This window comes from Limnobacter sp. CACIAM 66H1 (genome assembly GCF_001601825.1).
Lineage (GTDB): Bacteria > Pseudomonadota > Gammaproteobacteria > Burkholderiales > Burkholderiaceae_B > Limnobacter.
In genome coordinates, this window is sequence record NZ_LUJK01000024.1 from 1 (window position 1) to 46,239 (window position 46,239).

The window sequence follows — 46,239 nt, forward strand, 5'->3', positions numbered from 1 at the left end:
ACAAGGCGCACCGTATCGTAGGCTGAGTGGGTAATTTTTTTCTCGACCATGTGCACAGCCGATGAAATTGGTGCAATCGGGCGAATCTTTTTCAACACTGAAAACGGGATGTCTGCAATTCGACGATGCACGCCCTCAACCTGACGCGTACCTTGGTCGAGCGTGGCGGATACCAAGTCAACGATGCCGCGCAAATGCGGTTCAAGTGACTTTTTACGGGACATACAAACCTCTTTGGGCCTTGATTGTTGTTGATCGAATTCTAGAAGAGATTCAAATTCAGCGGTAGGCAAACCATTCCACTGTAAAATACCGAAATTCAGAGACAGATTCAAACATTGTGGCAATCATCATTTACGACCTGGAGTGTGAATACTCCCACCGCTTCGAAGGCTGGTTTCGATCCAACGAGGATTTTGACGACCAACGTGAACAAAAACTGCTGACCTGCCCCGAGTGCGGCACCTCGGCAATTCGCAAAGTACCGTCCAAAATCAACATCGGCGGCAAGGCCCCGCTGGAGCACAAGAAGGGCGACGCGAGAAGCTCTGATTCACCAGCGGCACCCGCAGTACAAAAGCCAAATTCAGTGGATGTGGCCACAGCCTTCGTCATGGCCCGTCAGGCCATTCAGGCCTTGATTAATCACTCAGAAGATGTGGGTGACCGCTTTGCGGAAGAGGCCCGGAAAATTCATTATGAAGAGGCCCCTGTTCGTGCGATTCGAGGGCAGGCCAGTCCCGAGGAATTTGAAGAGTTGCGCGATGAGGGCATTGAAGTAATCGCCTTGCCTGTACTACCTAGCGAAGAAGAATTGAACTGAACTCAGCGGCCATTGATGCCGCTTATTTGACGCGCCTTTTCTCAAGCTTGCGAGCCAGCGTGCGACGGTGCATGCCCAGACGGCGTGCTGTTTCCGAAATATTGAAATCAGTTTCCACAAGTACCTCGTGGATTCGCTCCCATTCCAGGTTTTTGATCGACGTAGTCCTGTTCGTCAATTCAACAGGTTCACTGCCTGCCACATGGCCGAAAGCTGCTTCGATGTCGTCTGTGTTCGAGGGTTTGGCCAAATACTGGCAGGCCCCCAGTTTAATGGCCTCAACAGCCGTGTTGATGCTTGCAAATCCCGTTAACACCACGATCAGCATGGACGGGTTGTGTGCATGCAGGGCCTGAACGCAATTCAGTCCAGAGGAGTTCCCACTGAGCTTCAAGTCCACCACTGCATGGGTTGGAGTTTGCTTCAAGAGGAGGCTCTGCATTTCTTCCTGGCTGCTGGCGTGAAGCACCTTGTAATCACGTCGCTCAAATGATCGTTTTAAAACACGTGCAAACGCCTCGTCGTCTTCAACCAGCAACAAAAGCCTTTCCGTACTGCTACTTTGGCTCATGGCGATTTGTTCTCCTGCAAAATCATGGCGTTTAGCGGCAGGGCTATCACCACTTCCGCCCCACCCTCTTGTCGATTGGTCACGGTCAAAGTGCCGCCCAGTGTTCGCGCCACATTCATGACCAGAAACAAACCAAGACCGCCACCCGGGCGACCCTTGCTCGAATTGTAGGGCGTACCCACCTGTTCAAGAATATCAGTCCTGAAACCCGGACCTTGATCGGCGACAGTTAAAAACAATTGTTCACGATTTTTGGACACTTCAAATCGCAACCAGTTCGGTGACACTTCCAGTGCGTTGTCCAGCACATTGAACACCATTTGCTTCACAGTCGAATCAAACGCAACGGTGAATTCCTCCTCAATGCTGTTGGTGTATTCAAAGTGTTGGGCCGGGCGGCTGCTCTCCCATTCCTCGACCAAATTTTCAAAGAATTCATTCAGGCTGGTTTTAGAGGAAGACTCCCCACGCGTTTCGCCTGCCGACAATAAAATGCCACTGACAATGCTTTTACAGCGCATCAACTGCCCTTCAATTTCCTCGATTTCTTCCAGCATGGCTGGGTCGTTTGAAAATTGAGGCATCCGTTTCCAGTCGCCCAACACCACAGACATGGTGGCCAAAGGTGTACCCAGTTCATGCGCGGCGCCACTGGCCAACAGACCCATTCGCACAATGTGCTCTTCCTCTGCAGCGCGTTGGCGCAGACTGGCCAGCGCCGCATCTCCCGCGCGCAGATTACGTCCGATTCGGGTAATGAAGATCACCAGAAGCGCTGCATTCAGTACAAAACAAATCACCAGGCCTGTCGCATACAGGTCAGCAAGCTTGTAGGTGCTGTTCAACGGCCACACCAGTGGCTTGTTAACAATCGACAAGAAAGCCAGACACACCGTGGTAATGGCCACGACCAGCCAGGTCGACTCAGCGCGCAACAGCACCGCGCTTAAAATGACCTGCAACAGAAACAGAAACACAAAAGGATTGTTAATACCGCCTGTGAAGTAGAGCTGAGCAGTCAGGCTTGCAATATCCACCAACATGGCTAGAAACAATTCGCGATTGCTGACCACGCGTTCTTCGTGCCAGCGAAGGTGACTGCCAATGTTAAAAGCGATCAGGCACACCATCACCGCCAGCATATTGAACATTGGCAACTGTATGCCGAATCCCCAGGTAGCGACGAGAATTGTGGCAATCTGACCACCCACCGCCAGCCAGCGCAGGTGAATCAAATGCAACATGTTTTTGTGGCCGGTTTCATTCAACACGTTTGTTTCATCAAACGCACTGGCACCTTGCCGAATGGAAACAATGTCGGAATTTATGGCCATTGAAATGCGAATCCTGCTGGGAAACCTGAAAAAGCGGGAACTGACTTTGGCGATTTATTTGCGATTCAGCCAAACAGTGATACCCGCCACCATCAAGGCCAAAGCATACCAAGTGAACGCGTACACCAAGTGGCTGTTGTGAAACTTGATGACGGTTAATCCATCCACTGGATAAGTTTTGGGGGTAAATCCCGTAATTTCTTCTCCAAGGTTGCGTGGCGTGCCCGCATCAATAAAGTATGGGGCAACAGACTTCAAATTGTGATGCTTTGAAAGCGCTTCAATGTCACGTGAGTACCAGCGATTGCCCGCCGGGTCGTTCTCTCGCAAAAATGCGCCACCCGTTTCGCTGAGTCTTAGCAAGCCACGCACCTCAAACTGGCCATCGGTGTTTTCAACAGTCATCGGGTCGGCTTCATTCACCGGAATGTACCCCCGGTTAATCCATACAATCTCGCCGTTGGCCTGGCGCAGGGGCGTGAGCAACCAATGCCCGGCCCCCAATACCGTGGTGGCTTGCACACGCGTGGTGTACTGAGGCAGCAAGGCACCTTGCAGTTTCACGTTCAGATATTCATGGGTATCACGACTGACAGCTGGCCATTCGGCTGCCATCGGTGCATCAACAGGTGGAGCATGCACCCGGTTTTCAACCCGCTCAATGAGGTCGATCTTGTAGTCAAGCCTGAAAACCTGCCAAGTACCGAGCGAAAGGAATACGGTGAAAAAAAAGGCCGCCAGGGCAAAGCCCAGCAGCCTTTTCATTGAACTGGATGCATGCACTGAATGGGGCTTTGACACATCATTCATCCTGCACCACACTCCTTCACTTCAACTGTTGAATCGACTCAATGGCCTCATGATTCATGCCCGGCATCATGTTGGTGTTCAAGTGGTACATCACCCAAATTGAACCCACCAGCGTGATCACCACAATAATCAGGGTGAACATCAAGGCCAGCATGGTCCAGCCACCTTCGGATTTGCTGTTCATGTGCAGGAAGTAAACCATGTGCACCACCATTTGAACAGCACCCAGCGCCAGAATCACCAAAGCCGTGGTGGTCGAACTTTCAAACACGCCGCCCATCACCAAGGCGAACGGAATCACCGTCAAAATGACAGCAAGCACGAAGCCGATGGTGTAATCGCGCATGCTGACATGCACTTCATCTTCATCATCGTGATGATCGTGATGGTCGTTGACGTCGTGTGGATGTGCGCTCATGGCAATACTCCCATCAAATAAACGAAGGTAAATACACCGATCCAGATCACGTCCAGGAAGTGCCAGAACATGGAAAGGCACATGACGCGGCGGCGGTTTTCAACAATAAGACCGTGCTTGTTCAATTGGAACAACAACACAACCAGCCAGATGATGCCGAAGAACACGTGCAAACCATGGGTACCCACCAGTGCAAAGAAGGCGGTCAGGAAACCACTGGTTTGCGGTGTGGCACCAATGCTGATGAAATGCCAAAATTCGTAGATTTCAACAGCCAGAAACGCCAGACCAAGCACGCCGGTGATGGCAAGCCACTGAATGGTTTTCTTCAGGTTGCGGTTTTGCATGCCTACCATAGCCACGCCATAGGTGATTGAACTGAGCAACAGGAATGCTGTGTTCAGGGCCACCAGATTCAGGTCGAAAATTTCCGCGCCCGTCGGGCCACCGGCATAGTTGCGACCAATCACTGCATAGGTCGCAAACAGACAGGCGAAGATCAAACAGTCGCTCATCAGGTAAATCCAGAAACCCAGCGAGGAACCGTTTTTCGGATGGTGGTCTTTCACGTAATAACGTGAACTTGGATCAGCCGATGCAGTCCCGGCTGCATTCATCGCTGAATTCATCACTAAATCAGACATGGGCTTGCTCCAGTTTCGTACGCGCGTCTTCGGTGCGGGCCACTTCATCGGCCTTGATGTAGAAGTCGCGTTTGTAATTGAATGTGTGTGCAATCACGGCCACCAACAAGGCCACTGAAGCACCTGCAGCCAACCACCAAATGTGCCACACCAAGGCAAAACCGATCACAGCGCTGATTGCCGAAATAATGAAGCCTGCAGCGGTGTTCTTGGGCATGTGAATATCGACAAAGCCACTGGTTGGTCGCTTGTAACCGTTTTTCTTCATGTCAGCCCACGCGTCCGTGTCGTACACCACGGGAGTGAATGCAAAGTTGTACTCTGCGGGTGGGCTTGAGGTAGCCCATTCCAGCGTACGACCACCCCAGGGGTCACCGGTGGTATCGCGCAACTTGGCGCGATCACGGTATGTGGCATAGAACTGCATGATCATGGCGGCAATACCCACTGCAATCATGGCTGCACCCAGGGCTGCAATCTGGAACCAGATCTGCAGGGATGGATCGTCAAACTGGCTCATGCGACGTGTAACACCCATGAGGCCCAACACGTACAGCGGCATGAAGGCGAAGTAGAAACCGATCACCCAGAACCAGAAAGACACCTTGCCCCAAAATTCATTGAGCTTCACACCCAGCGCTTTGGGTGCCCAAAAGTTGATGGCTGCGAACAGGCCAAACAACACGCCACCGATAATCACGTTGTGGAAGTGAGCGATCAGGAACAGGCTGTTGTGCAACACAAAATCAGCGGGGGGTACCGCCAGCAACACACCTGTCATGCCACCGATTACGAAGGTAATCATGAATGCGATGGTCCACATCATCGGCAACTCGAAACTGATTTTGCCTTTGTACATGGTGAACAGCCAGTTGAATATTTTCGCACCCGTGGGGATGGAAATAATCATCGTGGTAATGCCGAAGAATGCATTGACGCTCGCACCGCTACCCATGGTAAAGAAGTGGTGCAACCAGACCAGGTAGGAAAGAATGGTAATTACGACCGTGGCGTACACCATGGAGCTGTATCCAAACAGGCGCTTGCGGCTGAACGTGGACACCACTTCAGAGAACACGCCAAACAGCGGCAGAATCAGGATGTAAACCTCGGGGTGCCCCCAAATCCAGATCAAATTCACGTACATCATGGAGTTGCCACCCAGATCGTTCGTGAAGAAGTTGGTACCCAAATAGCGGTCCATGGTCAACATGCCCAATACAGCAGTCAATACCGGGAAGGCAGCAACAATCAACACGTTGGCACACAGCGATGTCCACGTGAAAATCGGCATTTTCATCAGGCTCATGCCAGGGGCACGCATTTTCACGATGGTCACGATCAGGTTAACACCCGACAGCAGGGTACCAACCCCCGCGATTTGTAAGGCCCAGATGTAATAGTCGACCCCCACATACGGACTCTGAAAAATTCCAGACAAAGGTGGGTAGGCCAACCAGCCGGTCATGGCAAACTCGCCCACGAACAGGGATGCCATGATCAGCGCCGCACCCATGGCGGTCATCCAGAAGCTGAAGTTGTTCAGGAATGGGAACGCCACATCGCGTGCACCAATCTGCAACGGGATCAGGTAGTTCATCAGACCCGTGATCAAAGGCATGGCCACAAAGAAGATCATGATCACGCCGTGGGCCGTGAAAATTTGATCGTAGTGATGCGGCGGCAGGAAGCCTTCATTGCCGTTAAACGCAATGGCTTGTTGGGCACGCATCATGATGGCGTCTGCAAAGCCACGCATCATCATCACCAAGCCCAGGATCATGTACATGATGCCGATTTTTTTGTGGTCGATACTGGTGAACCAGTCATTCCACAGCGTACCCCACAAACGATTCTTGTGAATCAGGGCCACCAGACTGATACCGATCAGAATGGTCACAGCCAACGTACCCATGATGATGGGGTCGTAATATGGAATCGCGTTAAGCGTTAGCCGCCCGAATATCGGGCTTGTTTCAATTGGATACTGAGTCATAGCCGTTCTTCTCGGATGAAGTAATGAGTGGAAGCGCGTCCGCGTTGGGTGCAATGGTGCACATGGCTTCGTTGATCAGGATTGCCAGTTCGTCGGCTGACAAATTGGTGCGATTGCGCATTGCATCCGCCATCATTTGGGTATCCATGCACACCGTGCCTTCGACTACGCAACGGTTCACAATGGCGTGAAACAGGTTTTGCTCCACGTTGCCAAAGTACTCCACTGGGTGCTTGGTGGTGGGCTTTTCAAGATCGATATACTCTGCACGGTCCAATGTTTGGCCAGCAGACTTGACCTCAGCGACCCATTGATCAAAGTCACGCTCACTGACGCCGCGATATTTGAAGCGCATGTGTGAAAAACCCGCGCCGCTGTAGTTGGCCGAGAAACCTTCCCACTCGCCCGGCTCGTTAATCACGGCATTCAACGTAGTTTCCATGCCGGGCATGGAATAAATTTGACCGGCCAGCGCAGGAATGTAGAACGAATTCATGACGGTGCTGGAAGTAATCTTGAAGCGCACGGGCACATTCACGGGGGTTACCAGCTCATTCACGGTGGCAATTCCTTGCTCTGGGTAAATGAACAACCACTTCCAGTCCAGCGATGTAACCTGCACAACCAGTGGCTTGTGGTCGGCTGGCAGCGGTGTGCTCGCGTCAATCCGATCCAATGGGCGATAGGGGTCGAGTTTGTGGGTACTTACCCAAGTGACCAAACCCAGGATGATAATGATCAGCAAGGGCGCGCCCCAAATCACCAGCTCCAGCTTGGTAGAGTGGTCCCATTCAGGATCGTACTCGGCTTGTGAGTTGGCTTTGCGATACTTCCAGGCAAAAAAACAGGTGAGAAAAATGACCGGCACAATGATGATCAACATCAACACTGTGGACAGTACGATCAAATCGGCCTGTTGCGATGCAATGTCTCCCTTGGGATTCATCACAATGGTGTTACAACCTGCAAGCAGGAAAAGCGGCACCAGCAACAAAAGACTACGTTTCAGTGGCTTGAACATAATACCCAGCACAGTTAGGAAATGATTTCATGCTAATTTACTGACATGGGGTGGCGCTGGGCATTGGACATATTGTCCCAGTTGGCAAATTTCACTTTCAACCCATTGAAAATAAAAACAATATTGTCGCAAGCAAAGATTCGAGGAGAACTTCAAATGTCCGGCACAAGTACAATTCACGCAGAACAGGGCGTCACACCGGGCCACCATGGCAGCAACAGCAACGTTACGCCTGGAGAAATTGCCATTGGAGTGGTGATCGGTCGGGCTTCTGAATATTTTGATTTTTTTGTGTACGCAATTGCTTCGGTGTTGGTGTTTCCGGCGGTGTTTTTCCCGTTTGAAGATCCGCTCACCGGCACCCTCTACTCTTTCCTGATTTTTTCATTTGCTTTCATCGCCCGCCCCTTGGGCACTGTGGCTTTGATGATGGTGCAACAAAAATTCGGCCGGGAAACCAAATTGACCGTTGCCCTGTTCATGCTGGGTATCTCCACGGCGGGTATTGCTTTCTTGCCCAGCTATGCTTCGCTGGGCGCTGCTGCCATTGTGCTGCTGGCCGTGCTTCGAATTGGTCAAGGTCTCGCGTTTGGCGGCTCCTGGGACGGGTTGCCTTCGCTTCTGGCCTTGAACGCCCCTGAAAACAAGCGTGGCTGGTACGCCATGTTGGGCCAACTGGGAGCCCCCATCGGCTTCATCATCGCGGCTGGTTTGTTTGCCTATCTGTTGTTTGCGTTATCGACAGCTGACTTCCTGGACTGGGGCTGGCGTTATCCGTTCTACGTGGCATTTGCCATCAACGTGGTAGCCCTGTTTGCACGCCTGCGCCTGGTGGCCACCAGTGAGTACGCACGCTTGCTCGAAGAGCGCGAACTACAACCCGTGAAGGTCACTGAAATTGTGGGTTCGCAAGGCCACAACATTTTGGTAGGTGCTTTGGCTGCATTGGCCAGTTACGCGCTGTTCCATGTGGTTACCGTGTTCCCGCTGTCCTGGATTGCCCTGCACTCCGAGCGCTCCATTTCTGAATTCCTGGTCATTCAAATTGCAGGCGCGGTGTTGGCTGCCGGTGCTGTGGTACTCAGCGGCGTGATCGCCGACAAACTGGGCCGCAGAAACACACTGGGCTTCCTGGCCATTTTGATTGCTTTGTTCAGCTTCTTCGTGCCACACATGATGGACGGCGGCGACCACGGGCAAACCGCATTTATCCTGATCGGTTTCGTTCTGCTGGGTTTGTCTTATGGCCAGGCTGCTGGTGCTGTAACAGCAAACTTCAAAGCCAAGTACCGCTACATGGGTGCTGCGCTTACTTCTGATTTGGCCTGGCTGGTGGGCGCGGGTTTTGCGCCACTGGTGGCCTTGGGACTGGCCGCACATTTTGGTTTGGAATACGTCAGCCTTTACCTGCTTTCAGGCGCTGTGGGCTCACTGGCTGCGCTTAGCCTGAACCGTGCACTTGAACTGAAAGACTAAAGCTGAAAGTAATATGATTTTCAACACGCAATACCCGCTTGTGCAGGCGCCCATGGCGGGTGTGCAAACCAGTGCGCTGTGCATTGCGGTCAGCAATGCCGGCGGGCTGGGCTCCCTGCCCTGCGCCATGCTCACTGCCAGCCAACTTCGCACCGAATTACTGGCCATTCGAGAAGGCACACACAAGCCCTACAACGTCAATTTTTTTGCCCACACGCCACCGGAAATAGACGCAGCGCGCAACTTGAAATGGAAACACGCGCTAGCACCCTATTACAGTGAATTGGGTTTGAATATCGACGAATTCCCAAGTGGCCAAGGCAGAACACCGTTCAATGATGAATCTGCGGAATTGCTTGAAGAATTCAAACCGCCCTACGTCAGCTTCCATTTTGGTTTGCCCAAACCTGAATTGCTGAAGCGCGTGAAGGCCATGGGTGCACAAGTTATTTCGTCCGCGACGACGGTGGACGAGGCACTTTGGCTTCAAGCCCGAGGTTGCGACTTCATCATCGCCCAAGGTTTGGAAGCTGGCGGACACCGCGGGCACTTTCTGAACCATGATTTGAACCTGCAAATGGGCACTTTTGCCTTGCTACCCCAAATCGTCAAATCAGTGGATGTGCCCGTGATAGCGGCTGGAGGAATCGCGGATTCAAAGGGCGTAACCGCAGCCATGGCTCTGGGCGCAAGTGCTGTTCAAGTGGGTACTGCTTACCTGCTGGCACCGGAATGCAGCACCAGCGCCATTCACAGAAAAGCACTGCAAAGTGAGGCTGCACGCCACACCGCACTGACCAACCTGTTCAGTGGCAGGCCAGCACGCGGCATTGTGAACCGGGTGATGCGTGAACTGGGTGCACTGTCCGAATTTCCACCGGAATTCCCACTGGCCACACCTGGTATCGCACCGCTTCGGGCCAAGGCAGAAAGCATGGGGTCTGGTGATTTTTCGCCTTTGTGGGCTGGTCAAAACGCCAGTGCATGCAAGAACGCGAGCGCTGCGACAATTACACACGAGCTCGCGCAGGGGTTTTTAGGGCTGGGTGCCACAGGCTAAGTCCTGCATCCAAAAGGGTATTTTGGAAGTATAAAGGCCATATACATCCAATAAAAACCCACGAGACATGTCCCACCTATTTCAAGCCCCGAGGCGCAGACGCGCCCTGATTATATTGTGCGCTGCAATTGTGCTGGCAGCTTTGGGCTTTTACGTTTACAAACTCTCGGAAAAATCGGCCACGACAGTCAACCCGATTGACTCGGGATTCGCAAGAAGCATGCTGCTGCACCACGCGCAGGCCATTCAAATGTCGATGATGATGCGCGGTACCGCTTCACCTGAAATTCAGGCTTTGGCGCAATCCATCATCATGAAACAAACCCGTGAAATGGGTGTGATGGAAGGTTGGCTGACCGCGTGGAATGAACCATTGATGGTGGAAGGCCCCCCCATGGCCTGGGTTGAAAATGCCACCAATGTGCGTCACTTGGACGATCAGCTTTATCAAGCCCAATGCAAGGCCGATGGTGGTGCCATGGCAGGCGTGGCTACACCCGAGCAACTTGACCAACTCAAAAACGCCAGTGGCATTGAAAAAGAGATTCTGTTTCTAGAACTGATGCTGGCCCACCACCGCGCCGCGATCCCCATGGCCTGGTTTGCAAACCGAAATGCTCAAACAAGTCTGGTCAAAGCGCTGGCCAGCGCCATGATCCGCGACCAAGGCATGGAAATTGGCTGGATCCAATTGAAATTACAACAACTCAAAAAATCCTGAACTGGAGACATTCCCCATCATGTTGAAAAAACCGACACAAGTGGTAATGGCTGCCTTGTTGTTACCTACACTGGTAGCAGGTTGTCTGGGTGGTTCAGACAGCAGCAGTTCAACAAGCAGCGGGCGAACAAACCCAAACCAAGTGGTAGATGGTTTGAATGTAACTGCCACCCCGCAAGGTCAATGTGGCCCGGGCGCAAAGCCTGAAACAGGCATGCAAGGCCGTGTGTCACAGACAGATCACGATGCAGGTTTGGCTGCCGCGGGGTTTTCCTGCAATACGCAACTGGTGGGCTCCTTTGCACCAGAGCGTGTGATTGGTACCGTGGGCGGCTTCAAGGTTGAACGCTACCGTGACAAAGCTGGACGCGACTGTGCATTTGCCGACAGCACCTTGCTGTTCCCCACCAATATTCTGGACATGGAACTGGGCGTGAATGTGTTCGACATGAGCGACCCCACCAGGCCTGTGCGTACTGCCCGCCTTGTTACGCCTGCCATGCTGTCGCCGCATGAATCGCTGGTGGTCAGCCAGGAAGGTGGTGTGCTGGCTGCTGTGCTGGGCAACCCTGCGTTTGGCCCAGGCATCGTGGATATTTACGATGTGTCAGAAGACTGTCGCAACCCCGTGTTGAAATCGTCCACGCCTCTGGGTTTGTTTGGCCACGAAAGCGGCATTTCTCCAGATGGAAAAACCTTCTTCTCGGGCTCACCCTCCACCTCCACACTGGTGGCACTCGACATTTCCAATCCCAGCCTGCCGCGCCCATTGTGGGCCGGGCAATATTCATCACATGGCCTGTCGATCAGCCCTGATGGCAACCGCGCCTACGTGGCCAGTATTGCTGACCCCGCTGGTATGCTGATCCTTGATATTTCAGAAATTCAGGCCCGCAAGCCCAATCCGCAAGTACGTGAGGTTTCCCGACTCACCTGGGATACAGTAACCATTCCACAAAACGCCATCCCGTTTACTCGGAACGGCAAGCAATATGTGATGGAGGTGGATGAGTATTCAGGCGGCAATGGCGGCCCTATTCCTGTCGGCATTCATGGTCCCAATGTAGGTGCTGCACGCATTATCGACATTTCGGATGAAACAAAACCCAAAGTGATTTCGAACTTGCGGCTCGATGTGCACAACATCGCCAACCGCGAAGAAATTGCAAGTGACCCCGGTGCGCAGAACCCCACTGGCGGGTACGCCGGGCATTACTGCAACATTCCTACGCGAATCAACCCAACCATTGTGGCGTGCAGCATGATTTTGTCGGGCTTACGGATTTTTGATATTCGCGACCCAGCCAACCCTGTTGAAGTGGCTTACTTCAATGCGCCAGTGAAACCGCGTGTGTTAACGTTGCCCGCACCTGCCAGCAACTGGGCCATGTCCAGCCCGGCTTTTGTACCCGAGCACAAGGAAATTTGGTACACCGATGGCTATCAGGGCTTTTATGTGGTCAAAGTAACCAACAACGCATGGAAATAATTCAAACGGAAATGGCGCCAATGAACTTTCAATACCTTAATCTGGAGGTGGCCGAACGTGTGGCCACCGTCACCATCAACCGCCCAGACAAGGGCAATGCACTGGCCCCCGACGTACTGGAGGAAGTGACCCACATGTTCAATGCGCTGGGTATGCGCCAGGATGTGAATGTGATCGTGTTCACCGGGGGTGAGCGCTATTTTTCAGCCGGCTTCGACTTGAACGAAATTCGCAAGCTGGAGAAGGTGAGCAACGAGGCTTACACCGCTTTGTTTCATCGCGCCTACCGCGCCATCCTGTTTTGTGAGCAGCCCGTAATATGCGCCGTGGGTGGTGCGGCAATTGCGGGCGGTTTTGATTTGACCATGATGTGCGACATTCGGTATGCCTCCACTCGGGCCAAGTTTGGACAACGCGAAATTGTGCTGTCACTCACGCCCATCATGGACCCGCTGTGGCGCATCATCGGCATGGGCCGCGCCAAGGAAGTGGCACTAACAGGTCGTATTTACGACGCCGCAGAAGCCGAGCGCATGGGCTATGTCAGCAAGGTGTTTCCAGAAGGCGAATTGCTCAGTTCCGTTGCGCAAATTGCGCGTGACATGGCGCAGTACGACCGCGCCTGTCTGGCTGAAACAAAACGGCTTTCCAATGTAGTGCTGAATCAGGATTTGGACATGTCCATGCGCACGCAGGAATGGTTGTTCAGAAGTTACATCGGTTCAGAAGACAATCACCAACGCATTGACGCGCTGCAGGCGCAATTGGCTGCAGCACGAAAAGCAAAAAGTTAAACCCGTTCAACTGTAGCGCGCGAACTCTACAGGGTCGTGCGCGCAAAACAGCTCAACTTCATCGCCGCTACTTTTCACCAACTCACGCAAACGTGCCTGGGTCGCCACACGTTCGGCAGGCAGTGTTTGCACAAGCTTTTCAAAGAAAGCCACGCCAGCCGGCATGGGGTCCTCGTGCTTCAAGGCCACCTCACTTCGGTGAAAGTATGCGTCGCCACAATGCAAAAGCCACTTGTTGCCGTTCTTCACCGCCACACCCACATGCCCTCGAGTGTGTCCAATCAACGGCACCATCAGCAATTCCACACCGGCAATGGGTCGAATGGCCTGAAAGCCAAACCAGGTTTCGTTGGGTTTCTCGTGAATGTTCCATTTGGGCTTGTGTTCAAACTGCGCTTTTCTGAATCGCAATGAATCGCGCAGGCTTGGGTTTATAGCGTGGCGATGCTCGGGCTCGAACACATGCACTTGCGCGTCGGGAAAATCACTCAAGCCTCCAGCATGATCCAGATCAAGGTGAGTAGGCACGATGTGCTTGACATCGCCGGGCTTCAAACCCAAAGCCCTGATCTGCTCAATCGCTGTTTCTTCAAGGCGCAGCTGAGGAGCCAGCATAGCCACAAAGCCAGCACCCAAGCGCCTGTTGGGCTCCAATACATCGCCTGTACCCAAACCAGTATCTACGAGGATCAGGCCTTCTTCGCTTTCAACCATCAGGCAATGACACACCATTTTAGCCCGCTCGAAAAATCCACCGCTGCCATTGATCAATCGCTTGCAAACCGGGCACATGGTGCCGCAATTCAGGTGGTGAATTTTCATGAGCAAGGTTCCGTGTAGTTAGAGTAAGTTCAGTTTAAGTTGCAACACATGAATAATGCACGCAAGTTCTGATTTGCCCACTCAGTTGCTGATCTGTTGAACCAACAATTCAGCAAAATAGTCACAAGGCGGGCGTTTTGATTTCAGGCTTCTGGACAGCACCACCTCCACAGGCTGCAAAGGTGGCAAACCTTCAACTGTACCCAATCGGACCAAGTGCTCGGGCACGCCGCATTGCGCAAGTGGCGCAATCGCGAGGCCCGCATCGACCATGCTGACCAGTCCTTGCACGGCTGGGCTTTCATACGACATGCGATAGGGAATTTTTGCCTGCTGCAAAGCCTTCAGTGCATGGGCACGCGCGGTACTGCCCTCACCAAACAAGGCAAGGGGCAAGGGGCGCTCTTTCCAGATACTTTTGTTGCTGGCCGATCCAGCCCAAACCAAAGGCTCCATGCGCAACAGCACGCCCGGACAACCCTTGGTGCGTGTAATTACAGCCAGATCCACTTCATTGTCTTTGACCATTTGTGCAATGTGATGGCTTGGGCGACCTATCACTTGTATTTCCACACGGGGATAAGTCGCTGAAAATTTGCGTAACACCGGTGGCAGCAACGATGAGGCATAGTCGTCGGGCACACCAATGCTGACTCGCCCGGTGACTGCAGGCCGGGTTAGTTCTGCAAAGGCTTCATCGCGCAAAGCGAGCATTTGTCGGGCATAGCCAAGCAAGGTGTGTCCCTCTGCGGTCAATTCCAGGTTGCGCGTGTCGCGCAAAAACAAGGCCTTGCCCAGCAGGCCTTCAAGCCCCTTGATTTGCATGCTGACCGCCGAGGGCGAACGGTGCACCCATGCTGCGCCTGCCGCAAAACTGCCGGAATCCGCCACCGCCACCAGCATGCTCAATGCATCCAAATCCAGTTTCTTCATTTCATCAGCTTTTCTGATTAATCAATTTAATTTAATTCGTTTTACGAAATTTATCCAGTGTTGAATAATCCACTTCGCGATTCACCCAACAAGGACAATTGAAGTGAAAGACCTGAGTTCTCTGTATGCCTTTCTGGTGGTGGGAGGGTTGTTGTCCATCACGCCTGGCCCCAACATGATCTATGTGATCTCCCGCTCCATTACGCAAGGGCGACGCGCCGGGTTGACTTCGCTGGGCGGCGTGGTAGTTGGTTATCTTTTTTACATGTTTGGCGCAGCCTTCGGTATTACCGCCTTTTTTAAAACACAGCCCCATGCCGCACAAATTCTAAGTGCATGTGGTGCGGTATACATGGGCTGGCTGGGCTGGAATGCGATTCGCCCTGGGGGACGCTCCCCGCTTGAAATTCGTGAACAGCTACCTCAAGAGCATTCGGGCAAATTGTTTGCCATGGGGGCAACAACCAGCCTGCTTAACCCGAAACTGGCGCTGATTTTCCTTACCTTGCTGCCCCAGTTTATTGACGAAACACAAGGCCGGGTATTGGAACAGTCGCTTTTTTACGGCGGCTTGCTCATCGCGATGTTTGCAGGCGTGAATGCTTGCATGGCGATATTCTCTGGCAGCATGGCCAATTTCCTGGCCCGAAAACCCGCATGGCTCTTGGCACAGCGCCTGCTGATGGGAATTACTTTGCTTGCATTGAGTGCAGAGATGGCAATCCAAGCCATGGGTTGATATGCTTGGTCTGTTGTAGAGGTATTACCCAAGGAATTTGATCATGTCAAAAGCGGCCATGCCACTGTTTCCGCTCACCACAGTGTTGTTCCCACAAGGTGTTTTAAATCTTCAAATTTTTGAGGTTCGGTATCTCGACTTGATGAAAAAATGCCTGCGCGACAACACACCATTTGGTGTGGTCAGCCTGCTGGACGGCAACGAGGTGCGCCGCCCCGACGAGAAAATTCAACTGGCCAAGATAGGTACACTGGTCAACATTGAAAAACACGAGTTTGTGACTCCCACGCTGATAGAAATTTCAACAGTGGGCAGCCAGCGATTCAAGTTATTGAATGCCATGCAAGAGAAGAACGGTTTGTGGATGGGCGAAATTCAAACCTTGCCAGCCGACCCGGTGGTTGAAATTCCAGACTACCTCCAAGGCAGTGCAAATGCCCTGGCACGGTTGATCAACTCGATCGATGAAAATGAAATTGCTGAGGAACAGCTGCCATTTCGCAAACCGTACAAGTTGATGGATTGTGGCTGGGTGGCCAACCGCTGGTGCGAACTGTTGCCCTTGGACAAACCCACCAAGCTGCAATTGCTGGCTTTGGACAACCCTTTGCTACGCCTTGAGTTGATTGATGACACCCTTGCGGCACAGGGTTTATTGAAGAGTTGACCGAATCTACAAAGCAGCCTAACATTCGGCCATGATCACACATAACCGACTCACCGCAGCCTCACTGCATACTTTGCTGAACAGCAAGGCGTGCGGCCGCGTGCATGTCTGTCCGCCGGCCGCAGATTCCTCAGCCCGGCGATCACCCACCTCCCTCTGATTACGCGCACAAAATTCGCATCGCCGGGCACACCTCAAGCGCAACAGCCTGAGAGTTGAACCATGAACAAATTACACATGTCCGAAAGATGGATGAATGAGCTGGACCTGGCTCGCATCAACAAATTGAATGCACCGTTTCCGCCCGAGTTACGGGAGGCCATTGATGATGCAGAAGTGATCAAACCGCAGGAAATGCCTGCTGATGTCATTACCATGAACAGCCTGTTTACGATTGTCGAAAAAGAAAGTGGCTCGAGTAACAAACTGATGTTGTGTTACCCAAGCGATGCTGAACCCGCGAAGGGATTTATTTCGGTGTTGTCACCTGCAGGTGCCAGTCTGCTAGGGCGCAAGGCAGGCACATTGGCCCAATGGGCAACCCCCAACGGGGAACAACATTTTGCCATGGTAAAGGAAATATTGTTTCAGCCCGAGGCCAGTGGTGACTACACCACTTAAGGAAATCAGCCATTGGCAGTAATCACCACCTTGCCCACCACTTTCCGGTCGAGCAAATCCTGCAGGGCCTGAGCGCCCTGCGCGAGTGAATATACCTTGGACACCAAGGGTTTCAGTTTGCCCTCTTCGATCAAGGCAAACATTTCGCCCAGGTCTCTGATGAAGTCAAACAACTGACGATTCACAAACTCACCCCAAAATACACCCACAATTGATGCGCCTTTCAATAGGGGCAGGTTCAACGGAATACTGGGAATGTCACCGTCTGCAAAACCGATCACCAGATAGCGTCCGTTCCAGCCTATGCTTCGGAACGCAGGCTCGGCAAACTTGCCACCCACAGGATCAAAAATGACATTCGGACCTTTCCCGGCGGTGAGTTCTTTCACACGGTCGCGCAAATCTTCGGTGCTGTAATTGATCAGCTCATCAGCACCGTTTTCTTTGCAAATGGCCAGTTTTTCAGCACTGGATGCCGCCGCAATCACTTTGGCACCCAAGGCTTTAGCAATTTGAATCGCAGCCAGGCCTACACCACCCGCAGCACCCAACACCAACAGGGTTTCGCCCTCTTTCAATTGGGCGCGGCCCTTCAGTGCATGGTAGGAAGTACCATAGGCCAGAGTGAAGGATGCAGCCGTTTCGAAACTGATTACGGGCGGCATGGGAATGATCTGCTTGGCCTGCACCAGCACCTTCTCGGCGAAGGCACCATGGGTGCACATGGCAATCACACGATCACCCACTTTCACATTCTTGACGCCCTCACCGAGCGCAGCCACCACACCTGCCAATTCAGCGCCTGGCGCAAACGGCAACGCAGGTTTGAACTGGTATTTGCCCTGAATGATCAGCGCATCCGGAAAATTGACACCGGCTGCTTTCATGTCCACCACCACTTGGCCAGGCCCCGGCTGCGGGTCGGCTGTTTCCTGGAACACCAAGGTGTTGGGCAAACCCAGGCTGTTGCACATCAATGCTTTCATTGTTTTTTCTCCTCTTTACTTTTTTATTTGGGCAGCGTCGGGTTTTGCTGATTCAGAATTTCTTTCATCCGGGTTTCAATCACCGGGAACATGTAGCTGTGCGGAATCACATAGAAGCGCTTTTCAGAAATCGCATTGAACGTTTCTACTGCCATGTCATCGGCAGTCAATTGCCCGCTGGCAATGGCTTTCCCAATGCGTTTGTTCAACTGCGCCGTCAAACCTTCAATCGGCTTGGTTTGTGCCACATCACTGGGCCGGTTGCGTTCAGAATTTCCAATACCAGTGGGCACCCAAGCCGGACATAACAAAGAAACGCCGATGGGCGATTGGGTCATTTGCAATTCAAGGCTCAAGGTCTCGCTCAGCGTAACCACGCCATGCTTGCTGACGTTGTAGGCCGCCATACCGGGGTTGGACACCAGGCCCGCGACTGACGCGGTGTTGACAATGTGCGCAGGGCCACCTTGCGCCTGCATGCGCGGCAGGAACTCCGATATGCCGTGCACCACACTCCACAAATTCACTTGCAGAATCCATTCCCAATCGGCCACTGTGTGTTCCCAAGTGGTGCGCGCTAAAGCGACACCTGCGTTGTTGAACAACAGGTGCACACCATTGAACCGGTCATACGCCGCATCAGCCAGTGCCTTGATTTCTGCTGCGTGACGCACATCGGTACGCAAAGCCAGTACACGATCAGCGGGAAGACTCAGCTGTTCTGCTGCGGCTTGAAGTGCAGCCTCATCGATATCGGCCAACACTAGGCTCATGCCTTGTGCAGCGGCGTGTTTGGCCAATGCAAAACCAATACCGCTGGCCGCCCCGGTGATCACGGCGGTTTTGCCGTTGAAGTTGTTCATTGTTTGTTGTCTCCAAATTGCTTGTCGTTTTAATCATAGACCTGCCAAGCGATCCACACCGTTACTGCAGCAGATAATTCACCGGAGTTAAATTGGGAGGCAAATCTTCTTTGTTCAGGCTTTCCAGCAAGTCCACTTCAATGACACGAACCAGTGCATTCAAAGGCAAGTCGTTGTCGAGCAGTCCAAACGGTTCCTCCAATTCATCGCCCAGGTAATCAAGACCAAAAAAGGTGTATGCAATGGTAGCCACAATCAAGGGGGTCAAAAAATTTAGGCTGGGTGCCAGTGAAAAAGGAAGCAGTAAACAGAACAACCATGCGGTACGCCTTAACAACAGGGAATATGCAAAGGGTGTTGGCGTAGTTTTTATGCGTTCGCATGCCCCCTGCACAGCGGCCAGCGCACTCACCTTCTGGCTCAGAATTTGATACACGATGTCAGAAATCAAACCTTGACGGTACAAGTCCGCCAAGCGTGCATCAAATGACTGCAGAACCGCATTGGGCACATTGCGGGACTTCTTTATCGACGTTTTGTCAGATTCATTCAGCCATTTCGAAACCGCCTGTGCTTCATCTTGATCACGAAGACGGGCGGCCAAAGCATGAGAAAACCCAATCAACAAACTGACCAAAACTTCGCGCTGGGCCACATTTGGAAACAGTGCTGCAAGCTCCCGGGCCAAATTACGGGAATACACGATCAAATCGCCCCAGTGCTTGCGTGCCTCCCACCAACGATCGTAGCAGGCATTGTTTCTGAAACCTAAAAATACTGATAACGCCAAACCCAAAATGGAAAAGGTACCCAGGCCGGCGTTCAGGAATTCTATGGGTTCTCCATGGGACCACCACACCACAAGGCATGACAACAATGCAATGGCCAACACTTTCCAGGCAATGTGACGAACCACGGAACCACGGAGGATGAATAGGAGCTGATACGCACGGGGGCGGGGTCGAACAATCATGGTGCACTTGGCTGCAGCAGTAATAGACCTATCGATTATTGCCCAAGTCTGGCCGTTAGATGGCACCGATACGACGATCTCTTTTCAAGAACAGAAAATCATGTTGGAATTTGAGAATGAAACACACCACCTCCAGTCTTCGGGTATTTATTCTCCTCATCGGCTTGCTGCTTGGTCCGCCAAGCTGGGCTGCCTGTAACTACGCCCCCATACCCAATCCCCACCCTGATGGCATCGGCAAATCTTATTGTGATCGCCATATTTCGAAGGTCATGGGCTGGCAAGGCGCATCCTGGCTTGAGCGGCCACAGCGTCTTCAAGAAGAGCGCACTGATTTACTGATCCAAAAATTGAATTTAAAACCCGGCATGGTGGTGGGTGACATCGGCGCTGGCACCGGGCATATTTCGACCATGATGACTGAAAGAATTGCGCCCGATGGAGTTGTTTGGGCGGTCGATATTCAACCGCAAATGATCAAGATGCTACAAAAGAAGGCAGAGAGTTTGCCCAAAGGCCGACTGCAAATTCGGCAGTCCAGCGAGAAGAACCTGAACCTGCCCGACCGAATATTGGATGTAGCAATCATGGTGGATGTGTACCACGAGCTTGAATACCCACGCGAGACGCTTCAATCATTGATGAAAGCGGTAAAAAGGGGCGGAAAAATTGTATTTGTGGAATACCGTGCCTTTGACCCCGATGTACCGATCAAAGCGCTTCATACCATGAGCGTTGCACAGGTTCAGAAAGAAGCCGAAGACCTGGGGCTGAAATATGAAAAAGCAGAAAGCCTGAGTTGGCAGAACATGATTACTTTCATCAATCCGTAGATGAATCATTCAACCAGCGCAACACACCTTGCCCGGCAGCCATTCCTGTTGCAAAACAGGCAGTGAGCAAATAACCACCTGTAGGTGCCTCCCAGTCCAGCATTTCACCTGCGGCAAAAGTGCCGGGCTTGTTGCTCAACATGTAATTGCTGTCCATGCCTTCAAAGCGCACGCCACCCGCCGTGCTGATGGCTTCATCAATAGGCCGCGCGGCGTGAACAGTGATGGGTAGTTCCTTGATGGTTGCGACAACCTGATCGATATTTCTGAAATCATCTTTACCCAATACCTCATGCAACAATGCCAACTTCACGCCTGCAATTCCCAACTTGCTTTTGAAATAACTGGACATGGATTGACTGCTTCGTGCCCACCCTGCCACTTCGGATCGAACGCGATCCGCGCTACGCCCGGGCAACAAGTCAAGCAAGAAAGTGGCGCTACCCTGTGCATTCAAACACTGACGAATTTCACGTGAGAATGCATACACAAGGCTGCCTTCCACACCATGCCGGCCAATAACCATTTCACCCTGTCGCTCAACTACATGGCCCTGTACGCTGGTGAATTTCAAGGCGACCGATTTCAGTGGTGCACCGGCAAACTTCTCGCGCAGGTAATCGCTCCAATTCACTTCAAAGCCGCAATTCGCGCTTTCAAGATCGGCAACTTCCACCCCTGCGCCGCGCAGCCAAGGCACCAAGGCTCCGTCAGATCCCAACTTCGGCCAACTGGCCCCACCCAGCGCGAGCACTGTAGCCGTGGGCAAATGTTCAATGAGGCCGCCCGGTGTCTTAAACTGCAACTGCCCTTGCACCCCCCAACCTTGCCACCTGTGACGCACGTGCATGCGCACGCCCTTGCCTCTCAGGCGGTGCAGCCAGGCACGCAACATGGGAGCGGCTTTCATTTCTTTCGGAAATACCCGGCCTGAAGTGCCAACAAAGGTTTCAATACCCAGGCCATGTACCCACGCGCACAACTGCTCGGGGGTGAAAAGATCAAGCGTAGTTTGTAGATGAGGTTGTTTGTCGGCATAGCGGCTGCAGAATTTTGAATAGTCCTCACTGTGAGTAATGTTCAAACCACCAATGCCGGCCAGCAAAAACTTGCGGCCAAACGATGGCATTGCATCAAACAGATCCACTTGCACGCCCGCATCGCTAAGCACCTCTGCGGCCATCAGGCCTGCAGGACCGCCACCCACCACTGCCACAGTCTTGCTCGAATTATTCAATTTCATCACAGTAAGCGGCAACAAGAATGAGTGGATACACGAAGGCCCAATTATAGGGCACGGATCAAATCTGTACCCGTGTACCCAACTCCACTACAGCATTTGAAGGCAACCGGAAGTAATCCACCACACCACCGGCATTACGACTCATAGTTGCAAACAGTTGCTCGCGCCATTTCGCCATGCCTGAGCCCGCGGTTGGCACCACAGTTTCCCGGCTTAAAAAATAGGTGGTTTCGAACAGGGAAATCTTAAGCCCAACCTCATCGGTCAACTCCAGCGCCTTGGGAATGTCGGGCGTATTCATGAAACCGTAACGCACAGTCACCTGCCAGAAACCACGGCTTAGCGATTTCACTTCAACCCGGTTCAAATTGCTAACCCACGGCACACTCTCAAACACCACCGTCAAAATAACATTCGATGCATGCAACACTTGGTTGTGTTTCAAGTTGTGCAGAAGAGCCATGGGTACTTTGTCAGGGTCGGCCACTGGATACACTGCGGTGCGATAGGCGCGGTTAATCTGATCCACATTCAGCGTGGGCAAAAAATCGTTCAAATCAATGCCGTCTTTCTGAATGCTTTTCATCAGCAGTTTTCGGCCTCGCCACCAGGTGGACATAACAACAAACAGCGCCAAGCCTAATACGATTGGAAACCAGCCTCCATCGAACAACTTGAATGCGCAACTGATCACGAGCAGCATGTCGATCAGAATAAAGAAAATGGTTGCGCCCACCGACAACCACGCTGGCAAACCCCACCTGTGGCGAATCACAAAATAAGTCAGCGTGGTGGTAATCAGCATGGTCAGCGTCACTGCAATGCCATAGGCGCCGGCCAGGTTAGATGAGTTCTGAAACATCAGCACCGCCATTAACACACCTGTCAGCAACAGCCAGTTCACAGCAGGCATGTAAATTTGGCCCGACTCTTTCGCCGAAGTGTATTGAATTTTCATGCGCGGCAAAAAGCCCAGTTGAATGGCCTGCTTGCTCATGGAATAAGCACCAGAGATAACAGCCTGTGATGCAATAATTGCAGCCATGGTGGCCAGGCAAAGCACGGGGATTACCCAGGCATCGGGGAAAGAACGGTAGAACGGATTTTCAATGGCGGCCGGGTCGGCAATCAGCAACGCGCCCTGCCCCAAGTAATTCAAGGCCAAACACGGAAACACCAAAAACGTCCAGGCCAGGCGAATCGGTTTTTTACCAAAGTGGCCCATGTCAGCATACAGCGCCTCTGCACCAGTCAAAGCCAGCACAATTGCGCCAAACGCGGCAAACAAACCCCAACCGCGATCCAGAATGAATTGAATACCATGTACAGGGTTCAGGGCATGCAGAATTTCCGGTGCATTCGCAATATTAATCACACCCACTGCGCCCAAGGTGGCAAACCACAGCACAATAATCGGTCCGAAGAAGCGCCCCACCACGGAGGTTCCGTAACGCTGCACAGCAAAAAGGCCAATCAGGATCAACACACTGAGCGGAATAATGTAAGGCGTTAAAGTGGGTGTAATCAGAGTGAGGCCTTCCATGGCACCCAACACTGAAATGGCAGGTGTAATCACGCTGTCGCCATAAAACAAAGTCGCACCAAATACGCCGATCAAGAGCAACACGGTTTTCAGTTTCGGGTTTTTTCGAACTGCTTCCGAGGCCAATGCGGTCAGCGCCAAGCCACCGCCCTCGCCATTGTTGTCGGCTTTCAAAATCAGGATCACATACTTCAAAGTGACCACCAACATCAATGCCCAGAAAATCACGGAAATAGCACCCGTCAGGTTCTCGGGATTCAGGGGTACCCCGCTGTTTTCGCCGAACACTTCTTTGACTGTGTAGAGGGGGCTTGTACCGATATCACCATACACCACGCCAATCGCACCCAAGGTGAGTGCGGCCAGGCCGGCTTTGGTCTTGTCTGTTGATTCAGATTTATTCATGGTTGTAACGCACTTGCACTGTGTAAACAGACTGCATCATGCGCTGCAACATGTAAGGAAGTTATAAGTAAACCTGAGTGGCAATCTAGATGCCCGCCAACATGCGGTAACCCACACCGGTTTCCGTCAAAATAAAATGGGGATCTGCCGGATTTTTCTCGATTTTTGCGCGCAGCTGGCCCACATACAGGCGGGTGTATTGTGTGTGCTCCAAATACTCAGGACCCCATACATCTGCGAGCAATTGACGATGACTCACCGCCTGACCAGCACTTCGCACCAGACGCGCCAGCAGTTCATACTCGGTGGGAGTCAATTTAACCTCAACACCATTCAATGTGATTTCACGCTTGAGCAAATCAATGTTCAAGCCATCACGCTGATACAACAAAGTGGCTGGCTGCGCCAAATTACCTCGGTGGCGCAAGGCCACCCGGATCCGCGCCAGGAGCTCCCCCACGCTGAATGGCTTCACCAAGTAATCATCAGCACCAGCGTCAAGCAACTCAATTTTGCTGCCCTCATTCGGGCGCGCCGAAATCACAATCACGGGCGCATTACCCTCCCTTCGGGCCAACTCCAGAAAACTTTTTCCATCACCATCGGGCAAACCCAAATCGAGCAAATACAAATCAAACGCCTGGCCCGAAGGCTGATTTGCCAACAAGGCCTTGGCTTCTGACAAGCTCGCCGCTGTGACCACGGAATGTCCCTCTGTGCTCAAACTGTTGCGCAGGGCTTTACCCAATTCCCGATCGTCTTCAATCAACAAAATACGGATGCTCATGTACCATATTCCTGCGAAGTATTCATTGGCAAAGCGAAAGAAGCAATGACACCCTGACCTGTCTTTGCGTCTGATGAAAACTCCAGACGCCCGCAATGAACTTGCGCTACCGCCTTACACAACTGCAAACCAATACCCAAGCCCCTGGATTCATCACCCTGCGATTTGAGTTGGCTCTGCATACCTTGCCCACGATCAGCGACACGAAACACCACCTCACCTTGCTGTTGCAAAACATTTAGTTCAACTGAACCAGGTGCACCCGAATGTTTGATTGCATTGTCAATCAAATTGTCCAGCACTTGCTCCACCAACACCATGTTGCAATTCAGCAGCGGCAAGCCCGAAGCAACTTTCACAGTGGGTAAATACATGGCTTTTCGTTTTCTCAGGCGTTGCAGCACAGCTGCCACCATGTCCTCAACCGATTCAAGTTGCATGGGTACCTGCACCTGTTCACCACTTAACCGTGCCAAGGTCAGTGTGTTGTCGGTCAGGCGTGCAACCTGCTGGGTTTCCTCTTGAATCAATTCGGCGTAATGCCGAATCTCGTCTTGGCTCAAGCGATCGGTCTGGTCAAGAATCGCCGACGCGGAGGTCATGATGCTGGTCAGCGGCGTTCGCTGATCATGTGCAATTGAAGTTAAGAAAAGACTGCGGGTTTTCTGTGTTTGTGCCGATTCTCGCGCACTTTGGGCACGCAACGCATTGTCTCGTCGATCGCAGGCCAGGCCCATTTGATCAAGCAGGGCCTGAGCATCCCGAACCCACACGGCCTCGTTAACATCAATATCAGTGCCCATGCACACGCATACCCCATACGCTTTCGATTTTCCACGCATGGGCAAATACAGATCTTCCAGATTGTCATATCGCCCGGTACTACGGCCAAGCGCCTTGTTCTCTTGCAGGCAGGCATCAAACGCTTTCATTTGCGTAGGGTTCAGCAGTTCAAGCTCATGGGAAGTAAACCCAATCAATACTCGGGTAGCGCCCTCGGCCAGACCGAGCAACAATTGGTGTAAATCTGAAAGTAGATGTTGCGGGTTATCAACCTCGCGCAGTTTTTCGCTCCACTGCATCAACTGCAAAGTGCGTTGCGCCTGCTGCCGTTCAAGCGCTGCAATCTGCTTTTGCCGACGTAACAAATAGGTAATCAGCCACGACACGCCCATCATGGTGATCAGCAAAATACCATGCTCGTGAAGGTCAACATGCAACGTGTGCACAGGTGGCACCATTTGGTAGTTGAACATGAGCACTGCAAGCGCACTGAGTGCAAGTGAAAGTGACAAGGGCAACAACAAGGAGTATATCGATGAGACCAGAATAAGTAACACTGGCGCGTTGGCAAGCGAGACCCAGTCATGTGGATAAGCCAGCACCAACATCAGGGCGGCCCACAAAGTAAAACCCATCACCCCTGTCAACAACACGGTCGGTTTCATGAATTCAATTCATCCAATGGAAGCAATGCCTTTGCTTAACGGCAGGTCACAATCATCACCCGATTCTAATCGTTGCTGCAATTGAATTAGCGAATTCTTCTCAGAAAGGGTTTGTTCCGCATTTGAAAAAGTAAGGCAGTGAATCAATCGGCGCAGGCACCGTAAACTTGCCACAAACTGGGCGTCAAAGTTTACGTGTAGAACTAGACCTAAACTTACCCTCAATTAGATCTCATCAAAAATGAAGCGCTGTGCCACACTAAAAGTCCAACAACATCTGGGGGCACACCATGGCTGCAGCGCATTTTGATTTTTCCAATACCTGGACAGTGATCACCGGCGGCGCCAGCGGTATTGGCCTCACCTGTGCACTCGAAGTAGCAAAATCAGGCGGAAACGTCATCGTATCTGCCAGCCGCAAACCAGAAAAAACCCAGACGGCGCTGCATCAAATCCAGTTAATCAATCCAAATGTGAAAGCCAAAGCCTTCCCGTGCGAAGTGGGGCAAGAGGCCTCTGTCGCCGCTTTTTTCCATTCAATTGGACAAGAAGGGATTGCTGTTAACCATGTGATTCACAGTGCAGGCATATCCCCAAATACTGAATTTTTTGACCAAACCCAGACCGAATGGGACCAGGTACAAAACACCAATGCCACTGGCAGCTTTTTGGTTACCAAGTACGCTGCACTCCAGATGAAAAATAATCCCGTACATGGAGATTTTCGCGGGCGCATCCTACTGGTCACCTCTACCAATGGCATCAACAGCTGGGACCCAGTCTCGGCCCACTATGACGCTTCCAAGGCCGCCAACAATCTGTTTGTGCGCGTGGCCGCGGAAAAATTATCGGAAGACCAAATTTGTATCAACGGCCTGGCCCCAGGCTGGATCAACACCGACCTGAACGCCACCCTGCCCCCCGATGTGCGCGAAAAAGAATCTGCAAAAATCTGGATGAAACGCTGGGCTGAACCCGATGAAATGGCGCGATGCGCCTTGCACTTGCTCACGATGCCTTATTTGATGGGCCAGGTGGTAATGGCAGATGGTGGCTATCGCTAAGCCATGTCATATGGCATCGGTATACTGCCCTGCATGAACGATCTTTTGCTACGCCTCAAACTGGCTGTTGAACACCCACATGAAGACAAAGTGTCCGTGCGTTTTCTCGCAGACATGCATGGCGAGTCTGCCCACGGCGCACTGTTGCTTTTCCTCGCCGTGCTCACATTGCTACCCATCCCGTTCTCGGGTTTTTTGTTTTCATTTGGCATATGGGCCGTAGCCCGAATGATGTGGACCAACAACAGTGGCCATGGCCTGCCCGACCGGGTTTGCCGCGTAGAGCTGTCCAAAGAATCAGCCACGCGATTGATCAAAATCTTGAACTGGATATACACCAAAGCCGACCGCATTTGCACGCCTCGACTGGAATCACTGAGTAGTCCCACGCATCGAGGCTGGCTGGTACCCTTCATTGCCACAATGGGTTTCATCATTTTTCTGCCGATACCCGGGGGCAACGGCACACCCGCTGTTGCCCTCATATTGATCGGTCTTGGGCTGATGGCGCGAGACGGCCTGGCGATTATTGCGGGAATGGTTACCGGGCTTGCAGGCATTGGCGTGGTAGGGTTTTTAATGTGGGTGATTGTAAGGCTGGTTTGAAATGAGACATCTTGAAAAACACAAAGGTCACCGCACCGGTTGGCTACGCGCAGCAGTACTCGGTGCCAATGATGGCATTGTGTCCACCGCTAGTCTGGTGTTGGGTGTGGCGGCGACTGGTGCAGGTTCACAAGCGATTTTAGTCGCAGGTATGGCTGGCCTGGTGGCTGGCGCCATGTCGATGGCCGCAGGGGAATATGTATCAGTGAGTTCGCAAGCTGATACAGAAAAAGCAGACCTCGCACGTGAGCGCGCGGAACTGGCCAATCAACCCGACCATGAGCATGCGGAATTGACATCGATTTATGTTGAGCGGGGGCTTGATGAAAATCTTGCCAAACAGGTTGCAAGCCAATTGATGGAACACGACGCATTGGGAGCCCACGCGCGCGATGAGCTTGGTTTGTCAGACGCACTGGCAGCAAAGCCTGTGCAAGCCGCCTTGGCTTCCGCAGCTACTTTTGCTGCTGGCGCCCTCCTGCCATTGCTGGTTGCCTTCTTGCTGCCCTCAACAAGCTTGATGTGGGGTGTCGCTGGCGGCTCTCTTGTATTTCTTGCGGGGTTGGGCGCACTAGCCGCTCAAGCGGGTGGCTCCTCCATGGGAATCGCTGCGGTACGCGTCACCTTTTGGGGCGCATTGGCCATGGGCCTGACAGCAGGAGTAGGTGCATTATTCGGGGTGACGGCTTAGCGACAATCGATCAGAAAAACTACCCAAAAAGACAAAAGGCCCAAGTTAAAACCTTGGGCCTTTTAGATTTTTGGTCGGAATGAGAGGATTCGAACCTCCGACCCCTTGCACCCCATGCAAGTGCGCTACCAGGCTGCGCTACATTCCGAGAAGGCTGGATTATACATGAAACGCCTAGGCTTTCAGGGCTTCGCGCAAATTTAGCAATTGTTCTTTCAAAACTTCACGATCAATCAAAATGGGCAGTGGCGCGTCACCGGCAGGACCATTTTTTTCCTGATCCAAACGGTTACGTGCACCATTGATGGTGAAGCCATGCTCGTAGAGCAACTCACGAATTCTGCGAATGAACAGCACCTCATGGTGCTGGTAGTAACGGCGATTACCTCGGCGGGTAATCGACTTCAATTGCGTGAATTCTTGCTCCCAATAGCGAAGCACATGGGTTTTTACGCCACACAGCTCACTGACCTCACCAATGGTGAAATAGCGCTTGGCCGGAATGGGCGGCAAGCTGGCTGTGGGTGGCGCTCCGTCGGCGTTTACGGTTTTTTGCATTGAGTAATTGGCTTGTACTTAAATAATTTAGTGAAAATTATTCAACCAAAGCTTTAAGTTTCTGGCTGGGATGAAAGGTTACCACTCTACGCGCTGCAATGGGAATCTCTTCGCCAGTTTTTGGGTTTCTGCCAGGCCGTTGGGGCTTGTCGCGTAACTGGAAATTGCCAAAACCCGACAATTTCACGGAATCGCCGCCTTCCAGTGTGGTGCGAATTTCATCAAAAAATGCATCCACGAAGTCTTTGGCTTCGCGCTTGTTCAGGCCCAGGCTGTCAAACAACATTTCAGCCAGTTCAGCCTTGGTCAGGGAGCCCGAGGCCAGACCGTCTTCAATCAGGTCCATGCGGTCAGAGCGGGCAGTCATTTCGTTGCTTCGGTCGTCGTTCAACACAAATTGATCCACAGTGAGTTCTACCTATTTATCAATATTTATCGCAAACGGGCCGCACAACGCTGGCCTGCCTGCTCAATCATTTTTTTCAACAAAGGCTCGATGTCTGCATCAGTCAAGCTGCGGTCGCTCGCTTGAAGGGTCAGCCTGAAAGCCAAACTTTTCTCATTTAGATTCAGACCCTTACCTTCTTCTTTCGGTACGAATTCATCGAAAAGGATAACCGATTTCAGCCAAGCAAGGTTGTCATCTTTCACTTCCGTGAATGCTTTTTTAAGTTGCGCAGCAGCAATATTTTGCTCTACTACAAATGCCAGGTCTCGAACTACAACCGGCTGCCTCGAAACTTCCTTGAAAGCAGGCAATTTACGGGTGTTCAAACCATCCAGCAACAACTCAAACACGATCGGAGCCTGTGGCAGATCGTATTCTTGGGCCAACCTGGGGTGCAGTTCACCGATAAAACCAATCGGTTGCCTGTTTACCAAAACGCGGGCACAGCGACCTGGATGCAAAGCTGGATGGGGGTTTGTAGCATCAAATGCTTCAAAATCCACCTTGCGACCATGCAACAGTTGCTCCACATCGCCTTTCACATCGAAAAAGTCGAGTGCACGGTTATTACTTGCGGCCCATTGCAATTGGTCTGCCAAGCCATACGCCAAACCGCCGAGTTTCCAGGTTTGCTTGAAGCCCGCGACGGTTTGTGCGCCGTCTTGCACTTTGTCGTCTTTCTCGAAAACGCGGGCCACTTCAAACACACGCAGGCGGTCTACACGATGACCCAAATTGTGTTTCAACACACCAGTCAGGCTGCCAATCAAGGTAGAGCGCATCACACTGAGGTGGCTTGCAATTGGATTGAGCAAGCGAACCGGGTTGGTATTCGCATTGAAATCTGTTTCCCACTGTTCGGGCGTGAAACTGTAGCTAACTACTTCTTGGTAACCCAGCGCAGCCACTTGACGGCGAATGGCATGGCGGCCAACTTTACCTTCAACAGCAGGCAGCATTTTCAGCTTGCCCATGGGTGCTCGCAAAGGCAGGCTGTCGTAGCCCACCACACGAATCACTTCCTCGATCAGGTCCTCTTCGATGTTGATGTCGAAGCGATAGCTGGGTGGGTTGACCACATAAGAAATCGCCTCTTTTCGCCCGTCGATCGCCTGCCCTTCAACGCTAAACTGGAAGCCCAGTTTGGTAAACACGTCTTTCACCTGCTCCACCGTAAATGGCATGCCGATCACCATTTCCGCGCGCGCATGGCGCAGCGTCACGGGCTTGCGTGCGGGCAGGTTCAACACCTGGTCCACCACTGGGCCGGCCTGACCACCACAAATTTCCAGAATCAGGGCAGTGATGCGTTCGATGTGTTCAGGAATGGTCTGGAAGTCCACGCCACGCTCGAAGCGGTGTGAGGCATCAGACGAAAAATTGAATTCACGGGCACGGCCCACAATGGCGTCGGGATGCCAGAATGCCGCCTCCAAGAAAATATTGGTGGTACCTTCGTTCACTGCAGTGTGATCTCCGCCCATGATGCCAGCCAGCGCCTCCGGGCCATTGGCATCGCAAATCACACCCATGTGCGGCTTCAAGGCAACTTCCATCTCGTTGAGCAGCTTCAGTTTCTCACCTTCGCGCGCCCAACGCACGGTGAGTCCACCCTGCACTTTGTCCAGGTCGAATACATGGCTGGGACGGCCCAGTTCAAGCATCACGTAGTTGGAAATGTCCACCAGTGCGTTCAAGCTACGCTGGCCCGCGCCTTCCAGACGATCAACCATCCACTGAGGAGTTTTTGCATGGTTGTTCACACCGCGAATAACACGCCCTGCAAAGCGACCGCAAAGGTCAGTGTTTTCCACGGTAACGTCCAACACATCGCTAATGGTGGCGGTCACTGGTACCAACGAAGGTGGGTTCAAAGCTGCACCAGTGAGCGCGGCCACCTCGCGGGCCACGCCCCAAACGCTTAGGCAGTCGGCGCGATTGGGCGTCATTTTCAGGGTGAACTTCATCTCGTTCAGGCCGAGCAGTTCACGCACATTGCCGCCCACCGGGAATTCTTCGCTCAGAATGTGCAAACCATCAACATCGCTGGGCACACCCAGTTCTTTGCCAGAGCACAACATGCCACCGCTTTCAACGCCGCGCATTTTGGTGGGTTTGATTTTGAAACCACCAGGCAATTCGGCGCCAGGCAAAGCGCATGGCACCTTCAGCCCCTCGGCCACATTCGGGGCACCACATACAATTTGACGAACGTCGCCCTCGGCCACTTGCACCTGGCATACGCTCAAGCGGTCGGCATCCGGATGTTTGTCTTTTTTTAACCACCAAGCCCACAACCACACCCGAAAATTCTGGTGCCAGGGGTTCCAGTTCTTCAACCTCGAGCCCCGCCATAGTGAGCTTGTCGCCCAACTCTTGCGTACTCAAGGGCGTGTTGACGAGTGACTTCAACCAGGATTCTGTGAATTGCATCTTTTAATATCCAAAACTGGTTTGGTTAAACGGAATTAACTTAATTGAATTGCTGCAGAAAACGAATGTCGTTTTCGTAGAACAGGCGCAGGTCGTTGATGCCGTAACGCAGCATGGTCAAGCGATCCGGACCGACACCAAACGCAAACCCTGTGTAGGTTTCAGGGTCAATGCCCACATGGCGTAACACGTTGGGGTGCACTTGACCGCAACCGGCAATTTCCAGCCACTTGCCCTTGTTGGGGCCGCTGGTAAACGCCATGTCGATTTCCGCAGAGGGTTCAGTGAAAGGAAAGAACGACGGACGGAAACGAATCGTGATGTCATCGGTTTCAAAAAAGGTTTTCAGGAAATCCATAAATACCGCTTTCAAATCGGCAAAGCTGACACCCACGTCAATCCACAACCCTTCAACCTGGTGAAACATGGGCGAGTGGGTAGCATCGCTATCAACACGGTACACACGGCCCGGCGCAATAATGCGAATGGGCGGAGTATTGGTTTGCATGTAGCGCACCTGCATTGGTGAAGTATGCGTACGCAGCAGGTTGCCGCCAGTGCCCTCAACATAGAAGGTGTCATGCATGGAACGCGCAGGGTGATTTTCCGGCGTATTCAATGCAGTAAAGTTGTGGAAGTCGGTTTCAATTTCAGGACCGTCGGCCAAATCAAAGCCAATGGTGGTAAAAATTTCTTCAATGCGCTCAAGTGTTCGCATGGCGGGGTGCAAACCGCCTGTGCCGCGCATGCGGCCGGGTTTGGTTACATCAATCGCTTGCGCCCGCAGTTTCGCCTGCATGGCGGCATCGGCCAGCGCTTGCCGTTTGGCATTCAACACAGCCTCAACCTGCTGTTTCAATTGGTTGATTTCCGCGCCACGGGTTTTCTTTTCCTCGGGCGACAGAGCGGCCATGCCTTTGAGCAACTCGGTGACTTTGCCCTGTTTGCCCAAAAATTGGGCCTTGATGTTTTCAAGGCTGGCTGGGTCTGTTGCCGATGACATGGCCTGTTCGGCCTCGGTAAGAATGGCTAAAAGCGAAGCATCCATGGGTATTGGGTCGATTCTTTTTGAGATTGGAACGGCTCGGAGTAGAGCCCTGAATTGTACCGCCAGAAAACAAAAACGGAGCCCGAGAGCTCCGTTTTGTTTAGTCTTTTCGCCAACTTAAGTGAAAAACCTCAGGGGGCTACACTTGTGACAAATATTTGACTTGGCTGGTGAATTAAGCCTGCGCTGCGCGCACTTGACCCACGATGGCAGCAAACGCTGCTTTGTCGGTCACTGCCAGGTCAGCCAATACCTTGCGGTCCAGGCCAATGGCAGCTTTCTTCAAGCCATTGATAAACACGCTGTAGGTCATGCCGTGTTCACGCACTGCGGCGTTGATTCGGGTGATCCACAGGGCGCGGAATACGCGCTTCTTGTTGCGACGGTCACGGTATGCGTACTGACCAGCACGCATCACCGCTTGCTTGGCAACGCGGAATACATTGTTACGACGACCGCGGAAGCCTTTGGCTTGTGCGATTACTTTTTTGTGACGGGCGCGAGCCGTTACACCACGTTTTACTCTAGGCATTTGTCACTCCTCCCAGTTATGCGTAAGGCATCATGTCGCGAACGCGACCGATGTCAGATTTGTGAATCGTTTCCATGCCGCGCAATTGACGCTTGCTTTTGGTCGTTTTCTTGGTGAGGATGTGGCGCTTAAAGGCGTGACCACGCTTGATCGATCCGCTTGAACGGACCAAGAAACGCTTGGAGGCGCTCTTTTTGGTCTTCATTTTGGGCATCTTGGTGCTCCTATTACTGTTCAATATTTATTGAACCTGCTTGCAGGTGGCTTCGACGAAGCACTTTTCTAACCTGGTGGGCAATTTGTTGCTTTGTGGTTTTACGCACAATGCAGCAAGCCCGCGATTATAACGCGGGTTTGCTGTTCTGGGCAATACTTTTGGAAAACTTCAGGCTTTCGGTAATTACTTCTTGCGCGGCGCAATCATCATGACCATTTGGCGACCTTCCATTTTGGGCATTTGCTCAACTACGCCAATCTCATCGAGATCGGTGCGAACACGCTCCAACAGTCGGGCCCCAATATCCTGGTGAGCCATTTCACGTCCGCGAAAACGCAAGGTCACCTTGCACTTGTCACCGTCTTCCAAAAAACGGGTCAAGTTACGAAGTTTCACGTTGTAATCGCCGTCGTCTGTTCCAGGACGGAACTTGATTTCCTTGATTTGAACTTGTTTTTGTTTGGACTTGGCCTCGGCAGCTTTCTTCTGCTCTTGATAGCGGAACTTGCCGTAATCCATCAGCTTGGCCACTGGGGGCACCGCCTGTGGCGCAATTTCCACCAAATCCACACCGCCTTCTTCAGCCAAACGCAGGGCTTCTGATGTTTTAACGATGCCTAACTGCTCACCCTCAATTCCAATGAGGCGCACTTCGGGGATACGGATTTCCTCGTTAATGCGATTTTTCTTTTCTGCTACGATGTCTAGCCTCTTTCTTCTGGTTAAATAAATCAGGCCCTACTGTTGATTTCGCTCAGCAGGCGCTGAACAAAGTCATCAACAGGCAAGGAACCCAGGTTTTCATTGCCGCGCAAGCGCACAGCAACTTGATTTGCATCACGTTCCGCGTCACCAATCACGGCGATATACGGGGTTTTCTGCATTGTGTGCTCCCGGATTTTACGATTGATCTTTTCATTACGCAAATCCGCTTCCACTCTAATGCCTTGTTTCTTCAACATTTGCACCACATTGTGGGCATAGTCATTGTGTGCCTCGGTGATCGTGGCCACGACAACCTGAACTGGTGACAGCCACAAAGGCATGGCACCTGCGTGGTTTTCAATCAAGATTCCGATGAAGCGCTCCATCGAACCCACGATGGCGCGGTGGAGCATCACTGGCACGCGGCGGCTGTTGTCCTCAGCCACGTATTCAGCACCCAAACGACCAGGCAACTGAAAATCAACCTGAATGGTACCGCACTGCCATGAGCGGCCAATTGAGTCTTTCATGTGGTATTCAATCTTGGGTCCATAGAAGGCGCCTTCGCCTGGCAACTCAGTCCACTGAACACCACACGCCTTCAAGGCTGCTCGCAAAGAATCCTCTGCCTTGTCCCAGGTCTCGTCAGTACCCAAACGAGCCTCGGGGCGCAAAGCCAACTTCACATTGATTTCGTCGAAACCAAAGTCGGCGTAAACCTGCATGGCCACCTGGTTAAACCGGGTAACCTCTTCCTGAACCTGATCTTCGGTACAGAAAATATGGCCATCATCTTGCGTGAAACCACGCACACGCATAATGCCGTGCAAGGCACCCGAGCTTTCATTTCGGTGGCACGCACCGAATTCACCGTAGCGCATGGGCAGGTCACGATAGGAACGCAAATCGCTTTTGAACACTTCAATGTGCCCAGGACAGTTCATCGGCTTTAACGCATAGTCGCGCTTTTCCGACTCGGTGGTAAACATGTTTTCTTTGTAGTTGTCCCAGTGACCCGACTTTTCCCAAAGCTTGCGGTCCAGAATTTGAGGGCAACGAATTTCCTGGTAACCACCATCCACGTACACCTTGCGCATGTACTGCTCAACCTGTTGCCACAAAGCCCAGCCTTTGGGGTGCCAAAACACCAAACCTGGTGCTTCGTCTTGCATGTGGAACAAATCAAGCTGTTTGCCCAGTTTGCGGTGGTCGCGCTTTTCGGCCTCTTCCAGGCGGTGCAGGTAGGCAGCCAGGTCTTCTTTCTTGGTCCAGGCTGTACCGTAGATACGCTGCAACATTTCATTGTTGGAATTGCCGCGCCAGTACGCACCGGCCACTTTCATCAGCTTGAAGTGTTTCAGTTTGCCGGTGTTGGGCACGTGGGGACCACGGCACAAGTCGATGAACTTGCCTTCACGGTACAGCGAAATGTTTTCATTGCTGGGAATGCTGGCAATAATCTCGGCCTTGTAGTGCTCGCCCTGGTCTTTGAAAAATTGCACTGCGTCGTCACGAACCCATTCTTCGCGGGTCACCACTTCATCGAGCTTGGCCAGCTCGGTCATTTTCTTCTCGATTGCTTCCAGGTCTTCAGGAGTGAAGGGGCGCTCGTAGGAAAAGTCGTAGTAAAACCCGTCTTCGATCACAGGGCCAATGGTGACCTGCGCAGAGGGGAACAATTCCTTCACGGCATAGGCAAGCAAGTGGGCTGTGGAATGGCGGATCATGTCCAGCCCTTCGTCGTCTTTTTCAGTGACGATAGACAGGGTGGCGTCGTTTTCAATGGTGTAAGAGGTGTCAACCAGCGTGCCGTTCACTGTACCGGCCAAGGCAGCTTTCGCCAAACCAGGGCCAATGCTGGCCGCCACTTGGGCGACTGTCACAGGGTGATCGAAAACACGTTCGGATCCGTCAGGCAGGCGGATTACTGGCATAGGTACTTCCCTTACGATTGAATGAGCTTGGATGAAATTCTTCGCAACCTTCTATTTTAGCCTTTTGAATGATGCCTGGTCATACAAAAGTGGCTGATTGCGGACAAAAGCTTGTCCAATCAAACAATTTTGGGTTTGTGAATGCCTTCTTTGATGTCTTTTTTCACTTTCTTGGCTGCTTTCTTCTCTTTGGGAGTACTCAGCGCTTTCTTCTTGTCCATCTTGTTGCTTTTCTGCTCATGGCCCATGTTGAACACTCCTGATTGTTTCAAGCGTACAAACGCAAACTTGATTCAGCCATTGTGCTACGGAAAGAGCAATCGCGACGGTTTAAATTGATTGGGGAAAGTTTTGGTAGGACCGACTGGAATCGAACCAGCGACCTCTGCCATGTCAAGGCAGCGCTCTAACCAGCTGAGCTACGGTCCTAAAGAAGAGTGCGAAATATACACCAGTGAGCCCGCGGGGGCAAGTCCAAACACGCTTGACAAGATTTCTGACAAGAACTATTGTCATATTCAATTTTTCAAATCTCCATCATCGACAAGGAAAACAGATGGCCATTAAAGTCAGCCCCCAATCGTTTGAATCCATGCGCAAAGTCATGAACGGCTTCTGGATTGTGGTCCCAGCCTATCTGTTGATTAGCTTGGTGATGCCTTTCCTGTTGGTTTTGGCCGCCTTGTTACTGGTTGCACACACCTTGGAACTGCCAATTGCATTCCTTCGACTGCGCGGTAAAAACCTGCCCACCATGGAAGTGGTGTCAAAAACCCTGCTTTACGGCTTTACCTGGTGGCTGCCGAAAAGCCTCGAAGCCAAATAAAACGAGTCACAAAATCCAAGAGATGGCGGCTTTTTTGTCAAAAAAGAGTCATATAACCGTCACAAGGTAGTCAAATCGAGCGCGTTTAATGGGTGCCATGACAAGAACATGGACATTAAAAATGCGCTCGAACCAGTTGAATTTCAAGCAGCAACTTGCCGAACAACTGTTTGCGAAAGCGACCACCGAACCACACGCTGAGCCAACTGGTCAGCAATACCATTCTGAAGCTGACCCTGCCGCCGACGATCAGGGGTCAAACAAATACCGCACCATCTGGATTTCAGACATTCACCTGGGTACACCCGGGTGCCAGGCAGACGCCCTGCTCCACTTCCTGAAACACAATGAAAGCGACACGCTTTACCTGGTGGGCGACATTATTGATGGCTGGCAGCTGCGAAAAAGCTGGTTCTGGCCACAAAGCCACAACGATGTCATTCAAAAGGTGTTGCGCAAGGCGCGCAAGGGCACGCAAGTGGTGTTTATTCCTGGTAACCACGATGAAGCCGCACGCCAGTTTGCAGGCATGACCTTCGGCGACATTCCGATTATGGAAAACGCCGTTCACGTGACTGCAGACGGCAAACGCCTGTGGGTGGTGCACGGTGATGAGTTTGATCAGGTGGTGCGCTACGCCAAGTGGCTGGCCTATCTGGGCGATACGTTGTACAACTTTGCGCTGACTTTGAACCGGGTGTTGAACAATATTCGAATCAAGCTGGGCTACCCGTATTGGTCACTGTCGCAGTTTCTGAAACAGCAAGTTAAAAATGCCGTGAACTTCATTCTTGAGTTCGAGCACGCTTTGATTCACGAAGCCAGGCATCGCGGCTACGACGGCGTGGTGTGTGGTCACATTCACAAAGCCGAAATTAAACACGTAGATGGTTTGCTGTACTGCAACGACGGCGATTGGGTGGAAAGCCTGACCGCGCTGGTTGAGCACCCCTGCGGAAAACTGGATATCGTGCATTGGCCACACCGTGACCTGCCAGCCCGCAAACAAAAAGCGCTTGCGCACTCGTTAACGGAGTAAGCAACATGCGAATTCTGATTGCAACCGACGCTTGGGCTCCGCAAGTCAACGGCGTGGTACAAACGCTAAGCCAAGTGGTAGCGCAACTGACTGCGAAAGGACACGATGTCAGGGTGATTCACCCGGGCTTGTTCAAGACAATACCCTGCCCCACCTACCCGGAAATTCGATTGGCTCTTTGGCCATTCACCCGCCTGCGCAATGAGCTTGACCGATTCAAACCCCAGGCGGTGCACATTGTGACGGAAGGTCCAATCGGCCTGGCAATGCGTTTGCTGGCGCACGGTCGCAAACTTCCATTTACTACGGCGTACCACACTCAGTTCCCCGAGTACGTCAAAGCAAGGTCGGGTATCCCGATTCGCTTCACTGCCTCCCTGCTTCGCTGGTTTCACAAACCTTCCCGCGCTGTCATGGTGCCCACCATGTCAGTGATCGAAACGTTAAAGGGACGCGGTTTGAATAATTGTGTGCTTTGGCAAAGGGGCGTGGATCTGAAACGCTTCAATCCGGAGCAATCCGCGGCCAGCAAGCACATGAGTTACAGCCCACGGGACCTGCCCCATGACGACGCTCAACAGGTTGAGTTATTGCGCCGCTTGAATGAATGCAGCGTAGAGAAACCCGTGTTTTTGTACGCTGGTCGCGTCGCGGTGGAAAAAAATCTGGAGGCGTTTTTAAGCCTGGAGTTACCCGGCGAGAAGTGGATTGCTGGTGATGGACCTGCACGAAAGGCGCTCGAGAAGCAATACCCAGAAGCCAAGTGGTTCGGAATGCTAAACCACGCAGCGCTTTCCGAGTTGTACAAACGAGCCGATGTTTTCGTGTTCCCAAGCATGACTGACACCTTTGGATTGGTGTTGCTCGAAGCCATGGCCAGCGGTTGCCCCGTGGCAGCCTTCCCCGTGAACGGGCCGCTGGATGTGGTTGGCAATTCCGGTGCAGGCGTGCTGGACTGGAACTTGAAAACCGCTGCCATGGCCGCATTGAAAATTGAACGAGACGTTCCTTTGAAACATGCCAGCACCTTTACTTGGGAAAACTGTGCTGAACAATTCCAAGGCTACCTGGCACCAATCGGCTTGACCACCACTGCACCCAAGAAGTTGTCAGCCAACCCCAAGCCTTTGTCTAACCGTCCCTGAAGTCGAATGCCCTGTGAATTGCCTATAATAGGCCCTAAATAATAGGCACTAAGTGAAAACTCACAACTCATTCTCAGGAGCAATACAAATTGGGATTCCTAGCCGGTAAAAAAATTCTCATCACAGGCCTTTTGTCAAACCGTTCAATCGCTTACGGTATTGCAAAGGCCTGCCATGCGCAGGGCGCAGAACTGGCCTTCACTTACCAAACCGAGCGTTTCATTGACCGTGTTACAGACATGGCCGCCGAGTTCAACTCCAAGCTGGTGTTTCCGCTGGATGTGGCCGAGGACGCCCAAATTGAGAACCTGTTCACTGAACTGGCCAAGCACTGGGATGGTTTGGACGGTTTGGTGCACGCCATTGGCTTTGCCCCGCGCGAGGCCATTGCAGGTGACTTTCTGGAAGGTATTTCGCGCGAAGCATTCCGCATTGCGCACGACATTTCAGCCTACAGTTTCCCGGCACTGGCCAAAGCGGCCTATCCCATGATGCAAGGCCGCGAAGGCGCTTTGCTCACACTAAGCTATCTGGGCTCTGTTCGCATGGTGCCCAACTACAACACCATGGGCTTGGCCAAGGCATCGCTGGAAGCATCGGTTCGCTACCTGGCTGAATCACTGGGTCCAAAGGGTATCCGCGTGAACGGTATTTCAGCTGGTCCAATCAAGACCCTGGCTGCGGCAGGCATTAAAGGTTTCAGCAAAATTTTGCACGCCGTTGAGGAAGCTGCACCCCTGCGCCGAAACGTGACGATTGACGATGTAGGTAACACTGCCGCATTCATGCTTTCCGATTTGGCGCGTGGCATTACTGCTGAAATTACCTATGTGGATGCAGGCTACAGCACAGTGGTAGGCGGCATGGCAGAATAAGGAATCGATTCCTTAAACGTTTCACCACAAGGCGGTAATTCGGGTGAACCAACAGCAAACAAGTTCAACAACCCTCGCAGTGGCGGGGGTTTCAAAAACCCTCGGTGGCGTTAAGCTGTTCACCGACGTCAGTCTTCAATTGCAACAGGGGCAGTCTCTTGCCGTGATCGGTGAATCGGGGTCAGGTAAATCCACCCTGCTTCATTTAATGGCCGGGCTGGACAGGCCCGACACTGGCGAGGTGTATTGGGCAGGCACTGCCATTCACACCCTGAACACCGATCAAATTTCAGCGCGGCGACTTCGTCACGTAGGGCTGGTTTTTCAAGCCTACTACCTCATGCCGCATTTGACTGCGCAACAAAACGTTGAACTGCCTTTTCTGTTGGCTGGAGAAGAACCCAATCATGCGCGGTGCTCGCAACTGCTGGATCAGGTGGGAATGAGTCATAAATCCACAAGCTACCCGCGCGAAATGTCTGGCGGAGAACAACAGCGTGTTGCGATTGCGCGTGCACTGGCACTAAACCCGCCATTGATACTTGCAGATGAACCGACTGGCAACCTAGACGAGGACAACGCCGAGCGGGTGTTGCGGGTGTTGCTTGATGCGTGTTCAGCGCAGGGTTGCGCCTTGGTCATGGTTACCCATTCTCCCAAAGCAGCCAGTCACCTGAATCATCGCCTGAATTTGGCCGACCACCATTTGGCCGAAATAAGCAAAATTGACAATGTGGCAGCCCATGCGGCCAACAAGGCCTGAACCATGGTATTGCCCCCAAGCCTGGCTTTAAAGCTGCAACTGTTTGCCGGCGCCTTGCGTGATCAACCAGTGAAATGGCTGATCGCTACCATATCGATTGCAGTCGGTGTGGGGCTGGGTTTTGCCGTGCATCTTATTCACAAGCAGGCGCTTGACCAGTTCAACAACGGGGTACGCCAATTCTCCGGGCAAGCGGACTTGCAGTTGTTACCGCACAGCGCTCTACTGCCCGAGCACACACTTGAGCGGCTTGCCGCGTTGCCCGAAGTGGCTGTGGCCTCCCCGGTAATCGACATCAATATCGCAGTGCAGGGTTTTGACAAACCTGTGCGCTGGCTAGGGTTGGATGTATTCACAGCCGCGGCGGTCACGCCCAACTTGATTGGGCAAAACAGTGATGAAACAAACGACGCCGCGCAACAAGGCGAAATTCCCTTGCTAGGCACAACTTCCGTGTTCGTTAGCCCGGCTTTAAAGGAACTGATGCCCAGCGAACAATATACGCTAACCACGCAACACAACAACAGGAGCCAAGCATGGGAGATCGCAGGCACAGTGCCTGCCGCGGGTAGCGGGCAAATTCTTGCCGTGGCCGACATTGCCGCCGTGCAGTGGCGTCTGGGAACTCTGGGGCAAATTTCCCGGATCGATTTAAAACTTCAGGAGGGCGTGACCCCAGCCAGTTTTCAACGGCAATATGGCGACGAGTTTGCTGAATTGGGTCGTCTTGAAACGCCCAGTGAACAAGGCACACGGAGGAGCCAGTGTCTCACAAGCCTATCGCGCCAACCTGTCCATTCTGGCGATGGTGGCCCTGCTCACGGGCGGCTTCTTGACTTTCTCGACGCAAATGCTGGCGGTGGCACAACGGTCTCGTCAGTGGGCACTGCTGGCGGCTTTGGGCGCGCGCAGCGGCGCCCTGCGCATTCAAGTGTTGTTTGAATCAATGTGCTGCGGTTTGGTGGGTGGCGTGTTGGGCGTAGGCCTGGGCTGGGGCTTGTCGCTGGCTGTGGTCCGTTATTTGGGTGTTGATCTGGGGGCTGGCTATTTTCAAACTACACAAGGCACGGTGGCCCTGCCCCTTCTGGATACCCTTTTATTTGCGGGATTTGGCGTGGTGGCTACCCTGTTGGGTGGATTATCACCTGCCTTGCAAACCGGCCAAATGGCTTTGCACCAACGACTGCGTGCGGGCACGGAGGAAGCTGGCCTTCAGTTTGCCAACAAAGCGCATTGGGTTGGGTTGCTCCTGTGCGGGGTAGCCGCTGTTTGCTTGTTCATACCACCTTACGGCAATATTCCCGTGGGGGGCTATCTGGCTGTGGCCTTTGGTTTGTTTGGTGGCATCGCCATGATTGGCGTGGTGGTTCGTGCCCTGATCAGACCGCCCACCCAGCTAAGGGAAGTAGCGGATCTTGCCAAATCGCGTCTGGCCAGTACTCCGAATTTACTGGCGGTGGGCCTGTCCGGCGTGGTTGCGAGTTTTGCTTTGGTGGTGGCGATGCATGTGATGATCTACAGCTTTCGCCATTCACTTGACCAATGGCTTACCCAAGTATTGCCCGCCCCGCTGTACGTAAAACTGAACAACGCAAGCATTCCGGTATTTCCGGATGCCTTTCAGAAAAAAGTGGCTGAACTACCTGGTGTAGATTTGGTTGAATTTTGGGGCCAACAGGCCATTGTGCTTGATCCAAAAAGGCCTGCCGTTGAACTGATTGCCCGGCCCATTTCAGTTCAGGCTGCCGCACAGCGCCTGCCCATGACCGGAAATACAATCGATGAGCCCAAAGTCGGCACATTGCCAGTGTGGGTCAGTGAACCCATGACGGATTTGTATGGCCTGCAGGCAGGCAGCACCCTAGAACTGCAACTTGACCAAGGCGTGCGAGTGCCCACCACGGTGATGGGCGTGTGGCGCGATTACACACGCCAACACGGTGCGATTGTTTTACCCAAGGCGGAGTTGCTGGAGCAATTCAATGTGCAGTTCAAAGACACACAAGGCGCCATCTGGCCTCAACAGAATATCCCCGTCAAAGACATGGTTGCTCGAATTGAACAAGCAGCCAATACCTCCCCCATCGCCGAGAAAATAGACTTTGCAGAGCCAGGTGAAATTCGACAACTGAGTCTGGATATTTTTGATCGAAGCTTTGCTGTGACTTACCTGCTTGAAATTGCGGCCGTGGTGATTGGTCTGTTCGGTGTGGGCACCACGTTTTCTGCAATGGCCTTGCAGCGTAAACGGGAATTCGCATTGCTCGGTGCCATGGGTGCTAGCCCCCGCTGGGTCTTGAAACTGATTGCGCGTGAAGCATTGATTGCATCACTGGTGGCCGCTTTGGTCGGGTTGACAATTGGACTGGCCTTTGCGGCCATTCTGATTTTTGTGGTGAACCCGCAATCGTTTCACTGGACCATGGAATGGTTCACGCCTTGGCGAGACCTGTGCCTGATGGTTTCCGTGCTGGTTGCCATGAGCACCGCCACAGTGACGCTGGCTCTGCGAGACAAACTGGGTACTCGCTTGGTCGAGCAATTGAAAGAGGATTGGGCATGAAGCGCCGGGATGTGTTGAAAGTCGGCTTGGGTCTCCCCCTTCTATCCCATGCAGGTATCGCGCTGGCTGAAGCAGGTATGCAGCGCGTGTATGCCCAACCGAATGCAGGCATACCGCCCACCCTGCCCCGAGACCACGGCGCACACCCTGCATTCCGAACCGAGTGGTGGTACTTCACAGGCTGGTTTGAGAGCCCGGAATTGGGCGAACCTTTGGGTGTGCAAATCACCTTCTTTAGATCGGCACCCAATGTGAATGTATTAAACCCCAGCGCTTTTTCTCCAAAGCAGTTGTTATTTGCCCATGCTGCGGTGGCTATGCACTCTGCGGGCAAACTTAAACACGACCAAATCATTCGTCGCGCAGGCAGCGGCGGTGCCTCGATTCAAAGTTCAACCCAACAGGTATTGAACATCCAAATGCCTGGCTGGCAATTACAAACCGCGCAAGGCGAGCAGTGGCAATGCAAAATTAACACCCCTCAATTGACTATCGACTTGCGCATGGAACAAACACAGTTACCGTGGATGCAAGGCCAGGGCGGCTATTCTCAGAAGGGACCTAAACCCGAACAATCGAGCTATTACATCACCATGCCCCACATGCGCAGCAGCGGCACAGTTCGCGTGGAGAACAAAACATTGCCAGTGCAAGGCAGCTTCTGGATGGACCACGAATGGTCAAGCACCGTGCTGGCCCCAAATGCACAAGGTTGGGACTGGGTAGGTTTGCACGGCAGCCGAGGCGAAGCCTTGATGGCATTCCAAATCCGCGATCGCGACAGTGGCAAAGCACCGGTGTGGACTCATGCTGCTCTTCGACATGCAGATGGTAGTGTGCGAAATTTCAGCCAGGTGAAATTTGAGGTGTTGAAACGCTGGAAGTCAACCCGCACTGGCATTGAATACCCTGTCTCCCAAACGCTTGTGCTTGACGAGCAGCGCTTTGAACTTCTACCCCTGTTCGATGATCAGGAACTGGACGCGCGAGCCAGCACCGGCACGCTGTATTGGGAAGGCGCGGTGCATGTGAAAAGCGCCAGTGGTTCACCTTGGGGGCGCGGCTACCTGGAAATGACGGGGTATGATCGCCCCATGCAACTCTAAGCCACTTACCACTCACCGAATGAGCAACACCAATAAACTCCAAACCCTGGGTTCCACCCTGGCCTCCTTGGTCAGCCCACACAAAGCCTGGGCGTTTGCCGCACTGGGTGCCCTTCTGCTGGGCTCGGCCATGTCACTGACCATGCCGCTCATGTTTCGCTGGTTGATCGACAGTGGATTTCTCGCTGGCAAAAACCCCGAGGGATTAAACAGTGCCTTTGGCTATATTTTGTTGCTCGTGTTTGTGCTCGCCATGGCCAGTGCGGTGAGGTTTTATTTGGTCACCACGCTGGGCGAACGTATTTCTGCCGATTTGCGCAACCGTGTGTACAGCCATTTGCTGGTGCAACGACCAGAGTTTTTTGAAACCTTAAAAGTTGGTGAAGTTTTATCTCGCTTGACTGCTGACACCACGCTGATTCAAACCCTGATTGGCAGCAGTTTGTCATTCTTTCTGCGCAACAGTCTGACCACACTAGGTGGCTTGGTGATGCTGCTGCTTACAAGCCCTTTGCTTTCAGGTGCTGTGCTGTTGTTGGTAGTTGTGGTGATGATCCCGGTGGTGATATTGGCACGCAGGGTTCGCAAATTGTCGCGGGCCAGCCAAGACAAACTCGCCGACAGTAGCGCCATTGCTCAGGAAGTTTTGAACCAGATTACCACCGTCCAGGCTTTTAACCAGGAACATGCTGAGGCGTCGAAATTCACCACCTCAAGTGAGCAAACTTACCAAACCGCGCGCAGACGCACCGTGAACCGCTCCGCTTTGTTGTTCGTGGCGATTGGCCTTGCGTTCGCAGGCCTGGTGGTGGTGTTGTGGATGGGCGCAAAGGCAGTAGCCAGCGGTGAAATGAGCGCGGGTGAACTGGCCCAGTTTGTCATGTATGCAGCTTTCGTGGGCGCGGGTTTCGCCGCATTGTCTGAAGTACTCGGAGAATTTCAGCGTGCCGCAGGTGCGGCCGAGCGCCTGGTTGAGTTGCTCAATCTCGACACGACCATTCACAAACATGGCCTTCCACCACCTGCGAAACAGGGCGGCTTTTTGATCGAATTCAGTCATGTTGATTTTGCCTATCCATCAGCGCCAGAAAAATTCATTCTTGAAGATTTCAACTTGAGTATTCAGCGCGGCGAAACGCTTGCCATTGTGGGTCCCTCGGGTGCAGGCAAGTCCACCTTGTTCAGCCTGCTTCTGCGCTGGTACGACGTTAACCAGGGACAAATATTGATCGAAGGCAAGGCATTGGAAAGCCTTCATCTGGAGCAATGGCGAGCCAATTGCGCCTATGTGGCTCAGGAAGCGGTCATTTTCTCGGGCAGCCTGCAAGACAACGTGAGGTACAGCAAACCCGAGGCCACCGCCGAAGAAGTTGACAAGGCACTGGCCGACGCAGCCGCGACCAATTTTGTCCACCGAATGCCCAAGGGTTTGGACACCAATGTGGGCGAAAAAGGGGTGCGCCTCAGTGGGGGAGAACGCCAACGTGTGTCCATCGCTCGCGCCGTGCTTCGCGACGCTGGTTTGCTTTTGCTGGATGAAGCCACGGCCAGCCTGGATGCAGAAAGCGAACAATTGGTTCAACAAGCAATCGAGAAAAGCCGACACGGCCGAACCACCCTGATCATGCCCACCGTTTGGCTACCGTAATGGCGGCCGACCGGATTG

46 protein-coding genes, 2 tRNA genes and 2 pseudogenes are annotated in these 46,239 nt (G+C 52.6%); 22 read left to right on the forward strand and 28 right to left on the reverse strand.

Features of this window, described 5'->3' with window-relative positions; translation table 11 throughout:
* On the reverse strand, positions 1 to 224 hold a 224-nt coding region (locus A0129_RS08525; RefSeq protein ID WP_291714187.1), incomplete at its 3' end, for a hypothetical protein.
* A 116-nt stretch (positions 225 to 340) separates the two neighbouring features.
* On the opposite strand from A0129_RS08525, the gene A0129_RS08530 reads away from it, so the two are divergent.
* Positions 341 to 823, forward strand: a complete 483-nt coding sequence (locus A0129_RS08530) for a DUF1178 family protein (RefSeq protein ID WP_291714190.1) — start codon at positions 341 to 343, stop codon at positions 821 to 823.
* A gap of 22 nt (positions 824 to 845) precedes the next feature.
* On the opposite strand, the gene A0129_RS08535 is transcribed toward A0129_RS08530, so the two are convergent.
* The 7 genes from A0129_RS08535 to cyoA are packed head-to-tail and all read right to left on the reverse strand — an operon-like array spanning position 846 to position 7,617.
* Positions 846 to 1,394 carry a response regulator transcription factor gene (locus A0129_RS08535; RefSeq protein ID WP_291714192.1) on the reverse strand — a complete coding sequence of 183 codons (549 nt, stop codon included), beginning with the start codon at positions 1,392 to 1,394 and terminating at the stop codon, positions 846 to 848.
* A complete protein-coding gene (locus A0129_RS08540) occupies positions 1,391 to 2,728 on the reverse strand; it encodes an ATP-binding protein (protein WP_291714194.1) in 1,338 nt (445 codons plus the stop codon). Before A0129_RS08540 ends, A0129_RS08535 begins: the two co-directional genes overlap by 4 nt.
* Before the next feature lie 54 nt (positions 2,729 to 2,782).
* Positions 2,783 to 3,538, reverse strand: coding sequence for an SURF1 family protein (locus A0129_RS08545; protein ID WP_291714195.1), 756 nt, complete (start codon positions 3,536 to 3,538; stop codon positions 2,783 to 2,785).
* 16 nt (positions 3,539 to 3,554) lie between these two features.
* Positions 3,555 to 3,956, reverse strand: coding sequence for a cytochrome o ubiquinol oxidase subunit IV (gene cyoD / locus A0129_RS08550; RefSeq protein ID WP_275271662.1), 402 nt, complete (start codon positions 3,954 to 3,956; stop codon positions 3,555 to 3,557).
* Entirely contained in the window at positions 3,953 to 4,585 is a 633-nt protein-coding gene (cyoC, locus tag A0129_RS08555; RefSeq protein ID WP_171101405.1) for a cytochrome o ubiquinol oxidase subunit III, read from the reverse strand. The genes cyoD and cyoC overlap by 4 nt, the downstream gene beginning before the upstream one ends.
* Positions 4,586 to 4,592: 7 nt before the next feature.
* Positions 4,593 to 6,596 (reverse strand): cytochrome o ubiquinol oxidase subunit I, encoded by a 2,004-nt coding sequence (gene cyoB / locus A0129_RS08560; protein WP_291714197.1) that lies wholly within the window; start codon positions 6,594 to 6,596, stop codon positions 4,593 to 4,595.
* Positions 6,577 to 7,617, reverse strand: coding sequence for a ubiquinol oxidase subunit II (gene cyoA / locus A0129_RS08565; RefSeq protein WP_291714199.1), 1,041 nt, complete (start codon positions 7,615 to 7,617; stop codon positions 6,577 to 6,579). Before cyoA ends, cyoB begins: the two co-directional genes overlap by 20 nt.
* A gap of 156 nt (positions 7,618 to 7,773) precedes the next feature.
* Here cyoA and A0129_RS08570 point away from each other — a divergent pair, with 156 nt between their 5' ends.
* From A0129_RS08570 to A0129_RS08590, 5 genes are all read left to right on the forward strand, one after another.
* A complete protein-coding gene (locus A0129_RS08570) occupies positions 7,774 to 9,093 on the forward strand; it encodes an MFS transporter (RefSeq protein WP_291714201.1) in 1,320 nt (439 codons plus the stop codon).
* Between the two features lie 13 nt (positions 9,094 to 9,106).
* Positions 9,107 to 10,153 carry a nitronate monooxygenase family protein gene (locus A0129_RS08575; RefSeq protein ID WP_291714203.1) on the forward strand — a complete coding sequence of 349 codons (1,047 nt, stop codon included), beginning with the start codon at positions 9,107 to 9,109 and terminating at the stop codon, positions 10,151 to 10,153.
* Between the two features lie 67 nt (positions 10,154 to 10,220).
* Positions 10,221 to 10,874, forward strand: coding sequence for a DUF305 domain-containing protein (locus A0129_RS08580; protein ID WP_291714205.1), 654 nt, complete (start codon positions 10,221 to 10,223; stop codon positions 10,872 to 10,874).
* A gap of 19 nt (positions 10,875 to 10,893) precedes the next feature.
* Complete coding sequence (locus A0129_RS08585; RefSeq protein ID WP_291714207.1) at positions 10,894 to 12,363, forward strand: hypothetical protein; 1,470 nt, start codon at positions 10,894 to 10,896, stop codon at positions 12,361 to 12,363.
* A gap of 20 nt (positions 12,364 to 12,383) precedes the next feature.
* Positions 12,384 to 13,157 (forward strand): enoyl-CoA hydratase/isomerase family protein, encoded by a 774-nt coding sequence (locus A0129_RS08590; protein WP_291714209.1) that lies wholly within the window; start codon positions 12,384 to 12,386, stop codon positions 13,155 to 13,157.
* Between the two features lie 6 nt (positions 13,158 to 13,163).
* Here A0129_RS08590 and A0129_RS08595 read toward each other — a convergent pair whose 3' ends face one another.
* Positions 13,164 to 13,979, reverse strand: a complete 816-nt coding sequence (locus A0129_RS08595) for an MBL fold metallo-hydrolase (RefSeq protein ID WP_291714211.1) — start codon at positions 13,977 to 13,979, stop codon at positions 13,164 to 13,166.
* A gap of 81 nt (positions 13,980 to 14,060) precedes the next feature.
* Positions 14,061 to 14,912, reverse strand: a complete 852-nt coding sequence (locus A0129_RS08600; protein ID WP_291714213.1) for a LysR substrate-binding domain-containing protein — start codon at positions 14,910 to 14,912, stop codon at positions 14,061 to 14,063.
* 103 nt (positions 14,913 to 15,015) lie between these two features.
* Here A0129_RS08600 and A0129_RS08605 point away from each other — a divergent pair, with 103 nt between their 5' ends.
* From A0129_RS08605 to A0129_RS08615, 3 genes are all read left to right on the forward strand, one after another.
* A complete protein-coding gene (locus tag A0129_RS08605; RefSeq protein WP_291714215.1) occupies positions 15,016 to 15,651 on the forward strand; it encodes a LysE family translocator in 636 nt (211 codons plus the stop codon).
* A 43-nt stretch (positions 15,652 to 15,694) separates the two neighbouring features.
* Complete coding sequence (locus A0129_RS08610; protein ID WP_291714217.1) at positions 15,695 to 16,318, forward strand: LON peptidase substrate-binding domain-containing protein; 624 nt, start codon at positions 15,695 to 15,697, stop codon at positions 16,316 to 16,318.
* Positions 16,319 to 16,540: 222 nt separating this feature from the next.
* Positions 16,541 to 16,939 carry a GreA/GreB family elongation factor gene (locus A0129_RS08615; RefSeq protein ID WP_291714219.1) on the forward strand — a complete coding sequence of 133 codons (399 nt, stop codon included), beginning with the start codon at positions 16,541 to 16,543 and terminating at the stop codon, positions 16,937 to 16,939.
* A gap of 5 nt (positions 16,940 to 16,944) precedes the next feature.
* On the opposite strand, the gene A0129_RS08620 is transcribed toward A0129_RS08615, so the two are convergent.
* The 3 genes from A0129_RS08620 to A0129_RS08630 all read right to left on the reverse strand — a co-directional run bounded on the left by A0129_RS08620 (position 16,945) and on the right by A0129_RS08630 (position 19,761).
* On the reverse strand, positions 16,945 to 17,925 hold the full coding sequence (locus A0129_RS08620; RefSeq protein ID WP_291714221.1) for an NADPH:quinone oxidoreductase family protein: 981 nt from the start codon (positions 17,923 to 17,925) through the stop codon (positions 16,945 to 16,947).
* A gap of 23 nt (positions 17,926 to 17,948) precedes the next feature.
* Positions 17,949 to 18,788, reverse strand: coding sequence for an SDR family NAD(P)-dependent oxidoreductase (locus tag A0129_RS08625; protein ID WP_291714222.1), 840 nt, complete (start codon positions 18,786 to 18,788; stop codon positions 17,949 to 17,951).
* 61 nt (positions 18,789 to 18,849) lie between these two features.
* A complete protein-coding gene (locus A0129_RS08630) occupies positions 18,850 to 19,761 on the reverse strand; it encodes a bestrophin family protein (protein WP_291714223.1) in 912 nt (303 codons plus the stop codon).
* A gap of 116 nt (positions 19,762 to 19,877) precedes the next feature.
* Here A0129_RS08630 and A0129_RS08635 point away from each other — a divergent pair, with 116 nt between their 5' ends.
* Complete coding sequence (locus A0129_RS08635; protein WP_291714224.1) at positions 19,878 to 20,594, forward strand: class I SAM-dependent methyltransferase; 717 nt, start codon at positions 19,878 to 19,880, stop codon at positions 20,592 to 20,594.
* Here the strand turns inward: A0129_RS08635 and A0129_RS08640 are convergent.
* From A0129_RS08640 to A0129_RS08655, 4 genes are all read right to left on the reverse strand, one after another.
* Complete coding sequence (locus A0129_RS08640) at positions 20,584 to 21,837, reverse strand: TIGR03862 family flavoprotein (RefSeq protein WP_291714225.1); 1,254 nt, start codon at positions 21,835 to 21,837, stop codon at positions 20,584 to 20,586. The two genes, A0129_RS08635 and A0129_RS08640, sit on opposite strands and share 11 nt — an antisense overlap.
* A gap of 58 nt (positions 21,838 to 21,895) precedes the next feature.
* The gene (locus A0129_RS08645; RefSeq protein WP_291714226.1) at positions 21,896 to 23,785 is read right to left on the reverse strand and encodes a potassium transporter Kup; all 1,890 of its coding nucleotides are present in this window, start codon (positions 23,783 to 23,785) and stop codon (positions 21,896 to 21,898) included.
* Between the two features lie 85 nt (positions 23,786 to 23,870).
* Positions 23,871 to 24,572, reverse strand: a complete 702-nt coding sequence (locus tag A0129_RS08650; RefSeq protein WP_291714228.1) for a response regulator — start codon at positions 24,570 to 24,572, stop codon at positions 23,871 to 23,873.
* Positions 24,569 to 26,020: an ATP-binding protein gene (locus A0129_RS08655; protein WP_291714230.1), complete on the reverse strand. Its 1,452-nt coding sequence runs from the start codon at positions 26,018 to 26,020 to the stop codon at positions 24,569 to 24,571. The genes A0129_RS08650 and A0129_RS08655 overlap by 4 nt, the downstream gene beginning before the upstream one ends.
* A gap of 290 nt (positions 26,021 to 26,310) precedes the next feature.
* Here A0129_RS08655 and A0129_RS08660 point away from each other — a divergent pair, with 290 nt between their 5' ends.
* The 3 genes from A0129_RS08660 to A0129_RS08670 are packed head-to-tail and all read left to right on the forward strand — an operon-like array spanning position 26,311 to position 28,381.
* Positions 26,311 to 27,084, forward strand: coding sequence for an SDR family NAD(P)-dependent oxidoreductase (locus tag A0129_RS08660; protein WP_291714244.1), 774 nt, complete (start codon positions 26,311 to 26,313; stop codon positions 27,082 to 27,084).
* 33 nt (positions 27,085 to 27,117) lie between these two features.
* On the forward strand, positions 27,118 to 27,690 hold the full coding sequence (locus tag A0129_RS08665; protein ID WP_291714246.1) for an exopolysaccharide biosynthesis protein: 573 nt from the start codon (positions 27,118 to 27,120) through the stop codon (positions 27,688 to 27,690).
* Position 27,691: 1 nt separating this feature from the next.
* Positions 27,692 to 28,381, forward strand: a complete 690-nt coding sequence (locus A0129_RS08670; RefSeq protein WP_291714248.1) for a VIT family protein — start codon at positions 27,692 to 27,694, stop codon at positions 28,379 to 28,381.
* 71 nt (positions 28,382 to 28,452) lie between these two features.
* Here the strand turns inward: A0129_RS08670 and A0129_RS08675 are convergent.
* The 11 genes and pseudogenes from A0129_RS08675 to A0129_RS08725 form a co-directional block, all read right to left on the reverse strand.
* A tRNA-Pro gene (locus tag A0129_RS08675) sits at positions 28,453 to 28,529 on the reverse strand.
* 26 nt (positions 28,530 to 28,555) lie between these two features.
* Positions 28,556 to 28,939, reverse strand: coding sequence for a MerR family transcriptional regulator (locus A0129_RS08680; RefSeq protein ID WP_008249966.1), 384 nt, complete (start codon positions 28,937 to 28,939; stop codon positions 28,556 to 28,558).
* Between the two features lie 37 nt (positions 28,940 to 28,976).
* Positions 28,977 to 29,249, reverse strand: a pseudogene (locus tag A0129_RS08685) (integration host factor subunit alpha); the annotation flags it as partial.
* A 122-nt stretch (positions 29,250 to 29,371) separates the two neighbouring features.
* Positions 29,372 to 31,820, reverse strand: a pseudogene (gene pheT, locus A0129_RS08690) (phenylalanine--tRNA ligase subunit beta).
* Between the two features lie 40 nt (positions 31,821 to 31,860).
* Entirely contained in the window at positions 31,861 to 32,868 is a 1,008-nt protein-coding gene (pheS, locus tag A0129_RS08695; RefSeq protein ID WP_291714250.1) for a phenylalanine--tRNA ligase subunit alpha, read from the reverse strand.
* A gap of 175 nt (positions 32,869 to 33,043) precedes the next feature.
* The gene (gene rplT / locus A0129_RS08700) at positions 33,044 to 33,400 is read right to left on the reverse strand and encodes a 50S ribosomal protein L20 (RefSeq protein ID WP_008249959.1); all 357 of its coding nucleotides are present in this window, start codon (positions 33,398 to 33,400) and stop codon (positions 33,044 to 33,046) included.
* Positions 33,401 to 33,416: 16 nt separating this feature from the next.
* Positions 33,417 to 33,614, reverse strand: a complete 198-nt coding sequence (gene rpmI / locus A0129_RS08705) for a 50S ribosomal protein L35 (protein ID WP_008249957.1) — start codon at positions 33,612 to 33,614, stop codon at positions 33,417 to 33,419.
* A 186-nt stretch (positions 33,615 to 33,800) separates the two neighbouring features.
* Complete coding sequence (gene infC / locus A0129_RS08710; protein ID WP_291714265.1) at positions 33,801 to 34,349, reverse strand: translation initiation factor IF-3; 549 nt, start codon at positions 34,347 to 34,349, stop codon at positions 33,801 to 33,803.
* Positions 34,349 to 36,256, reverse strand: a complete 1,908-nt coding sequence (gene thrS / locus A0129_RS08715; protein WP_291714251.1) for a threonine--tRNA ligase — start codon at positions 36,254 to 36,256, stop codon at positions 34,349 to 34,351. Before thrS ends, infC begins: the two co-directional genes overlap by 1 nt.
* Before the next feature lie 119 nt (positions 36,257 to 36,375).
* Positions 36,376 to 36,504 (reverse strand): hypothetical protein, encoded by a 129-nt coding sequence (locus A0129_RS08720; protein ID WP_256367115.1) that lies wholly within the window; start codon positions 36,502 to 36,504, stop codon positions 36,376 to 36,378.
* Between the two features lie 104 nt (positions 36,505 to 36,608).
* Positions 36,609 to 36,685, reverse strand: a tRNA-Val gene (locus A0129_RS08725).
* Between the two features lie 127 nt (positions 36,686 to 36,812).
* On the opposite strand from A0129_RS08725, the gene A0129_RS08730 reads away from it, so the two are divergent.
* The 9 genes from A0129_RS08730 to A0129_RS08770 all read left to right on the forward strand — a co-directional run bounded on the left by A0129_RS08730 (position 36,813) and on the right by A0129_RS08770 (position 46,221).
* Positions 36,813 to 37,082: a hypothetical protein gene (locus A0129_RS08730; protein ID WP_008249951.1), complete on the forward strand. Its 270-nt coding sequence runs from the start codon at positions 36,813 to 36,815 to the stop codon at positions 37,080 to 37,082.
* 121 nt (positions 37,083 to 37,203) lie between these two features.
* A complete protein-coding gene (locus tag A0129_RS08735) occupies positions 37,204 to 38,121 on the forward strand; it encodes a UDP-2,3-diacylglucosamine diphosphatase (protein ID WP_291714253.1) in 918 nt (305 codons plus the stop codon).
* A gap of 5 nt (positions 38,122 to 38,126) precedes the next feature.
* Positions 38,127 to 39,266 (forward strand): glycosyltransferase family 1 protein, encoded by a 1,140-nt coding sequence (locus A0129_RS08740; RefSeq protein ID WP_291714255.1) that lies wholly within the window; start codon positions 38,127 to 38,129, stop codon positions 39,264 to 39,266.
* An 89-nt stretch (positions 39,267 to 39,355) separates the two neighbouring features.
* On the forward strand, positions 39,356 to 40,141 hold the full coding sequence (gene fabI / locus A0129_RS08745; protein ID WP_171098705.1) for an enoyl-ACP reductase FabI: 786 nt from the start codon (positions 39,356 to 39,358) through the stop codon (positions 40,139 to 40,141).
* Between the two features lie 43 nt (positions 40,142 to 40,184).
* The gene (locus A0129_RS08750; protein ID WP_291714258.1) at positions 40,185 to 40,904 is read left to right on the forward strand and encodes an ABC transporter ATP-binding protein; all 720 of its coding nucleotides are present in this window, start codon (positions 40,185 to 40,187) and stop codon (positions 40,902 to 40,904) included.
* A 3-nt stretch (positions 40,905 to 40,907) separates the two neighbouring features.
* Positions 40,908 to 41,846: a hypothetical protein gene (locus tag A0129_RS08755; protein ID WP_291714260.1), complete on the forward strand. Its 939-nt coding sequence runs from the start codon at positions 40,908 to 40,910 to the stop codon at positions 41,844 to 41,846.
* Positions 41,755 to 43,467, forward strand: coding sequence for an FtsX-like permease family protein (locus A0129_RS08760; protein ID WP_291714267.1), 1,713 nt, complete (start codon positions 41,755 to 41,757; stop codon positions 43,465 to 43,467). The genes A0129_RS08755 and A0129_RS08760 overlap by 92 nt, the downstream gene beginning before the upstream one ends.
* Positions 43,464 to 44,573, forward strand: a complete 1,110-nt coding sequence (locus A0129_RS08765; RefSeq protein ID WP_291714261.1) for a lipocalin-like domain-containing protein — start codon at positions 43,464 to 43,466, stop codon at positions 44,571 to 44,573. Before A0129_RS08760 ends, A0129_RS08765 begins: the two co-directional genes overlap by 4 nt.
* A 19-nt stretch (positions 44,574 to 44,592) precedes the next feature.
* Positions 44,593 to 46,221 (forward strand): ABC transporter transmembrane domain-containing protein, encoded by a 1,629-nt coding sequence (locus A0129_RS08770; protein WP_291714263.1) that lies wholly within the window; start codon positions 44,593 to 44,595, stop codon positions 46,219 to 46,221.
* Positions 46,222 to 46,239 lie beyond the last annotated feature (18 nt).

Excerpts from the sequence above, each read along its gene's own strand:
- A0129_RS08635 (WP_291714224.1), top strand. The coding sequence starts at position 19,878 with ATGAAACACACCACCTCCAGTCTTCGGGTATTTATTCTCCTCATCGGC.
- A0129_RS08580 (WP_291714205.1), top strand. The coding sequence starts at position 10,221 with ATGTCCCACCTATTTCAAGCCCCGAGGCGCAGACGCGCCCTGATTATA.
- A0129_RS08600 (WP_291714213.1), bottom strand. The coding sequence starts at position 14,912 with ATGAAGAAACTGGATTTGGATGCATTGAGCATGCTGGTGGCGGTGGCG.
- A0129_RS08730 (WP_008249951.1), top strand. The coding sequence starts at position 36,813 with ATGGCCATTAAAGTCAGCCCCCAATCGTTTGAATCCATGCGCAAAGTC.
- A0129_RS08740 (WP_291714255.1), top strand. The coding sequence starts at position 38,127 with ATGCGAATTCTGATTGCAACCGACGCTTGGGCTCCGCAAGTCAACGGC.
- A0129_RS08665 (WP_291714246.1), top strand. The coding sequence starts at position 27,118 with ATGAACGATCTTTTGCTACGCCTCAAACTGGCTGTTGAACACCCACAT.
- A0129_RS08660 (WP_291714244.1), top strand. The coding sequence starts at position 26,311 with ATGGCTGCAGCGCATTTTGATTTTTCCAATACCTGGACAGTGATCACC.
- A0129_RS08570 (WP_291714201.1), top strand. The coding sequence starts at position 7,774 with ATGTCCGGCACAAGTACAATTCACGCAGAACAGGGCGTCACACCGGGC.
- A0129_RS08760 (WP_291714267.1), top strand. The coding sequence starts at position 41,755 with ATGCTGGCGGTGGCACAACGGTCTCGTCAGTGGGCACTGCTGGCGGCT.
- A0129_RS08615 (WP_291714219.1), top strand. The coding sequence starts at position 16,541 with ATGAACAAATTACACATGTCCGAAAGATGGATGAATGAGCTGGACCTG.
- A0129_RS08630 (WP_291714223.1), bottom strand. The coding sequence starts at position 19,761 with ATGATTGTTCGACCCCGCCCCCGTGCGTATCAGCTCCTATTCATCCTC.
- A0129_RS08655 (WP_291714230.1), bottom strand. The coding sequence starts at position 26,020 with ATGAAACCGACCGTGTTGTTGACAGGGGTGATGGGTTTTACTTTGTGG.
- cyoD (WP_275271662.1), bottom strand. The coding sequence starts at position 3,956 with ATGAGCGCACATCCACACGACGTCAACGACCATCACGATCATCACGAT.
- A0129_RS08650 (WP_291714228.1), bottom strand. The coding sequence starts at position 24,572 with ATGAGCATCCGTATTTTGTTGATTGAAGACGATCGGGAATTGGGTAAA.
- cyoB (WP_291714197.1), bottom strand. The coding sequence starts at position 6,596 with ATGACTCAGTATCCAATTGAAACAAGCCCGATATTCGGGCGGCTAACG.
- A0129_RS08540 (WP_291714194.1), bottom strand. The coding sequence starts at position 2,728 with ATGGCCATAAATTCCGACATTGTTTCCATTCGGCAAGGTGCCAGTGCG.
- A0129_RS08585 (WP_291714207.1), top strand. The coding sequence starts at position 10,894 with ATGTTGAAAAAACCGACACAAGTGGTAATGGCTGCCTTGTTGTTACCT.
- A0129_RS08755 (WP_291714260.1), top strand. The coding sequence starts at position 40,908 with ATGGTATTGCCCCCAAGCCTGGCTTTAAAGCTGCAACTGTTTGCCGGC.
- A0129_RS08680 (WP_008249966.1), bottom strand. The coding sequence starts at position 28,939 with ATGCAAAAAACCGTAAACGCCGACGGAGCGCCACCCACAGCCAGCTTG.
- A0129_RS08620 (WP_291714221.1), bottom strand. The coding sequence starts at position 17,925 with ATGAAAGCATTGATGTGCAACAGCCTGGGTTTGCCCAACACCTTGGTG.
- A0129_RS08575 (WP_291714203.1), top strand. The coding sequence starts at position 9,107 with ATGATTTTCAACACGCAATACCCGCTTGTGCAGGCGCCCATGGCGGGT.
- A0129_RS08735 (WP_291714253.1), top strand. The coding sequence starts at position 37,204 with ATGCGCTCGAACCAGTTGAATTTCAAGCAGCAACTTGCCGAACAACTG.
- A0129_RS08770 (WP_291714263.1), top strand. The coding sequence starts at position 44,593 with ATGAGCAACACCAATAAACTCCAAACCCTGGGTTCCACCCTGGCCTCC.
- cyoA (WP_291714199.1), bottom strand. The coding sequence starts at position 7,617 with ATGTTCAAGCCACTGAAACGTAGTCTTTTGTTGCTGGTGCCGCTTTTC.
- A0129_RS08595 (WP_291714211.1), bottom strand. The coding sequence starts at position 13,979 with ATGAAAATTCACCACCTGAATTGCGGCACCATGTGCCCGGTTTGCAAG.
- cyoC (WP_171101405.1), bottom strand. The coding sequence starts at position 4,585 with ATGAATTCAGCGATGAATGCAGCCGGGACTGCATCGGCTGATCCAAGT.
- rplT (WP_008249959.1), bottom strand. The coding sequence starts at position 33,400 with ATGCCTAGAGTAAAACGTGGTGTAACGGCTCGCGCCCGTCACAAAAAA.
- A0129_RS08720 (WP_256367115.1), bottom strand. The coding sequence starts at position 36,504 with ATGGGCCATGAGCAGAAAAGCAACAAGATGGACAAGAAGAAAGCGCTG.
- A0129_RS08590 (WP_291714209.1), top strand. The coding sequence starts at position 12,384 with ATGAACTTTCAATACCTTAATCTGGAGGTGGCCGAACGTGTGGCCACC.
- A0129_RS08645 (WP_291714226.1), bottom strand. The coding sequence starts at position 23,785 with ATGAATAAATCTGAATCAACAGACAAGACCAAAGCCGGCCTGGCCGCA.
- A0129_RS08610 (WP_291714217.1), top strand. The coding sequence starts at position 15,695 with ATGTCAAAAGCGGCCATGCCACTGTTTCCGCTCACCACAGTGTTGTTC.
- pheS (WP_291714250.1), bottom strand. The coding sequence starts at position 32,868 with ATGGATGCTTCGCTTTTAGCCATTCTTACCGAGGCCGAACAGGCCATG.
- A0129_RS08765 (WP_291714261.1), top strand. The coding sequence starts at position 43,464 with ATGAAGCGCCGGGATGTGTTGAAAGTCGGCTTGGGTCTCCCCCTTCTA.
- A0129_RS08640 (WP_291714225.1), bottom strand. The coding sequence starts at position 21,837 with ATGAAATTGAATAATTCGAGCAAGACTGTGGCAGTGGTGGGTGGCGGT.
- A0129_RS08670 (WP_291714248.1), top strand. The coding sequence starts at position 27,692 with ATGAGACATCTTGAAAAACACAAAGGTCACCGCACCGGTTGGCTACGC.
- thrS (WP_291714251.1), bottom strand. The coding sequence starts at position 36,256 with ATGCCAGTAATCCGCCTGCCTGACGGATCCGAACGTGTTTTCGATCAC.
- A0129_RS08545 (WP_291714195.1), bottom strand. The coding sequence starts at position 3,538 with ATGAATGATGTGTCAAAGCCCCATTCAGTGCATGCATCCAGTTCAATG.
- rpmI (WP_008249957.1), bottom strand. The coding sequence starts at position 33,614 with ATGCCCAAAATGAAGACCAAAAAGAGCGCCTCCAAGCGTTTCTTGGTC.
- A0129_RS08625 (WP_291714222.1), bottom strand. The coding sequence starts at position 18,788 with ATGAACAACTTCAACGGCAAAACCGCCGTGATCACCGGGGCGGCCAGC.
- A0129_RS08535 (WP_291714192.1), bottom strand. The coding sequence starts at position 1,394 with ATGAGCCAAAGTAGCAGTACGGAAAGGCTTTTGTTGCTGGTTGAAGAC.